Source organism: Priestia sp. YIM B13486 (genome assembly GCF_042787865.1).
GTDB lineage: Bacteria > Bacillota > Bacilli > Bacillales > Bacillaceae_H > Priestia > Priestia megaterium.
The window spans coordinates 1-57061 of the sequence record NZ_JBHZOZ010000008.1 but is presented as its reverse complement, the minus strand read 5'-3'; the positions used below and the strand labels follow the sequence as shown (position 1 = coordinate 57061).

59 protein-coding genes and 2 riboswitches (1 of these 61 cut by a window edge) are annotated in these 57061 nt (G+C 37.9%); of the genes, 38 read left to right on the top strand and 21 right to left on the bottom strand.

The features are described 5' to 3' along the window. Positions 1-1077, bottom strand: the 5' portion of a protein-coding gene (locus tag ACFX4G_RS19935; RefSeq protein WP_013055117.1) for an ABC-F family ATP-binding cassette domain-containing protein. 480 nt of this gene lie to the left of the window's left edge; 1077 of the gene's 1557 nt are visible here — the first part of the coding sequence; it begins with the start codon at positions 1075-1077; its stop codon lies beyond the left edge, outside the window. A 261-nt stretch (positions 1078-1338) separates the two neighbouring features. Between ACFX4G_RS19935 and ACFX4G_RS19930 the strand changes: the two genes are divergently transcribed. Further along, the gene (locus ACFX4G_RS19930; RefSeq protein WP_043975701.1) at positions 1339-2271 is read left to right on the top strand and encodes a D-2-hydroxyacid dehydrogenase; all 933 of its coding nucleotides are present in this window, start codon (positions 1339-1341) and stop codon (positions 2269-2271) included. 99 nt (positions 2272-2370) lie between these two features. Beyond that, positions 2371-3456 carry a nitric oxide synthase oxygenase gene (locus ACFX4G_RS19925; RefSeq protein WP_377576389.1) on the top strand — a complete coding sequence of 362 codons (1086 nt, stop codon included), beginning with the start codon at positions 2371-2373 and terminating at the stop codon, positions 3454-3456. 48 nt (positions 3457-3504) lie between these two features. Here ACFX4G_RS19925 and ACFX4G_RS19920 read toward each other — a convergent pair whose 3' ends face one another. Continuing rightward, on the bottom strand, positions 3505-3636 hold the full coding sequence (locus ACFX4G_RS19920) for a YflJ family protein (RefSeq protein ID WP_016762840.1): 132 nt from the start codon (positions 3634-3636) through the stop codon (positions 3505-3507). 173 nt (positions 3637-3809) lie between these two features. Further along, entirely contained in the window at positions 3810-4259 is a 450-nt protein-coding gene (locus ACFX4G_RS19915) for an Rrf2 family transcriptional regulator (RefSeq protein ID WP_013055121.1), read from the bottom strand. Positions 4260-4475: 216 nt separating this feature from the next. On the opposite strand from ACFX4G_RS19915, the gene hmpA reads away from it, so the two are divergent. From hmpA to ACFX4G_RS19895, 4 genes are all read left to right on the top strand, one after another. Then, entirely contained in the window at positions 4476-5657 is a 1182-nt protein-coding gene (hmpA, locus tag ACFX4G_RS19910; protein WP_043975696.1) for an NO-inducible flavohemoprotein, read from the top strand. A gap of 72 nt (positions 5658-5729) precedes the next feature. Further along, entirely contained in the window at positions 5730-7019 is a 1290-nt protein-coding gene (locus ACFX4G_RS19905; RefSeq protein WP_043975694.1) for a lysine N(6)-hydroxylase/L-ornithine N(5)-oxygenase family protein, read from the top strand. Between the two features lie 143 nt (positions 7020-7162). Then, positions 7163-7675 carry a type 1 glutamine amidotransferase domain-containing protein gene (locus tag ACFX4G_RS19900; protein ID WP_013081517.1) on the top strand — a complete coding sequence of 171 codons (513 nt, stop codon included), beginning with the start codon at positions 7163-7165 and terminating at the stop codon, positions 7673-7675. Between the two features lie 359 nt (positions 7676-8034). Then, entirely contained in the window at positions 8035-8781 is a 747-nt protein-coding gene (locus ACFX4G_RS19895) for a CAP domain-containing protein (protein WP_377576386.1), read from the top strand. 238 nt (positions 8782-9019) lie between these two features. On the opposite strand, the gene ade is transcribed toward ACFX4G_RS19895, so the two are convergent. Together ade and ACFX4G_RS19885 are read right to left on the bottom strand one after the other, a co-directional pair. Next, a complete protein-coding gene (ade, locus tag ACFX4G_RS19890; protein WP_043975688.1) occupies positions 9020-10756 on the bottom strand; it encodes an adenine deaminase in 1737 nt (578 codons plus the stop codon). A gap of 83 nt (positions 10757-10839) precedes the next feature. After that, a riboswitch (purine riboswitch) is annotated at positions 10840-10941 on the bottom strand. 182 nt (positions 10942-11123) lie between these two features. Continuing rightward, positions 11124-11351: a DUF1128 domain-containing protein gene (locus ACFX4G_RS19885; RefSeq protein WP_013055127.1), complete on the bottom strand. Its 228-nt coding sequence runs from the start codon at positions 11349-11351 to the stop codon at positions 11124-11126. A 176-nt stretch (positions 11352-11527) separates the two neighbouring features. Here ACFX4G_RS19885 and ACFX4G_RS19880 point away from each other — a divergent pair, with 176 nt between their 5' ends. Genes ACFX4G_RS19880 through ACFX4G_RS19870 form a run of 3 tightly spaced genes read left to right on the top strand, consistent with a single transcriptional unit; the run spans position 11528 to position 13232 of the window. Next, positions 11528-12001, top strand: a complete 474-nt coding sequence (locus ACFX4G_RS19880) for a low molecular weight protein-tyrosine-phosphatase (protein WP_043975685.1) — start codon at positions 11528-11530, stop codon at positions 11999-12001. 38 nt (positions 12002-12039) lie between these two features. Beyond that, a complete protein-coding gene (locus tag ACFX4G_RS19875) occupies positions 12040-12378 on the top strand; it encodes a hypothetical protein (protein ID WP_013055129.1) in 339 nt (112 codons plus the stop codon). A 14-nt stretch (positions 12379-12392) separates the two neighbouring features. Next, entirely contained in the window at positions 12393-13232 is an 840-nt protein-coding gene (locus ACFX4G_RS19870) for a YihY/virulence factor BrkB family protein (protein WP_013081521.1), read from the top strand. Between the two features lie 229 nt (positions 13233-13461). On the opposite strand, the gene ACFX4G_RS19865 is transcribed toward ACFX4G_RS19870, so the two are convergent. Together ACFX4G_RS19865 and ACFX4G_RS19860 are read right to left on the bottom strand one after the other, a co-directional pair. Further along, positions 13462-15381 carry a heavy metal translocating P-type ATPase gene (locus tag ACFX4G_RS19865; protein WP_043975683.1) on the bottom strand — a complete coding sequence of 640 codons (1920 nt, stop codon included), beginning with the start codon at positions 15379-15381 and terminating at the stop codon, positions 13462-13464. 224 nt (positions 15382-15605) lie between these two features. Continuing rightward, positions 15606-15755, bottom strand: a complete 150-nt coding sequence (locus ACFX4G_RS19860; protein WP_340448534.1) for a BH0509 family protein — start codon at positions 15753-15755, stop codon at positions 15606-15608. 208 nt (positions 15756-15963) lie between these two features. Here ACFX4G_RS19860 and ACFX4G_RS19855 point away from each other — a divergent pair, with 208 nt between their 5' ends. Both ACFX4G_RS19855 and ACFX4G_RS19850 read left to right on the top strand, forming a co-directional pair. After that, positions 15964-16281, top strand: coding sequence for an ArsR/SmtB family transcription factor (locus ACFX4G_RS19855; protein WP_097824770.1), 318 nt, complete (start codon positions 15964-15966; stop codon positions 16279-16281). Positions 16282-16296: 15 nt separating this feature from the next. Beyond that, positions 16297-17220, top strand: coding sequence for a cation diffusion facilitator family transporter (locus ACFX4G_RS19850; protein ID WP_043975671.1), 924 nt, complete (start codon positions 16297-16299; stop codon positions 17218-17220). 15 nt (positions 17221-17235) lie between these two features. Here the strand turns inward: ACFX4G_RS19850 and ACFX4G_RS19845 are convergent, their stop codons facing one another. Further along, entirely contained in the window at positions 17236-18420 is a 1185-nt protein-coding gene (locus ACFX4G_RS19845) for an MFS transporter (RefSeq protein ID WP_013081525.1), read from the bottom strand. 375 nt (positions 18421-18795) lie between these two features. Here ACFX4G_RS19845 and ACFX4G_RS19840 point away from each other — a divergent pair, with 375 nt between their 5' ends. Further along, the gene (locus tag ACFX4G_RS19840; protein WP_043975666.1) at positions 18796-19284 is read left to right on the top strand and encodes a phenolic acid decarboxylase; all 489 of its coding nucleotides are present in this window, start codon (positions 18796-18798) and stop codon (positions 19282-19284) included. 189 nt (positions 19285-19473) lie between these two features. Next, entirely contained in the window at positions 19474-19857 is a 384-nt protein-coding gene (locus ACFX4G_RS19835) for an OsmC family protein (RefSeq protein WP_016762854.1), read from the top strand. Positions 19858-20003: 146 nt separating this feature from the next. Here ACFX4G_RS19835 and ACFX4G_RS19830 read toward each other — a convergent pair whose 3' ends face one another. Beyond that, positions 20004-20420 (bottom strand): pyridoxamine 5'-phosphate oxidase family protein, encoded by a 417-nt coding sequence (locus ACFX4G_RS19830; protein ID WP_043975663.1) that lies wholly within the window; start codon positions 20418-20420, stop codon positions 20004-20006. 200 nt (positions 20421-20620) lie between these two features. Between ACFX4G_RS19830 and cax the strand changes: the two genes are divergently transcribed. Both cax and ACFX4G_RS19820 read left to right on the top strand, forming a co-directional pair. Then, on the top strand, positions 20621-21676 hold the full coding sequence (cax, locus tag ACFX4G_RS19825; RefSeq protein ID WP_016762856.1) for a calcium/proton exchanger: 1056 nt from the start codon (positions 20621-20623) through the stop codon (positions 21674-21676). Between the two features lie 178 nt (positions 21677-21854). Beyond that, complete coding sequence (locus ACFX4G_RS19820) at positions 21855-22655, top strand: YfkD famly protein (protein ID WP_043977853.1); 801 nt, start codon at positions 21855-21857, stop codon at positions 22653-22655. Between the two features lie 35 nt (positions 22656-22690). Here the strand turns inward: ACFX4G_RS19820 and yfkAB are convergent, their stop codons facing one another. Next, positions 22691-23809, bottom strand: coding sequence for a radical SAM/CxCxxxxC motif protein YfkAB (gene yfkAB, locus ACFX4G_RS19815; RefSeq protein ID WP_028410133.1), 1119 nt, complete (start codon positions 23807-23809; stop codon positions 22691-22693). A gap of 203 nt (positions 23810-24012) precedes the next feature. Here yfkAB and ACFX4G_RS19810 point away from each other — a divergent pair, with 203 nt between their 5' ends. The 7 genes from ACFX4G_RS19810 (at position 24013) to ACFX4G_RS19780 (ending at position 34309) form a co-directional block, all read left to right on the top strand. Next, on the top strand, positions 24013-24198 hold the full coding sequence (locus ACFX4G_RS19810) for an SE1561 family protein (RefSeq protein ID WP_013081532.1): 186 nt from the start codon (positions 24013-24015) through the stop codon (positions 24196-24198). A gap of 163 nt (positions 24199-24361) precedes the next feature. After that, on the top strand, positions 24362-25903 hold the full coding sequence (locus ACFX4G_RS19805; protein ID WP_016762857.1) for a fumarate hydratase: 1542 nt from the start codon (positions 24362-24364) through the stop codon (positions 25901-25903). 94 nt (positions 25904-25997) lie between these two features. Next, the gene (gene pdaA, locus ACFX4G_RS19800; protein WP_043977856.1) at positions 25998-26807 is read left to right on the top strand and encodes a delta-lactam-biosynthetic de-N-acetylase; all 810 of its coding nucleotides are present in this window, start codon (positions 25998-26000) and stop codon (positions 26805-26807) included. 162 nt (positions 26808-26969) lie between these two features. Continuing rightward, a complete protein-coding gene (gene rlmD, locus ACFX4G_RS19795) occupies positions 26970-28355 on the top strand; it encodes a 23S rRNA (uracil(1939)-C(5))-methyltransferase RlmD (protein ID WP_377570462.1) in 1386 nt (461 codons plus the stop codon). 339 nt (positions 28356-28694) lie between these two features. Continuing rightward, positions 28695-30044: an FAD-binding oxidoreductase gene (locus ACFX4G_RS19790; RefSeq protein ID WP_237075126.1), complete on the top strand. Its 1350-nt coding sequence runs from the start codon at positions 28695-28697 to the stop codon at positions 30042-30044. Positions 30045-30243: 199 nt separating this feature from the next. Continuing rightward, positions 30244-30324: riboswitch (glycine riboswitch) on the top strand. A gap of 158 nt (positions 30325-30482) precedes the next feature. Next, positions 30483-31835: an amino acid permease gene (locus ACFX4G_RS19785; RefSeq protein WP_237075127.1), complete on the top strand. Its 1353-nt coding sequence runs from the start codon at positions 30483-30485 to the stop codon at positions 31833-31835. Between the two features lie 332 nt (positions 31836-32167). Further along, positions 32168-34309 (top strand): cache domain-containing protein, encoded by a 2142-nt coding sequence (locus ACFX4G_RS19780; RefSeq protein ID WP_377576380.1) that lies wholly within the window; start codon positions 32168-32170, stop codon positions 34307-34309. A 425-nt stretch (positions 34310-34734) separates the two neighbouring features. Here the strand turns inward: ACFX4G_RS19780 and ACFX4G_RS19775 are convergent, their stop codons facing one another. From ACFX4G_RS19775 to ACFX4G_RS19760, 4 genes are all read right to left on the bottom strand, one after another. Next, positions 34735-34851, bottom strand: coding sequence for a YfhE family protein (locus ACFX4G_RS19775; protein ID WP_013055148.1), 117 nt, complete (start codon positions 34849-34851; stop codon positions 34735-34737). A gap of 101 nt (positions 34852-34952) precedes the next feature. Beyond that, entirely contained in the window at positions 34953-35513 is a 561-nt protein-coding gene (locus tag ACFX4G_RS19770) for a GNAT family N-acetyltransferase (RefSeq protein WP_013055149.1), read from the bottom strand. A 255-nt stretch (positions 35514-35768) separates the two neighbouring features. Then, positions 35769-36896 (bottom strand): amidohydrolase, encoded by a 1128-nt coding sequence (locus tag ACFX4G_RS19765; protein WP_043977865.1) that lies wholly within the window; start codon positions 36894-36896, stop codon positions 35769-35771. A 61-nt stretch (positions 36897-36957) separates the two neighbouring features. Next, positions 36958-37860, bottom strand: coding sequence for a TIGR01777 family oxidoreductase (locus tag ACFX4G_RS19760; protein WP_050688500.1), 903 nt, complete (start codon positions 37858-37860; stop codon positions 36958-36960). A gap of 97 nt (positions 37861-37957) precedes the next feature. On the opposite strand from ACFX4G_RS19760, the gene recX reads away from it, so the two are divergent. Continuing rightward, positions 37958-38767, top strand: coding sequence for a recombination regulator RecX (gene recX, locus ACFX4G_RS19755; RefSeq protein WP_028410123.1), 810 nt, complete (start codon positions 37958-37960; stop codon positions 38765-38767). A 282-nt stretch (positions 38768-39049) separates the two neighbouring features. Here recX and ACFX4G_RS19750 read toward each other — a convergent pair whose 3' ends face one another. Then, on the bottom strand, positions 39050-39703 hold the full coding sequence (locus tag ACFX4G_RS19750; protein ID WP_043977869.1) for an SDR family NAD(P)-dependent oxidoreductase: 654 nt from the start codon (positions 39701-39703) through the stop codon (positions 39050-39052). Between the two features lie 82 nt (positions 39704-39785). On the opposite strand from ACFX4G_RS19750, the gene ACFX4G_RS19745 reads away from it, so the two are divergent. Beyond that, positions 39786-40100 (top strand): YfhH family protein, encoded by a 315-nt coding sequence (locus tag ACFX4G_RS19745; RefSeq protein WP_013055154.1) that lies wholly within the window; start codon positions 39786-39788, stop codon positions 40098-40100. 78 nt (positions 40101-40178) lie between these two features. On the opposite strand, the gene ACFX4G_RS19740 is transcribed toward ACFX4G_RS19745, so the two are convergent. After that, positions 40179-40334: a small, acid-soluble spore protein K gene (locus tag ACFX4G_RS19740; RefSeq protein WP_016762865.1), complete on the bottom strand. Its 156-nt coding sequence runs from the start codon at positions 40332-40334 to the stop codon at positions 40179-40181. 135 nt (positions 40335-40469) lie between these two features. Here ACFX4G_RS19740 and ACFX4G_RS19735 point away from each other — a divergent pair, with 135 nt between their 5' ends. Next, positions 40470-40739, top strand: coding sequence for a YfhJ family protein (locus tag ACFX4G_RS19735; RefSeq protein ID WP_013055156.1), 270 nt, complete (start codon positions 40470-40472; stop codon positions 40737-40739). 63 nt (positions 40740-40802) lie between these two features. Here ACFX4G_RS19735 and ACFX4G_RS19730 read toward each other — a convergent pair whose 3' ends face one another. Then, positions 40803-41783 carry a metal-dependent hydrolase gene (locus tag ACFX4G_RS19730; RefSeq protein WP_074682687.1) on the bottom strand — a complete coding sequence of 327 codons (981 nt, stop codon included), beginning with the start codon at positions 41781-41783 and terminating at the stop codon, positions 40803-40805. Between the two features lie 239 nt (positions 41784-42022). Here ACFX4G_RS19730 and mutY point away from each other — a divergent pair, with 239 nt between their 5' ends. Then, positions 42023-43117, top strand: a complete 1095-nt coding sequence (gene mutY, locus ACFX4G_RS19725; protein ID WP_377576377.1) for an A/G-specific adenine glycosylase — start codon at positions 42023-42025, stop codon at positions 43115-43117. Positions 43118-43151: 34 nt separating this feature from the next. On the opposite strand, the gene ACFX4G_RS19720 is transcribed toward mutY, so the two are convergent. Continuing rightward, a complete protein-coding gene (locus ACFX4G_RS19720) occupies positions 43152-43376 on the bottom strand; it encodes a hypothetical protein (RefSeq protein ID WP_014461827.1) in 225 nt (74 codons plus the stop codon). A gap of 116 nt (positions 43377-43492) precedes the next feature. Between ACFX4G_RS19720 and fabL the strand changes: the two genes are divergently transcribed. The 5 genes from fabL (at position 43493) to ACFX4G_RS19695 (ending at position 47736) form a co-directional block, all read left to right on the top strand. Next, entirely contained in the window at positions 43493-44242 is a 750-nt protein-coding gene (fabL, locus tag ACFX4G_RS19715) for an enoyl-[acyl-carrier-protein] reductase FabL (RefSeq protein ID WP_013055160.1), read from the top strand. Between the two features lie 97 nt (positions 44243-44339). Beyond that, positions 44340-44633 carry a gamma-type small acid-soluble spore protein gene (locus tag ACFX4G_RS19710; RefSeq protein WP_013081547.1) on the top strand — a complete coding sequence of 98 codons (294 nt, stop codon included), beginning with the start codon at positions 44340-44342 and terminating at the stop codon, positions 44631-44633. A gap of 189 nt (positions 44634-44822) precedes the next feature. Beyond that, positions 44823-45083: a YgaB family protein gene (locus ACFX4G_RS19705; RefSeq protein WP_013081548.1), complete on the top strand. Its 261-nt coding sequence runs from the start codon at positions 44823-44825 to the stop codon at positions 45081-45083. Positions 45084-45278: 195 nt separating this feature from the next. After that, complete coding sequence (gene ntdP, locus ACFX4G_RS19700) at positions 45279-45815, top strand: nucleoside tri-diphosphate phosphatase (protein WP_043977877.1); 537 nt, start codon at positions 45279-45281, stop codon at positions 45813-45815. A gap of 169 nt (positions 45816-45984) precedes the next feature. Further along, positions 45985-47736 carry an ABC transporter ATP-binding protein gene (locus ACFX4G_RS19695; RefSeq protein ID WP_016762869.1) on the top strand — a complete coding sequence of 584 codons (1752 nt, stop codon included), beginning with the start codon at positions 45985-45987 and terminating at the stop codon, positions 47734-47736. Between the two features lie 35 nt (positions 47737-47771). Here ACFX4G_RS19695 and ACFX4G_RS19690 read toward each other — a convergent pair whose 3' ends face one another. Next, entirely contained in the window at positions 47772-48860 is a 1089-nt protein-coding gene (locus ACFX4G_RS19690; RefSeq protein WP_013081550.1) for an FUSC family protein, read from the bottom strand. A gap of 548 nt (positions 48861-49408) precedes the next feature. Beyond that, on the bottom strand, positions 49409-50707 hold the full coding sequence (locus tag ACFX4G_RS19685; protein ID WP_114897219.1) for a glutamate-1-semialdehyde 2,1-aminomutase: 1299 nt from the start codon (positions 50705-50707) through the stop codon (positions 49409-49411). A gap of 202 nt (positions 50708-50909) precedes the next feature. Between ACFX4G_RS19685 and ACFX4G_RS19680 the strand changes: the two genes are divergently transcribed. The 6 genes from ACFX4G_RS19680 (at position 50910) to perR (ending at position 55217) form a co-directional block, all read left to right on the top strand. After that, positions 50910-51923, top strand: a complete 1014-nt coding sequence (locus tag ACFX4G_RS19680; RefSeq protein WP_043977883.1) for an ABC transporter ATP-binding protein — start codon at positions 50910-50912, stop codon at positions 51921-51923. Next, a complete protein-coding gene (locus ACFX4G_RS19675) occupies positions 51916-52707 on the top strand; it encodes an ABC transporter permease (RefSeq protein WP_043977886.1) in 792 nt (263 codons plus the stop codon). Before ACFX4G_RS19680 ends, ACFX4G_RS19675 begins: the two co-directional genes overlap by 8 nt. 9 nt (positions 52708-52716) lie before the next feature. Continuing rightward, positions 52717-53502, top strand: a complete 786-nt coding sequence (locus ACFX4G_RS19670; protein WP_013055169.1) for an ABC transporter permease — start codon at positions 52717-52719, stop codon at positions 53500-53502. A 93-nt stretch (positions 53503-53595) separates the two neighbouring features. Further along, positions 53596-53988 (top strand): ion channel, encoded by a 393-nt coding sequence (locus ACFX4G_RS19665; RefSeq protein WP_013081554.1) that lies wholly within the window; start codon positions 53596-53598, stop codon positions 53986-53988. Positions 53989-54057: 69 nt separating this feature from the next. Continuing rightward, positions 54058-54528 carry a thioredoxin-dependent thiol peroxidase gene (bcp, locus tag ACFX4G_RS19660; protein ID WP_043977888.1) on the top strand — a complete coding sequence of 157 codons (471 nt, stop codon included), beginning with the start codon at positions 54058-54060 and terminating at the stop codon, positions 54526-54528. Between the two features lie 254 nt (positions 54529-54782). Continuing rightward, positions 54783-55217 carry a peroxide-responsive transcriptional repressor PerR gene (gene perR, locus ACFX4G_RS19655; RefSeq protein ID WP_013055172.1) on the top strand — a complete coding sequence of 145 codons (435 nt, stop codon included), beginning with the start codon at positions 54783-54785 and terminating at the stop codon, positions 55215-55217. 22 nt (positions 55218-55239) lie between these two features. On the opposite strand, the gene ACFX4G_RS19650 is transcribed toward perR, so the two are convergent. Then, positions 55240-55599 carry a YgzB family protein gene (locus tag ACFX4G_RS19650; RefSeq protein ID WP_013055173.1) on the bottom strand — a complete coding sequence of 120 codons (360 nt, stop codon included), beginning with the start codon at positions 55597-55599 and terminating at the stop codon, positions 55240-55242. A gap of 222 nt (positions 55600-55821) precedes the next feature. Between ACFX4G_RS19650 and ACFX4G_RS19645 the strand changes: the two genes are divergently transcribed. Next, complete coding sequence (locus ACFX4G_RS19645; protein WP_013055174.1) at positions 55822-56688, top strand: nucleotidyltransferase-like protein; 867 nt, start codon at positions 55822-55824, stop codon at positions 56686-56688. The last annotated feature ends 373 nt before the right edge of the window (positions 56689-57061 follow it).

Sequence of the window (57061 nt, the reverse complement as noted above, 5' to 3'; positions counted from 1 at the left end):
ATTTGCTCCTACAAGGGCAATCTTTTGACCTCGCTCCATTTTTAAATTCAGTGGCTTAGAAAGCGGCTCTTCGTATCCAATGACTAAATCAGATGTTTCAAAAATTAATTTGCTTGAAGTACGAGCACCCTTAAAGTTAAACTCTGGTTTTGGACGCTCCTGAGCTAGTTCAATTACTTCCATTTTATCGAGCTTTTTTTGACGGGACATGGCCATATTTCGTGTCGACACACGGGCTTTGTTTCTCGCTACGAAATCTTTTAAATCTGCCATTTCTTGCTGTTGTTTTTTATAAGCTGCTTCAAGCTGCTGTTTTTTCATCTCATATACTTTCATAAAATCGTCGTAGTCTCCTACATAGCGATTTAACTCTTGGTTTTCCATATGATAAATTAAATTGATCACGCTATTTAAAAATGGAAGATCGTGAGAAATTAAAATAAAGGCATTTTCATATTCTTGCAAGTAGCGTCGCAACCACTCAATATGCTGTTCATCCAAGTAGTTTGTAGGCTCATCCAGTAAAAGAATTTCTGGTTTTTCAAGCAGCAGTTTGGCTAATAATACTTTCGTACGCTGTCCGCCGCTTAAATCCTGTACATCGCGATCTAAGCCGATATCTTCTAATCCTAATCCGCGTGCAATTTCTTCGACTTTCGCATCGATAACATAAAAGTCATTGTTTGTTAAGAGGTCTTGAAGCGTACCGACTTCTTCTAATAGTTTTTCGAGTTCTTCTGGTGATACCTCCGCCATTTTCTCGTAGAGGCCATTCATTTGAGCTTCTAAATCAAATAAGTATTGAAAAGCACTTTTTAGTACATCACGAATAGAAAGGCCGCGCTCTAATGCTGTGTGCTGATCTAAATAGCCAACGCGCACTTTTTTAGACCATTCTACTTTTCCAGCATCCGGTTCTAGCTTGCCTGTAATGATGTTCATAAATGTTGATTTACCTTCGCCGTTTGCTCCAATTAAGCCGACGTGTTCACCTTTTAACAATCGAAATGATACATCGTTAAAAATCGCACGGTCACCAAAACCATGGCTTAGATTTTTTACGTTTAATACACTCATGCTGACACACCTTTTCTTTTAAAATATCTATCGTACGTTTCGTTATAAACAAATTGATTCATAACGATTATAGCGAACTTATATACATAAATCCATATGAGTTTTCCAGCCTTGAAAGTCATATAAAATTCACTCGCGTCTTCCTTTCACTTCATTCATACTATATATATCAATGTAGAAAATCCTTCATGACGAAGGAACGGTTATATCGAATCATTCAAATAGAGTATACAAAAGAATAAAAAGGCAGGGGGAAAAGAAATGAACATTCATACAATACTAGTGGCAGGAAGAATGCATAAAGAGCTGGAGGAGATAATCAAACAAAAGCAGCTGTCTCAGACGTTTCGATTTATGGAAGAGCAAGACGTTACAATTGAAGATTTAAACTGGGCTGACGCGCTTTTATCCTTCGGTCCAACGAATTGCTTTGAAGATCATAGCCTTAAATGGGTTCATTCTCTCGGCGCAGGAGTCGATCGGTTCTTAGAAAGCGGTAATTGGAAAAAGAGTGTGATGTTAACACGTACGGTTTGTTCATTCGGTCAGCGAATCAGTGAATATTGTCTTAGCTATATGCTAGCTGAACTTCAGCACCACGCACAGTTTCAGCAACAGCAAAAACAAAAGCAGTGGAAAGTGGTAGAGCCTAAGCAGCTTTCTACTCAAACGGTCATAATTTACGGAACAGGTGAAATCGGCGGGCGTCTTGCAGCCGTTTTAAAATCTTTTGGTGTACGAGTAATAGGTGTATCTAAAAGTGGAAATGAAAAGCCGTCATTTGATCAAGTGGTCTCGATTTCGAAGGAAAAAGAATTGCTAAAAGAAGCCGAATGGATTATTAGTACAATGCCGCTAACACATGAAACAAAAAGCTACTTTGATCCCAAATGGATGAATGTAGTTGAAAATGCATACTTTATAAATGTTGGACGAGGAGCAACTGTAGATGAAAATGCGTTAGTAGAGGCTATTGAGCAAAAACGTATTCGAAAAGCATACATAGACGTGTTTGAGCATGAGCCGTTAACGAAAGAATCTTCTTGGTGGGATTATTCAAACATCATCATAACACCTCATATTTCAGCGGTGACTACGGCTGAAGAAGCCATTGAGTGCTTTGTTGAAACGCTGCAAAAAGTTGAGCAAGGCGAATTGCCTTCTAACTTGGTTAATATTGAAAGAGGCTATTAAAGCATTATGATGCGCGTTTCCGCTATGAGAATGGTATACTGAAACTTGCTTTTCTTGAACGAAAAGAATGAAATCTGTTCTTCTAGGGGGGAACAAACGTTGAAGCAAGAAGAACTATTTGAACAAGCACGTGTATTTATAGAGACGTGTTACGCTGAACTTGAAAAAAGCGAAGCGGATAAAAACAAGCGGTTAAAAGAAATCCATCAGCAAATTATGTCACTCGGACATTATGATCATACATTTGAAGAGTTAGAGCACGGAGCTCGTATGGCTTGGAGAAACAGCAATAAATGTATTGGACGATTATTTTGGCAATCGCTCAATGTATTTGATAAGCGAGATGCGAACACAGTTGAAGAGGTAAGAGACGCCCTTTTTCACCATATTGAATATGCAACAAATGACGGGAAAATCCGGCCTACTATTACGGTGTTTAAACCGAAAATGAAAGCAAAAGAGCCGGTTAGAATATGGAATCATCAGCTAATCCGCTATGCGGGATATGAGACGGAATATGGTATGGTAGGAGATCCTGATTCTATTGCGTTTACGGAGGTTTGCCAAAATTTAGGATGGGAAGGTGAGAGAACTCACTTTGATGTTCTTCCTCTTGTACTGCAAGTTAATGAAGAGTCACCTCGATGTTTTGAGATTCCCAAACATTTAGTGAAAGAAGTAGCTATTACGCATCCAGAACTTCCTGAATTTGAAGACTTACAGTTAAAATGGTACGCTGTCCCGATGATTTCAGATATGAAGCTAGAAATTGGAGGGATTGATTACGTCGCGGCACCATTTAATGGATGGTACATTGGGACTGAGATTGGGGCGCGAAATTTAGCGGATACGTATCGCTATAATCAACTTCCAAAAATAGCTTCTATGATGGGATTGAACATGGATTACAACGCGACGCTTTGGAAGGATAAAGCTCTTGTTGAATTAAATGTTGCAGTGCTTTCTTCTTTTAAACGAGAAGGAGTTAGCATTGTAGACCATCACACCGCTGCTCAGCAATTTCACTTGTTTGAAGAAAGAGAGCAAAAAAATGGCCGCGAAGTGACTGGGAACTGGACGTGGTTGATTCCGCCCGTTTCGCCAGCTACCACGCATATTTTTCATAAGCCTTATAAAAATAAAGTATTATCACCAAATTATTTTTATCAAGACGCTCCTTATTAAATGAACAAAAAAGAGAGTACGCATTTGTACTCTCTTATTACACGTTAATTAATTTTTGTGTTTATCAAGCAAGTTAGCAAGTACATATGTTTTGTACTTTTCTACTTTGCGGCCTTCGTGGTTGCGAACTCCTCGTTTCTTAAGTTCCTCAACATACCAACCTTTGCTTCCTACGTGCATACTCAAACACCCTTTCGTCATTTTTTTAGGATGAACAGAATGAGGTTCATTGTCTGCTCGAATGGAGACATCTTGTCTTTCCAATACGTGCCTCATTGTAACATCTTTTATTTTATGATGAAAGGGAAAAAGGTTAAAAAAACGAGAATGATTTCAAATGAATTTTAGTTTAATCATTCCTCGTTTTTTTGAGATAGAAGGAGGAGGTTTAATTCATCTTTATTTTGAATTAGATCTTCTAGCGTATATTGATCCAATACCTTAATGAAGGCTTGCATGGCTTCATGTAAAACACTTTTTAACTTACAGACGGGGCTAATAATGCAGAAATTTCCTTCACAGTCAAAACATTCCACGATATGAAAATCTTCTTCTGTTTGACGTACCACTTTTCCAATATTAATGTCTTTTGGAAGCTGAGCTAAACGAATACCGCCGTTTCGTCCTCGAATCGTTTCAATTAAGCCAAGTTTTCCAAGCTCGTGAATGATTTTCATAAGATGGTTTTTTGAAATATTATACGCTTCAGCAATTTCTTTTATATTGCTTAGTTTATTATTATCGCGAACGCCTAAATATAATAAAACTCGCAGTGAGTAATCTGTATATTGTGTGAGCCTCATCTTTTTACCTCTTCTCTTATCAGCAGCTGATATATCTATAATAGCATGTCTATATCTAAGAAATACAGAAAGAATGCTCTCATTTTTGACGAGGCGAATTTGTGAACATTTCTTTAAATATGTATATAAAATATATCTTTTTAAGTTGGATATGAGTATCATAAAGATGTATTAAAAATATATCTTTTAAAAATGAATCTTTCGGAGGCGAAAGTTATGAAACAAACAACTATTTCTATTGTAAAAAGTACAGTTCCTGTTTTAGAACAGCATGGTCAAGCAATTACCACTCGTTTTTATGAGATGCTTTTTGAACAGTATCCTTCTTTAAAAAATGTATTCAACCAAACAAATCAAAAAACAGGCCGTCAGCAAATGGCGTTAGCTAATACAGTTTATGCCGCTGCACAGTATATCGATCGGCTTGAAACGCTGCTTCCAGTTGTAAAGCAAATCGCTCATAAACACCGCAGTATCGGCGTAAAAGCAGAGCACTATCCAATTGTCGGAGAGTTCTTATTAAAAGCAATTAAAGATGTTTTAAAAGAAGCTGCGACCGATGAGATTATGGAAGCTTGGAAAGAAGCATACGGTGCCATTGCGGACGTGTTCATAAGTGTGGAGCAAGAATTATATGAAGAAGCCGAAGAAAAAGGATGGAAAGATTATAAAAAACTAATGGTTCATAAAAAAGTAAAAGAAGCAGAAGACGTGTACTCGTTTTATTTAGTATCACCTGATCAAAAAGCGTTGCCTGCTTTTCTGCCAGGTCAGTATGTGAGTGTACGCATTCCTGGTCAAGAGTATTTATCTATTCGTCAGTACAGCTTATCAGGCTATCCAAGTCAACCATATTATAAAATTACGGTGAAAAAAGAAAAGCAAATGGAAGACGGGGTCGTGTCAACTTATTTACATGACCAATTGAAAGAAGGAGACTTGCTTGAAGTCAGCGTTCCAGCAGGAGATTTTGTCTTAAAAGAAAATAGTAAATCAGTATTTATCAGCGGAGGTGTAGGAATTACTCCAATGATGTCAATGCTGCATCAAGCACTGGAAAACAATCAAGAAGTAACATTTATTCACAGTGCTAAAAATGAGCAGTTTCATGCAATGAAACAAGACCTTCAATCGTTGTCAGAGACATATACGTTTGAACAACACGTTTTCTATAGTCAAGCGCAAACAGACCAGCATGATGAACATATAACGTATGGTCGCTTAACTAAAAAAGAGCTAGCTAAATATGCCGGCGATAAACACGCATATTATTATGTTTGTGGATCTTCTTCATTTACGCAAATGGTGTTAGAAGGCCTAGCTGAAATGGGTATTTCCCAAGAAAATATCATGTATGAATCGTTTGGCCCGAAAATGAGTATGACTCCTTCCGCATAAATGTATGGAAAAAGGGTAAAAAGCTAACAGTAGACAATACTGTTAGCTTTTTTTATGAAAGGGAGTTTAAAGATGACAAATAAGCAGTATGACATGGTGGGAATAGGAATAGGACCTTTTAATTTAGGCTTAGCGGCCCTTGCTGAGCCTCTTGATGAAATTGATGCCGTCTTCTTTGATAAAGAAGAGAAATTTGAATGGCATCCGGGCATGTTAATTGACGGCACGGACTTGCAGATTCCGTTTCTAGCAGACTTAGTTACATTTGCGGATCCAACAAGCCCCTATTCTTTTCTAAATTATATTCACAAGCAAAAACGCTTGTATCCGTTTTTTTTCTTTAATCGTTTTGACATTCCGCGTCAAGAATACAACGAGTACGCAAAATGGGTAGCGGAGCAGCTATCTTCCTGCCACTTTTCTTCAAAAGTTGTGGACGTGATACCGAAAAATGAAGAAGAGTATTATGAAGTAAAGGTAGAAACACCTGATGGAATTCAAACGGTAAATGCTAAACACGTTGTAATGGGAACAGGAAGTATTCCACTTGTACCTCCGGCTTTTGAAGAAAAGCTTAATGAGCATATTTTACACAGCAGCGGCTATTTACATAAAAAAGAAGAGATTCAAAAAGGAAAGCATGTAACGATCGTTGGTTCAGGGCAAAGTGCTGCAGAGATTTTTCTTGATTTACTAGAAGAACAGACTGAACATCATTACCACCTTACATGGTTTACAAGATCCTCTAATTTTTTTCAGCTTGATCAATCCAAGCTTGCTCAAGAGTTATTTTCGCCAGACTATGTAGATTACTTTCATTCGCTGCCTTTTGAGGAACGTACAAGCACGGTAGAAGATTTAAATCCTTTACGTCACGGAATTGAATCTTCTACCTTAACGAAAATCTATGATTTACTTTATCATCGTTCACTTAAAGGAAAAGTACCCGTTACGATTCAAGCTTCGACTGAAGTAAGTGATATTCATAAAAAAGGAAATGGATATGAGCTGGAGTGCAAACAATTAAAGGCTGAACGCTCTTTTCAATACGAAGCGGATCGTTTGATATTGTCCACGGGCTATAAGCCAAAAATTTCGCCGTTCATCGAACGAATAAAAGATGATATCGAATGGGAAGATGACAAGCGTTTTAAAGTCACAAAAGATTACCGGCTTGTCTTTAAACAACCTCGTAACCACCACTTTTTTACGTTAACCAATATTGAACATTCACATGGATCTGGCGCAACAAATCTTGGTTTATCCGTTCAGCGCAATCAGCGTATTCTGAACGTGATTGCAGGGAGAGACGTGTACCCAGTTCCAGAAGAGACGACGTTCCAGACATTTAATTTGTTTTGAATTTCTTCTTTATAAAAATCTTCAATGTGGTTTTTGATTATTGTAGAAAAGTTTTTTACCCATAAACTATGTTTAAAAGAATAGTGTACGGGTATTTTATTTATAGAACATTAGTACACAAATCAATTAAGGAGTTGCTTAGAATGAGTAAGAAAATTGCAGTACTAGTAACAGATTTATTTGAAGATGTGGAATATACAGATCCAGCCAAAGCCTTTGAAGAAGAAGGCCATACGCTAACAAAAATCGATGTTAAAACAGGTGAAGTAACAGGTAAACAAGGCGAAACAACATTAACAATTGATAAAGCAATTGCGGATGTAAAACCAGAAGATTTTGACGCATTGTTTTTACCGGGAGGTTTCTCACCAGATATCTTACGTGCGGACGATCAAGTCGTAGCTTTCACAAAATCATTTATGGATGAAGGCAAACCGGTTATGGCTATCTGTCATGGACCACAGCTGCTAATCAATGCTGAAACATTAAAAGGACGTGACGTAACTGGTTTCAAATCAATTGCTATTGATTTGAAAAATGCAGGTGCAAACTTCCATGACAAAGAAGTGGTGGTATGCGGTAATCAACTAGTTACAAGCCGTACACCAGACGATATGGAAGCATTCGTACGTGAATCAGTAAATGTCTTAAAGTAAGTAAATAATATTAGTAAAACTTTCTGTAAAAGGTGATAACAGGGTGGTTTACCACTCTGCTGTCGCCTTTTTTGTATGTAACGATTTTGACGAGGAATTTACAGTTATATTACTGCATTGGATGAAGCGGTTTCTAAAAGAATATGAAAACCTTTTACTATCAATAGATAGAAGCCACGTAACACAATCGAAATATTTTTTACATAAATGAAAGTATAATTTTGGTAGCTTAAAAGACGTTGCGAGTTTCATAGTTTTCATGCAACAATGAGGGTGCATCACGAGATTGGCTTGCTACAAGCTTAGATGCGTTGCGGTTTTACAAAAAAACTTTATTATCACATAGGAGGATTTCAAACATGAAGAAAAGGTTTCGTATTGCCACTGTCGCAGGTGCCGTATCATTAGGATTACTAACAGCAGGACAAGCAAATGCAGCAGCTCCTGATTGCAACACTCCAAAACAAATTAACATTAAAGATGCTCAAGCAGCACAAAATATAAATGTAGATGAGCTATTAAAGAAATTTAACGCTCAAGGAAAATCTGCTCAAGCAGCAGCTCCACAACAAGAAACACAAGCACCAGAGCAAGCTGAAGCAGCTCCACAGGAACAAGCACAAGCACCAGAGCAAAGTGAAGAAGCAAAAGCTCCAGAGCAAACACAGCAAAACACAAAAGCTCAACAATCAGAAAATACTGATAAAGCAGAACAAACAAAAGATGCTAGTCAATTCGAACAAAAGGTCGTAGATTTAGTGAACCAAGAGCGTGAAAAACAAGGTTTAAAACCTCTAACACTTAACAAAAAATTAAGTGACGTTGCACGCACTAAATCAAAAGATATGATGGACAAAGGGTACTTTGACCACAATTCACCAACATATGGTTCACCATTTGATATGATGAAACAATTCGGCATTGAATATACAACTGCAGGTGAAAACATTGCAAAAGGTCAGCAATCTCCTGAAGATGTAATGAATGCTTGGATGAATAGTGACGGTCACCGCAAAAACATTCTAAACCCTGATTTCACTGAAATTGGTGTTGGATACGTAAAAGGTGATACTACGTACTGGACTCAACAATTTATCGGTAAGTAATACAAAAAGAGCAGGATATACCTGCTCTTTTTTGCGTTTTTAGCTGTCCAATTTGGGTATAGTAAAGTAAGAACACGTAAAGGAGTGCCTTAAATTGGGACGTATATTAAAAAAAATTCTAGTCGCTGTTTTTCCTATCCTTTTAAAAGAAGGATATCGTCATTATAAAAATCGTAAAACTCGAACTACGCCGTCTAAAGGATATAAATAAAAAGGACTCGAAAGAGTCCTTTTTATTTTATGCTTGAACGGTGATATGCTTAAATTCTTTTACGTTAAATAATCCTTTGTCGGTTAATTTTAGACATGGGATAACAGGCAAGCTTAAGAAAGATAATGTCAGCAGCGGGTTGAATTTCTGTGAAATATCAAGCTCATGAAGAGCCCCGTGAAGCTGCTTAAGTAAGCTGTTTACTTCATTGTAAGGGTGAGGTGACATTAATCCTCCAATGGAAAGAGGGAGGGAGCCAATCACTTCATTGCCTTTTACAATAACAATACCTCCGCCGATTTCTTCAATTGCCGCAATTGCTTTTGCTAAATCTTCATCATTTGTTCCTACGGCTACGATATTATGTGAATCATGAGCAATCGTGGTAGCAATCGCTCCGTCTTTTAACTGAAAACCTTTTACAATCCCAAGACCAATATTCCCTGTTAGATGATGACGCTCAACAACAGCCATTTTTAGCTGATCGTTTTCTACAGAAGACTGAAATTCGTTTTGCTTCACTTGAACTTCTTCTACAATATGATTTGTAATCAGGCTGTTTGGATTAATTTCAATAATATTAGCGCGATTGTGCTGAAGTGGTATCGTAAGTTTTTTAATGGAAAACTCTTTGAGATGAACAGAATTCATTAGTTCTGTTGGAAGATCAATTTGTTCTTCTTGAACAGAAAGCATCTCTCCATTTTCAGCAATAAGCTCTCCGTTTTGATAGACATGTGCTGCAGATATATCGGTTAAGTCGTCTAATAGAATAAAATCCGCTTTGTAACCAGGAGCAACCGCACCTCTATCTTTTAACCCGTAGCATTCAGCGGCATTTAACGAAGCCATTTGAATCGCAATTAGCGGATCCAGCCCGAGTTCAATAGCAAAACGAACATTGTAATCAATAGAACCTTCCGTTAATAAATCATCTAGGTGTTTGTCATCGGTACAGAATAAAAATCTGCGCGCGTTACGTTCATTTACAGCAGGTAATAGTTGTTTCAAATCTTTAGCAACAGAACCTTGGCGGATCAGAACATACATCCCGCGCTGAATACGCTCAATTGCTTCTTCTGCTGTTACGCATTCATGATCTGTTGAAATATCAGCGGTACGATAAATATTAACGCCCGTAGCATCTAGCCCTGAGCCGTGCCCATCAATTACACCGTTTGCATCGTTAGCTGCTTGTAATTTATCGAGCATATCGTCATCGCCATCTCGCACAGCAGGGAAATCCATCACTTCTGCTAATCCAAGCACGCGAGGGTGAGAGAAAAATGGCGCTAAGTCAGCTGCTTTTAAGACGGCTCCAGAGCTTTCAAAAGGAGTTGCCGGCACGCTTGAAGGTAAGTTCACAAATACGTCTAAAGGAATGGAATCCGAGTTTTGAAGCATAAACTCAATGCCAGATTTCCCTGAAACATTCGCAATTTCATGAGGGTCCGTTACGACAGTTGTGACGCCTCTAGGTACAAGAAGTTTTGAGAACTCTTTAGGTGTAACCATTGATGATTCAATGTGAACGTGTCCATCAATGAATGTAGGAGAAATGTATTTTCCTTTTGCATCCACGACGTTATTCCCATCGTATTGACCTATTCCAACAATCACTCCATCAGCAATCGCAATATCGGCTTCAATGATGGAAAGCGTAAAGACATCGATAATTTTCCCGTTTTTCACTACAAGATCTGCAGGTATTTTTTTATTGGCAACAGCAAGCTGTTTTTTTAAGGTTGTTTTTGTATTTGACATGAATGTGACTCCTCTCATTGTATAACTGAATAACAATGAAGGACTATGTAAGGGAGAACATAAAGAAGAATAAAAATGCAGTATGAATGATGTTCAACCCTCGTAGTCCAACTATTTACGGTAGTTCGGTAGAAACTCTTGGACCCTATTTCCAAGACTATACGAGCTTTAGGTATTTCGATACATTCTATAGACAAATAATAAAAACGTCAATTCCTAATAAAAAAGAAAGATTTTTGGGAATATTTCATCTATGTGTATGTAAACGATTTAACTCTTATTTGCTCGCTAAAAGGCGCAGCATTCATGTATAGAAAAAAATGTAGAAAAAACCGTCAATGGCTATTAGTCATTGACGGAGTTGTCATTAAGCTTGTTTACGCAGTGTACCTAATTCTTCCGCGATCGCTTGCATTTCACTTGGGCTAAAAGAATCTTTTCTCATTACCATATCGTATAAGTACTTTAAGTCTTCATACATTTCTTCGTCAAAAGCTTCAGCTTTAATTGCTCCGATATTTAGCATGCGCAGTTTTTCACTAATGCTATCGACCATATGTTTAATATTCTCTGGAGATTTTACTGATAAATCCACTTTGTTCATCCTTCCAGTTGCGTTTTTTTTATTGTAACATGTTTTTATCGTGTGAACACTTTTATGTCAGGTTCTTATCCACAGAAGAGTGGAAACGATATAAATAAAAGAAAACTATTTTTTAGTTTAAAAATGATTGTATATAATGTTTGTAATAAGGGAAAGGAGTCGAGACTATGATTAACGTATTATTCGTTTGTTTGGGAAATATTTGTCGTTCACCCATGGCAGAAGCGGTCTTTAAAGATATGGTGAAGAAAAAAGGGCTAGAAGGACAAATTCACGTAGATTCTGCAGGCACAGGAGGCTGGCACAAAGGCAATCCTCCTCATGAAGGAACGCAATCTATTTTAACGAGAAACAACATTGATTTTAAAGGGCAAACAGCAAGACAAGTGATTCAAGAGGATATAGCTAAATTCCATTATATTATTGGAATGGATGTCGAAAATGTAGGAAACCTGAGAAGGATGGCTGGACATACTAAAACAGGTTATATTGCAAGGCTTTTGGATTTTGTGCCCGATTTACATATTGAAGATGTGCCTGATCCTTATTTTACGGGAAATTTTGACGAAGTATATGACTTAGTTCAAGAAGGATGCAAGGCTCTTTTAGACGAAATTATAGAGAAGCATTTCTCGGAATAAGCGATACTTAAAAAATAAAAGCGGAGGAGAAACGACAAATGGGTAAACGAAATAAGCTAGTAGAAGGTATTGTCATTGGAGCAATTATAGGAGGAGCTGTTTCTTTATTTGATAAAGAAACAAGAAGCTCTGTCATTCAAGGAAGTAAAAAACTGAAAGACAAAACAACAACTCTTATTCAGCACCCTGAACTTGTAACGGATACTGTCAAAGAGAAATATGAAACCATCCGTACGACCATCGAGCAAGTTTCTGAAGATGTATCATTTGTAGCAGGAAAAGTAGAAAAGTTAAAAGAAACAACACCTCAGGTGATGGAAATTGTAAACGATACAAAAGAAGCATTTGTGGAGAAATATGGTGATGAACAAAAATAAATAAGGAGGCACATATGGCTGGAATGTACATAAATAACATCGTAAGGTTTGGCAAAGAACTGATGGGCCGCATTCATCGAGATGAGCTGCCTAGTTTATCAGCTGAATTGGCTTATTATCTGCTGCTCTCGCTATTTCCTTTTTTAATTTTCTTAATTACGCTGATTGGATTTTTGCCATTAGAATCAACAGACCTGCTTGACTTGGTCGAAAATGTAGCGCCACAGCAAACGCTGCACATGATTGAAAGCAACGTTTCCCATATCATTGGTTCTCATAATGAAAAGCTATTATCCTTTGGTATCATTGCCACGATGTGGTCTGCTTCAAATGGAATTAATGCGATCGTAAGAGCATTTAACCGAGCATATCACGTACAAGAAAATCGGCCTTTTTTAGTGGCGAGAGGTATGGCAGTTCTCCTTACTTTTGCGATGATATTTGTTATTATTGTAGCGCTTTTACTTCCTGTTTTCGGTCATATGATTGGCCTTTATTTATCGTCTACGTTTGGGTTTTCAGAAACTTTTCTCGCTTTATGGTCTGCTTCCCGCTGGATTATCAGCGGCCTCATTTTGTTTACTGTTTTTACGGGGTTATATTACTTTGCTCCTAATAAAAAACTGCTGATTCGAAATGTTGTAAAAGGAGCGGCTTTTGCTACGGTCGGATGGACAGTGGTATCGATGCTGTTTGCATATTACGTAAATCATTTCAATAACTATACAGCTACATATGGAAGCTTGGGCGGAATTATTATCCTGCTTATTTGGCTGTACCTATCGGGCATGATTATCGTTATTGGAGGAGAAATCAACGCTATTTTCTACGACCGTCGAGTCAAATCTTCATAGTCACAAATTGGGATGAAATCATTCGCAAGATATGAGCATACTAACAAAGTGAAAGGGAGGTTTTACATCATGACAAAGCATACAAAAAAAGACGGAAGCAATACAAAGCAAAATAAAAAGAGCCAGCCAAAGCATAAAACAAGCAACAGCCAAAATGGACAAAACGGTTACCATTAAGGCAGTGATTTCCATAATAAAAAGCCTAACAAATACGTTAGGCTTTTTTGCGTTAAGATTTTAGCAAGCGAAGGCCGTTTAAGATAACTAAAATGGTGCTGCCTTCGTGACCTATAACACCAAATGGCATATCAAGCACTTGGAAAAAATTCGAACAAATTAATAAAAAGATGACGGCAATAGAAAAAATAACGTTTTGCTTCACAATTGAGTTCATTCGTCTGGAAAGAGCTACTGCATCCGAAATTTTTGATAGATCATTTTTCATTAAAACGATATCGGCTGTTTCAAGTGCCACATCCGTTCCTTCTCCCATGGCTACTCCAACGTTAGCAGTAGCAAGAGCAGGTGCATCGTTAATGCCATCTCCCACCATTGAAACGGTAGGGAATTTTTCTTTTAACGCTTTAATTTTATCTACTTTCGCTTCAGGCAAACATTCTGCAATGTATTCATCGACTGCACACTCTTTTGAAATAGCTTCGGCTGTTTTTTCGCTGTCTCCTGTAATCATGACGGTATGAATGCCCTGCTCTTTAAGAGATTTAACAGCGTCTACAGCTTCTGTTCGTACAACGTCTTTTAGCGCAAGCAATCCCACAATACCATGCTGGTCTTTTGCGTACACAATCGTTTTTCCTTCACTGGCAAGTGTAGATGAAATCCCATTTTCAAATTCAGCTGCATCTTCTTTACCTACAAAATCTGCTTTTCCTATTTTCCACGTATCTCCTTGAAGAGACCCAATGACACCATATCCGGGAACGTCTTCAAGCGAATCTGGCTGAACAAGCGTCAATTCCTGCTTATTTTTCACAAAGTCAACAATAGATTGAGCAAGCGGATGATTGGACTGACGTTCAATTGATGCGATTTTAACAAGAAATTCCTGTTCGTTTATATCAGAACGGACAATGACATTTGTTACTTCTGGCTTTCCTTTTGTTAACGTTCCTGTTTTATCAAAAGCAATTGCGCTTAAATGGCTTAACCTTTCCAAATGCACGCCGCCTTTGAACAAAATTCCTTTTTTTGCTCCGTTTGAAATAGCAGACAGCGAAGCAGGGGTGATAGATGCAACCAGAGCGCAAGGAGACGCTACAACTAAGAGAATCATTGCACGGTAAAATGTCTCGGTCCAGCTCCATCCAAGCACATAGTGTGGGAGAAATAGCATAACTGCCACAACCGATAGAACAATTTTTACGTATGTGCCTTCAAATCGTTCAATAAACAATTGAGAAGGAGACTTTTCACTTTGAGCCGTTTGAACAAGTTGAATGATCTTTTGAAACAGCGTCTCAGCACTTGGCTTTGTCATTTTAATGGTAATGGCGCCTTTCACATTCACCGTGCCCGCGAATACTTCATCATCGAGCTGTTTTAGTACAGGAACAGATTCCCCTGTAATAGCAGCCTGATCAATCGTTGTTTGACCTGAGACAACAATCCCATCGGATGGCACTCGTTCACCCGGCTTAACTAACAGCAAGTCACCGATTTGTAAATCCGAAATGGATACAATTTCTTCTTGATCTCCAATCAGACGCGTTGCTTCTTGCGGCTGTAAATTCATCAAGGCGCTAATTTCTCGGTTGCTTTTATTCATGGTGTACGTTTCTAATGCACCGCTTAATGCAAAAATGAAAATAAGCATAGCACCTTCTGTCCAGTAGCCAATTACAGCCGCTCCAATGGCTGCAATAATCATTAACATTTCGACATTCAATTCTTTATTTTCAATCGTTTCTTCAATGCCTTCTTTTGCTTTAGCAAATCCGCCTATCACGTAAGCTAATACAAAGAGCGTAATAGATACAGCAGTATCCTGCTGTTTTGACAGCAGCCAGCCGGCTAAAATCAGCACGCCGCTTAACAGTGCAGCAATGAGTTCACCATGTGTTTTTAATCCGTTGACAGCAGAAGATGTTTGAGGCGTTTGTTCTTGTTTTTTAGGTAACGCATTTTCCATACAAATCCTCCTTAAACGATAATTGAGAAGAATAATCACAATCATTACCCCTAAAAAAACACGAAAGCTGCCATCTCAGCGATAGCAGCACATTTTTTCAGTTCTTCTCTTTTAAATTGGGATATTTAGTATAGTATAGCACGGAACAAGCAAGGAGGTAACGACTAACGCCTAAAAAATAAAAACAGAATGCAGCTGGACGTCTGCATTCTGTAAAAAACGTACTACATATCTAAATGTTCTTCATAATATTTATAAGCGGAAGTGTAAATGTACTCGATATCGGCATCCGTCATGTACATTAAGGTTTCACGGTCAATCCCCTTCATCGTTTCAATAAATGTAATCATGTTTTTGCGTTCTTGTCTGCTCATTTATTATTCTCCTCTCCATCTGTTTTAATACAGTTTATTATATTTAATTGTATTATATAACAGAAAAAGTATTTTGTGTGGATTTTTTTTAAAAATAGGCAAAAAAATTTAAAAAGACGTAAATAATTGACTATATAGAAAAAGGTGTTTTATAATTTATATATGAACATATGCTCATATACTTGCATATAATGAACGGAGAGATGTTATGAAAAAAGATGAACATTCGTTTTTATCGCCTCAAACAGTAGAAGAAGCGTCAAGAATACTAAAAGCTATTTCAGATCCTACGAGAATGAAAATTCTTTATTTGCTATTTCAAGAAGAGTGTTCAGTCGGTCATATGGTTGAAGTGCTTGGTGTTTCACAATCAGCTATTTCACATCAGTTAACTCACTTGCGTCATTTACGTTTAGTAAAATATCGCCGTGAAGGGAATACGTATTTCTATACGTACGATGATGAACACGTTGTTGGAATACTGCATCAAGTAATTCAGCACGTAGAATGCTCACATAACGAATAAAAGGAGGGGCTTTGCATGAGTCATGATCATCACCACCATCATGGTCACCATCACCATTTTGATACACAGCGTGAAGGCAACAAAAAAGGTCTGTTAATTGCACTCATTATCACCGCCGGTATTATGGTTCTTGAGTTTGTTGGAGGGCTTTTTACAAATAGTTTAGCGTTATTATCCGATAGCGGACACATGCTTTCTGATACAAGCTCACTTGCTCTTAGCCTTGTAGCGATATGGTTTGCTAACCGAGCTGCATCGGCTAAAAAAACGTACGGTTATTATCGTTTTGAAATATTAGCGGCTCTTTTTAACGGAGTGGCACTGTTTGTAATAGCAGGATTTATCATCTATGAAGCCTATCAGCGCGTATTAGAGCCGCAGTCTGTAGCAAGCGGCAGCATGATGCTGATTGCTACTGTTGGTTTACTCGCTAATTTAATCAGCGCATGGTCACTTATGAGACAAGGCGATGTAAAAGGAAATGTAAATTTACGCAGCGCTTACTTACACGTATTGGGAGATGCTTTAGGATCTATTGGAGCTATTGTAGCTGGACTTCTTATGATGCTGTTTGGATGGTATATTGCTGATCCTATTATTTCTGTAGTTGTGTCTGTATTAATTTTAAAAAGCGCTTGGGCCGTGCTTGCCCATAGCATTCATATTTTGATGGAAGGCTCTCCTGAAGGGGTAGATCACAGTGAAATAAAAAACCTTCTTGAAAACATTGAAGGAGTCAAAGATGTGCATGATTTACACATTTGGACGATTACTTCAGGACTGGACTCATTGAGCTGTCATATGCGCGTAGAAGATGAAAAAGATTGTCAGCAAATTTTGCAAAAAGCCATTGATTTAGTACATGATCACTGCGGCATTGAGCATACCACGATACAAATTGAAAAATCAGCTCTTCAGCATCGAACGCTAAAAGTTTAAAGAACGAGCGAGAACCTATAGGTTCTCGCTCGTTTTTTGTTGCATAGGCATCTTTTGTCCGAATACAAAAAGAATAATAAAAATAAAGCCAAGCATCCCGCTAATAATATTAAAAAAGCTGATATGGTGAAAGAACTGAATAAACGTGCCACCTATGTAAGGGCCGGCAAGGCTTCCGATACTAAAAGCAATGCCGCATAGTAAATTACCTGTAGGCAGTAGACGAGCAGGAATCAAATCCGTCATATAGCTGATTCCTAAACTAAACGTCGAGCCTACAACCATGCCAGCTATAAATAAACAAGCTACTAATGGAATAGCGGTCTCTTCCAAGAGACTTGCTGTAAAAAATGTAACGGCTCCAATGGATAAAATCCATCCTAATACCAATTTCCGTCCAAATTTATCGCTCAATATTCCGAGAGGAAGCTGAAATACAATAGCTCCAACTGCAAAGGAAGTCAGCAGCAGTGAAATAAACTCTACTTGCAAACCAATTCGTAAGCCATATACAGGAAAGCTTCCGTTCAGTGATGATTCTAAAAATCCATATCCAAAAGGCGGCAAAAAAGCAATCCAAGCATACTTAGCCGCCTTAGAAAATCGCTTAGCCGTTTCTTTTAACGAATTAACCTCCACTTCCTGTAGGGGAAATTCATTTTTTATCAAAAATAAAAACACCCATGTTATGAGGCAAAGAGCTGAAGAAATCATAAAAGGAAGCGCTTGGTTAATTTCAATTAACGGCGTCATTAAAGGGCCAACAGCAAAACCAATACCGAAAAAAAGCCCGTATAATGAAATGTTGCGACCTCGTTTATCAGCAGGTGAAGACGATGTAATCCACGTTTGAGTACCAAAGTGCAGCGCGTGATCTCCTATTCCAATAAATAAACGGAGCACAAACCAAAAAACAACAGATTTCCACAGGGGAAACAAAGCTAAAGATACAATAACTAAAAGTCCCCCTGCTGCGATAATGGGTTTATATCCGTATCTGCGAAGCGGCCCTTCCATGAAAGGAGAAATAAATAAAATACCTAGATACAATCCAGTTGCGTTTAATCCGTTTATAGTAGAAGAAAGACCATCTTTCTCAAAAATAATAGCGATTAAAGGCAGCAGCATACCTTGGCTGAATCCAGAAATAGCGACAAGGCTAACTAAAATCCAGAAACGTTGTTTATGAGTAGCACTCACAGCATTCAACCTCTTTTTATCTATATTTTGTCAATCCAACTGTTTAATCGTACAAGGAAAACGCTTTATTGACAAGGATGTAGACGTGCTGTGCTATTAATTTGACATCTTTTTATAAGGAAAGTAGAATAAAACATGTAAATAGTTACATGTTTTAATTTACAATTAAAAGGCGATCGCTAGAATACAAACAGTGCTTAAGAAAATAGCGACATTCACAATCAATGTCGGTACAACGAGTGTCATTGGTCATACAGGAAGTGCAAAATATAAACGCTTACACAACTGCGTTTTTCTAGGCACTGCTGTGAGACACTTAGATCGCGTTGTGTCAGACATATACGAAGTGTTATAAATCAAAGGAGCGATATAAAAATGGAAAAATTTATTGGGAATCATATGATTTACACATACGAAAACGGATGGGAATATGAAATTTATATCAAAAACGAAAATACAATCGATTACCGTATTCATAGCGGAATGGTGGCAGGACGATGGGTTCGCGACCAGAAAGTTGATATTGTGAAATTAACAGAAGGTGTATATAAAGTATCGTGGACTGAACCGACTGGAACAGATGTATCTTTGAACTTTATGCCTGATGAAAAACGGATGCACGGCATTATTTTCTTCCCAAAATGGGTACATGAACATCCTGAAATTACCGTGTGCTATCAAAATGATCATCTTGATTTAATGCATGAATCCCGTGAAAAATACGAAACATATCCTAAATACGTTGTACCCGAATTTGCTGACATTACATTTATCAAAAATGTCGGAGCGAATAATGAGGAAGTTATCGCTCAAGCGCCTTACGAAGGAATGACAAATGATATTCGCGCCGGAAAATTAATTTAACACAGAGTCATAAAAAAGACTGAGACAAAAGTATTTTAGCTGAAGGAAGATCCGAACGATGAATCGAGATTCTTGATGGAGAATCAAATTCGTTCGGATCTTTTTATGGTGATGGTGTAACAAGTATCCGTATTGAGAGTAGTTGGTTATATAAAAAGCGGTTTATAATGAAGTAAAGGAGTGAAGGAAATGGAATTTAACATGAAAAAAGAGGCGGGATTTACAACAAATCTTCCTTATGGAGAGCTACATATCGCCGGAGATGAAGAATATGGCTTTCGTCCGTATCAGCTAATGGTATCGTCCATTGCTGTTTGCAGCGGAGGCGTGTTAAGAAAGATTCTAGAGAAAAAAAGAATTGCTTTTTCTGATTTACGCATCCAAGCTGGCGTGACGCGAAATGATGAAAAAGCGGGGCGAATCGAAAAAATTCATTTGCACTATATCATTACAGGAGAAGAGCTTCCATTAGACAAAATTGAAAAATCAATTGAGCTAGCACGAAAAAATTGTTCAATGCTACAGTCGGTTATTGACAGTATTGAAGTGACAGAAACCTTCGAAATTAAATGAGGTTGGGACAAAAGTATTTTAGCTGAAGAAGTTCCGAACGATGAATCAAACTCGTTCGGATTTTTTAGGGTGTTGTTACAAGCGGTTCAGCTCTTTGCTCCCATTTGTTCGTCTTTAGATGGAATGGACTTAGCTACGTCTCAATCTCATATTTCCTTCGGTTTGCTGCCGGCTTTATCAAAATAGCGCATGCGTTCAGGAGTCAGCTGAAGAAGCAAATAATTTGGGTCATCTGGACTTTTAATCCACTCTTTTAACTTTTTATTCCAAAATTTCTTTTTTAACTCTTCGTTTGTTTCTACATTTACTTTGGCTTCTACCTCTACATACGGATCACTCCAACCTTGCCCATCATAGCCTAACAAAATATGAACGTAAGGGTTTTTTTCTAGTTCTTCGACTTTATGGGTATCTTTATTGGTGGCGGTGTAGAGCACAAGATCTTCATGAAAAAACATCATAAAGCGTGAATACGGTTTTCCATCTTGAATTGTAGCTAACGTTCCAATTGTATAGTCATCCAGTACGGATAAAATTTGATTTTTCACATCATTATTGCTCATTTTTTCACTCCTTATTATATCTTTTTACCCTTGGTAGTTTGGCTGATTTTTAACTATCTTAATCAAAAATCAATTAAGGGTTTATCATTTATAAAAATAGGTTAAAAATACTAACATTGACGGTGAGTCTATACAAATTCCATTAATTTGATATGATTGATTTTGTTGTCAAAAAATGAATAAGGTAGGTGTACATATCGATGATCAATCGGATTTTTCTTATAGCGGTTATTCTTGGGGTGCCGCTATCTGTTATTGGGCACATGATGCACTGGTCAGATGTTCTTATGTTTATTATTTACTGTTTAACAATCATTGCCCTCGCAGCTTTTATGGGGAGAGCAACAGAGAGTTTAGCTGTTGTAGCTGGTCCTCGAATAGGCGGACTATTAAACGCTACGTTTGGTAACGCTGTAGAATTAATTATTTCTATTTTTGCTCTAAAAGAAGGTCTTACAGCGGTGGTGCTTGCATCGTTAACCGGTTCTGTATTAGGAAACCTCCTTCTTGTAGGCGGTCTTTCATTCTTCATTGGGGGATTAAAATTTAAGCGTCAAGAATTTAATGTCTATGATGCAAGACATAATTCTGGATTATTGATCTTTGCCGTTATCGTTGCGTTTGTTATTCCTGAAGTGTTTGCTAGTGAAATGGACGAAGCGAAGACCATGTCCCTGAGTGTCGGAATCTCCATTATTCTCATCATCTTGTACTTAGCAGCGTTATTTTTTAAGCTGGTAACGCACCGAGGGGTGTATCAGCATAAAAGTGAAGAAGTGGAAGAACATGAGGAGCCAGAATGGTCAATGTGGAAAGCGATTACTGTTCTCTTTTTGTCTACGTTAGCTGTAGCTTACGTATCCGAAAGCTTGGTTAGTACAATCGAAATTGTATCGGAAAGTTTTGGGTGGAGTGAGCTGTTCATCGGGGTCATCATTGTAGCGATTGTTGGAAACGCAGCAGAGCACGCTTCGGCTATTATTATGGCCGTTAAAAACCGCATGGGTGTAGCTGTTGAAATTGCTGTTGGATCCACTTTACAAGTCGCGATGTTTGTAGCACCGATATTAGTGTTAGTTTCGCTGATGTTCGAAAACCAAATGTCTCTTGTCTTTACTTGGCCTGAGTTGATTGCGATGGTAACGGCCGTATTTTTAACTATTGCTATTTCTAATGACGGAGATACAAACTGGTTCGAAGGTGCAACTCTTTTAGGTGCTTATATTATTATGGGAATTGGTTTTTATCTTATTTAAAAAAGAAGAGGCTGGAACAAACCTGTTTTAGTTGAAGGAAGAATCCGAACGATTAATCGTTCGGATTCTTTTTGTGTAAGTGAATAGAAGAATTTCCCTTTTGGTATTCAGGATAAAACAGGAGATGTTTGAAAAAACTATGGTTGCATTCATTAACGATGTTGAAAGGAGTTTCTAGATGTTACGTAAATTGCTTTTATTTGTGTTTACCATCATTATTTCATTTTCATGTTCAACGAAGATCGCCATTGCGAAAACAGCTCAGCCTACCATCAACGTGCCTTCTTCAGCTTTAAATATTTCAAAAGAAAATACGTATCCAAATGCTAGTCAAGATACGCCATATTTGCAGCCGAGTGAGTTTACAAAAGAGCTCATTGAAACATCAAATGTAAAAATTGAAAACCCTGATTTAATTCGTATATTAAATGAATCAAACATTTCTAAAACTCCATGGGCAATTGGTTTTAGAGCAACCGTCTTTTTAGGACAGTGGCCATTAAATTACGAATCAACAGAAACAAACGTTAACTGGCAACACCAGCGAATCAATACAAATCATTATGATAACAGAGCAGGAAAAAATCAGTACAAAATGATGTACAGCCAGGAAAATCAAAGTCATGTAAAAGGCGGATTAACAGCAAAAGTGCCTCAGCCTGATCATGTGAAACAAATGATGCTAATTGAAGCAGCTAAAAAAACAAAGCTCACTTTATCATTTCAAACGTTTGTAGGTGCCGGAACGAAAAAAGACCAGGTCTATAACGTAGCTCCTAAAAAAGTAGGTTATCTGTATGCGTATACGCCTGCTGTAAGTGAAAAGGGAAAAGTAACATATGGAGAAGTGTATGTTACAGTAAAAGGCAGCAAGCGCTCAATTGTGGTGAGAAATGTAACGTCTCAAGGAATTGGAGCATGGATTCCAGTACAAGATTATGTTTCCTTAAGCTTTGGGGCTTACGATCAGCCGAGATAATAAAAAAGAGATTCCAGTGGTGGAATCTCTTTTTGTTATTTTGTGATATTCGCTTGGAGTTTGCTAAAATCAGTATCTTGATAATAGCTGTTTTTCACCAAAATATTAGGTCCTAAACAAGACACTGCTGAACAATGACAGCTAAGTTCTTTAGAAATCGTGCTTTGCTGCCACATATCAAAAGCGTCTGTAAGCTTTGTATCTTGAATGTTGCCAAGAGGAGGCGTATCACCAAAATCCGTTACGATAATATCTCCGTCGAAAATATTTACATTTAGGCGAGAGCGCCCGTCTGGATCGTTTCGAACGGTTACATTTTTACTGCTATACAAGCGCTGTAAAAGCGATAAGTCTTCCTCATTATTACTGCATGCATAAAACGGCAGCGTGCCGAATAGCATCCACACATTTTCATCTCGAATATCAAGAAGGTGATGAATAGCTTGACGCATTTCAGGAAGAGATAATGTTTCTAGAGTGCTGGCAAAGTCACTTGGATACATAGGGTGTACTTCGTGACGCTGACAAAGCATTTCATCAACAATTTGACGATGAATCTTTTCCATATGAGGAAGCGTACGTTTATTTAACATCGTTTCAGCTGATACGGTTACACCTGCTTTTACAAGCGCGCGGCTGTTTTCAATCATACGGTCGAAATATTTGGCGCGCTGCTCATAAGTAGGCTTTCGCTCCATCATTGCAAAGCCAGCTTCCACAAAGTCGTCCATCGTTCCCCAGTTGTGAGAAATATGTAAAACATCTAAATAAGGAATGATTTGTTCGTAACGAGCAAGATCTAATGTTAAATTTGAATTAATCTGTGTACGGACACCTCGTTCATGTGCATACTTTAATAAAGGCACCACATAATTTTTCACAGAAGATAGAGACATCATCGGCTCTCCACCCGTAATGCTTAACGCTCGAAGAGTTGGAATTTCATCGAGACGTTTTAAAATTAAATCAAGCGGCAGTGCGTTTGGGTCTTTTGGCTGCAGCGTATATCCAACTGCGCAGTGCTCACATCGCATATTACAAAGCGTCGTTGTGGTAAATTCAACGTTTGTAAGCGTCGGTTTGCCATATTGTTTCATATCTAAATACGCTTCCCACGGATCGAACTCCGGGGTAATTCGTTGTAAAGTGGCCATAAAAAAACTCCTTTTATTTTTCCGTAAAGTGAAATGATGATGAAAACATCTCACGGTCCGTCCTGCTAGACTAAATTATACGTCTCATTCAAAACGGACACCAGTGACTATTATGGATTTTATTGCTTTTAGTTGTCAAATATGAAAGTATTCGTTAGGATATAAAGAAATACGAATGAAAAGCTATATCAGGAGGGTTTAAAATGGGAAACGCCGTTCGAGATAAAGATTCACAAGTACGTTATTTAAAAGATCGTTTAAATATGTTTGTACACGTATTAGACTCCATGGAGCCTGAAAACACAGACCTAGAAGACATTGATCGTTTGATTACAATGATTGATGACCTCGAAGCAAAATGTGAGCAGTTTAAAAAAGATAAAGAATGAACAAAGGAAAAAGCGCTAGAAAAACTAGCGCTTTTTTGCTTGAAGTGGAAATCCTCCTATAAAGGTCTTTCGAAACAATTTTTGAAGGAGTATAATAAATTTTGAAAGTTGTACGACAGATAGATAAATACATACATTAGCGGGATATGGGAGGAATTAAGTGATGATTGAAGCTTTAAAACAAAGCATGTACGATTTAATTGTTGAAACATCTACAAAATTGCCAAAAGACGTTCGGCGTGCTATCGCAAAGGCAAAAGCGCGTGAAAATGCAGGAACGCGTGCAGCAATGTCTTTAGCGACCATTACCAATAATATTAAGATGGCGGATGATAATTTATCGCCAATTTGTCAAGATACGGGTATGCCAACATTTAAAATTAAAACCCCTGTAGGAGTGAATCAGCTTCAAATTAAAGAAGCGATTTATTGGGCAATTGAAGAAGCAACAAAGCACGGAAAGCTTCGCCCTAACTCCGTAGATTCGTTAACGGGAGAAAACAGTGGTAATAATTTAGGCGGCGGCACGCCGGTTATTAAGTTTGAGCAGTGGGAAAATGACTATATTGATGCGCGTCTTATTCTAAAAGGCGGCGGCTGTGAAAATAAAAACATTCAGTACAGCCTGCCTTGTGAAGTAGAAGGTTTAGGTAGAGCTGGCCGTGATTTAGACGGCATTCGTAAATGTGTGATGCACTCTGTGTATCAAGCACAAGGTCAAGGCTGTAGTGCCGGCGTGATTGGTGTTGGAATCGGTGGCGACCGTACAACAGGCTATGAATTAGCAAAAGAGCAGCTGTTCCGAAACTTAGATGACGAAAATCCAAATGCTCAGCTGAAAGAATTAGAAGAGTATGTAATGGAAAATGCTAATAAGTTAGGAATCGGCACGATGGGTTTTGGCGGAGAAACGACATTACTTGGCTGTAAAGTCGGCGTAATCAATCGTATTCCTGCTAGCTTCTATGTGTCAGTTGCGTATAATTGCTGGGCTTACCGCCGCTTAGGTATTAAAATCAACGCCGATACAGGAAGTGTTCAAGAGTGGCTGTATCAAGAAGGCGAAGAAGTAGATTTTAATAAAAATGCAGGCGCCGAAGAGAAGCAAAATGCGGATGAAACAAAAGAAGTTGTATTACAAGCACCTATTACAGAAGAGCAAATTCGTGAATTAAAAGTTGGCGACGTGGTGCGCATCAACGGTATGATGTATACAGGACGCGACGCTATCCATAAACATTTAACAGATCACGATGCACCAATTGATTTAAATGGACAAATCATTTATCACTGTGGTCCGGTTATGTTAAAGGACGAAGACGAAAAATGGCACGTAACCGCTGCAGGACCAACAACAAGTATCCGTGAAGAACCTTACCAAGGGGATATTATGAAGAAATTTGGCATCCGCGCGGTTATCGGTAAAGGCGGTATGGGTCCTAAAACGCTTGCTGCTCTTCAAGAGCATGGCGGTGTATACTTAAATGCGATCGGAGGAGCTGCACAGTACTATGCTGATTGTATCAAGAGCGTAGAAGGCGTTGATTTGATGCAGTTTGGTATTCCTGAAGCAATGTGGCATTTAAAAGTAGAAGGCTTTACAGCTGTAGTGACGATGGATTCACATGGAAACAGCTTGCATGCAGATGTAGATAAGTCTTCATTTGAAAAGCTTGAGCAATTTAAAGAACCGGTATTTAAATAAACATACATCAAAAGCGTATGGTAAAAAGTAACGTTCATGAACGAGGAAATTGAGTGGATACTAAGCGTAAAATGACTTCCGAAAGGAGCTTCTTATGCGCCGGTTCACCTTTTTTCTCGTTTTTTTATTCGTGATGTCAATAGGCATAGCATCTGTTGAAGCACAAATGTATCCAAACAATCCGATCAGCTGGGGATTTCAAAAAAGTAAAAATCACAAGCCCGCATCCGCAGGTACAGCTTATGAACAAATTCTTGCTAAGTATGATGCTTTTTACCTCGGAGATACAAATAAAAAAAATATTTACTTAACGTTTGATAATGGTTATGAAAATGGTTATACACCGCAGGTATTAGACGTGCTCAAAAAAAGAAAGGTTCCTGCCACATTCTTTGTAACAGGACACTATTTAAAAGAAGAGCCTAAGCTTATTAAGCGAATGGTAAAAGAAGGGCATATTGTCGGGAATCATTCATGGCATCACCCTGACTTAACTCAAGTGGATGACGCACGTTTTAAAGAGGAATTGCAAAAAGTAAAAGATGAATACAAGAATATTACTGGTCGTGATGAAATGAAATACCTTCGCTCACCTAGAGGGGTATTTAGTGAACGAACGCTAGCTCTTTCAAAGCAAGAGGGCTATACGAATGTATTTTGGTCACTTGCATTCGTTGACTGGAAAGTGAATGAACAAAAAGGCTGGCGCTACTCATACGACAATATGATGGCTCAAATACATCCAGGTGCAATCATGCTTTTGCATACCGTTTCAAAGGATAACGCAGATGCGTTAGATCAAGCGATTGTGGATTTAAAAAAGCAGGGCTATACGTTTAAAAGTATTGATGATTTAATGAACGAACGCAAACAAATGAAGAAAAGTCCTTCTAAAACGAAATAAAGATAAAAACCGATGGGAATGTTTCTCCTGTCGGTTTTTTGCTGTTGAAGTGTTATAATATGCGTTGATGTCTTTTTTAAAGCGATACGGTCTACTAGGTTTTAAGCAGATAAAGACCGTTAATAACTATATAAAGAATTTAAACTAATCGGAGTTGGTCTCATGAATAAACCAAAAACTGAAATGAAAGTTCAAAAAGGACAAACGTTTCCGTTGACGATAAAAAGACTCGGTATTAATGGAGAAGGCGTAGGATATTTTAAGCGCCAAGTCGTCTTCGTGCCGGGAGCATTACCAAATGAAGAAGTGGTTGTAGAAGCAACAAATGTCCAGCATAAGTTTGCGGAAGGGAAAATCAAGCGAATTCGCAAAAAATCTCCTCATCGCGTAGATGCGCCCTGTCCTATTTACGAACAGTGCGGAGGCTGTCAGCTTCAGCACTTATCCTATGAAGGTCAGCTAGAATCGAAGCGTGATATTGTTCTGCAAGCGTTCGAACGTCACAGTTCATTAAAAAAAGTAGAGGAAAAAACACGCCAAACAATTGGCATGGAAAATCCTTGGGGCTATCGTAATAAATCACAATTCCAAGTAGGTGTGGATAAACAAAAAGTCATCGCTGGTTTGTATGGACTGAACTCTCATCGACTGATTGACATTGAAAACTGTCCTATTCAGCATGGAGCCACGAATCACGTGACAAAAGAAATAAAACGAATTTTACAAGATCTTCAAATTCCTATCTACAATGAACGCAAACGCCGTGGTATTGTACGTACCATCGTATCTCGAGTAGGCTTTGAAACGGGTGAAGTGCAAATTGTCTTGATTACGGCTAAAAAAGACATTCCGAAAAAAGAGCTGCTGATTAAAGAAATTCAGCGCCGCCTACCGGAAGTGAAATCACTCGTACAAAACGTAAACGGTCAAAAAACATCGCTTATTTTTGGAGACGAAACGTTTACACTTGCTGGAAAGTCGGTGATTCAAGAAACGTTAGGAGATATCTCGTTCGAACTTTCAGCGCGTGCATTCTTCCAGTTGAATCCTCTTCAAACCGTGAAGCTATACGACGAAGTAAAAAAAGCAGCTGCGCTAACAGGCAGTGAAAAAATTGTAGATGCTTACTGCGGAGTAGGGACAATTGGCTTATGGCTTGCTAAAGATGCCAAAGAAATTCGCGGAATGGATACGATTGAAGAATCGATTGTAGACGCAAGAAAAAATGCCCAAGATCATGGGTTTGAGCATGCTACGTACGTAACGGGTCCGGCTGAGAAATGGATGCCGCAGTGGGTAAAAGAAGGCTGGAAGCCAGACGTTATCGTCGTTGATCCGCCGCGAACAGGCTGTGATGACAAGCTTCTAAAAACGATTTTACAAGTGAAGCCAAAGAAAGTGGTTTACGTTTCTTGTAATCCATCCACATTAGCCAAAGATGTGCAGCAGCTGTCGAAGGCTTATCATGTTGATTACATTCAGCCTGTTGATATGTTCCCTCATACGGCGCACGTGGAGAATGTGGTGAGTTTGACGTTAAAGAAATGAATAGAAAAAGAGTAAAGGGCAGATTTGATTCTGCTCTTTTTTCTTTGAGCTGTACTCTTATTAATGGAGAAAGGTGTTAAAATTCCACATCTGTTCTTTTAGTGTAAAAAATATCTTAGTATAGTGAGATGAAATTCTCATAAAGTCTAGTCTTGGAAAGTGTTACATCGCTAAAGAGAGATTACATAAGAGGGTTAATGCCTTTAATATAAACTATAATGACGTCTTTTATACAAATAATAAACGCAAACTCTATCCCAAAACCCAAACCTTTAACCACCTCGATAATACTATAGTAATAAAACTACTAAAAAGTATGTACAAAGGAGCAGAGGTCAGATGGACTCAATGTTTTTAAAAGGGCTTACGGGAGAAGTGGTAACGCCAAAAGATCCCATTTATGAGGAGGCTCGTCAGGAATGGAATCGCGCTGTTAATAAATTTCCGCTTGTGATTGTGTACTGTGAAAAAAAGCAGGATGTTGTGAATGCGATCCGCTGGGCGCGCAAGCATCGTGTTGAGATTCGTATTCGATCTGGCGGTCATCATTATGAAGGATATTCTACAGGTGACTGTGTAGTAGTCATTGATATTAGTCGATTAAATAGGTTGAAATTAGATAAAAAACGGAACATTTTAAAGATGGAAGCAGGAGCGAAAAATACGGAAGTGTATGATTTCATCGGTTCGAACGGATATGTGTTTCCAGGAGGAACGTGTCCGACTGTTGGCGTGTCGGGCTTTACGCTCGGAGGAGGCTGGGGACTTTCGAGCAGACTTTACGGGTTAGGATGCGACAGCTTGATAGAGCTAGAATTAGTCAATTATGAAGGAAGGCTCATCAAAGCAAACGAATCGTGTAAAGCTGATCTTTTTTGGGCATGCCGCGGTGCCGGTGGCGGTAACTTTGGCGTTGTAGTAAGCATGACGTTTCAGCTTCCAAAGCCAACGAACAACTCTGTGACGCTCGTTCGATTCTTTTATGTAGGTACTACAAAAGAAAAGCAGACACAAGTGATGAATATATGGCAAAACTGGCTGCCCGAACTGGACAAACGTATGACGCTAGTTGCAAGCTTTTATAATGCAGAAGGAGAAGGGTTAGGCATATTTGCAAACGGATTCTTTTACGGCTCCCCAGAAAGAGCTCGGAAGATTTTGCAGCCTTTTGCAGAAGTAGAAGGGTTTCGAGTAGAGCTGGAATCATTATCTTTTCTTGAAGCGGTAAAAAAAATAGAAGCAACCTATCCTCCGTCTGAAAAATTTAAGTCAACGGGAAGATTTGTGCACAGAAGCTATTCACGTGGTGAGCTTGAAAATCTTACAGATCTCATACAGCGTCCGGCAGAAGGGTCCGTTTATGCCGCGATTTCTCTTTATGCACTAGGAGGAGAAATCCGCAGTGTTGGTAAAAGAGAAACGGCTTTTTTCTACAGAAACGCCAGATATATTATGGGGTTTCAGTCTGTATGGACAGAAGATGCATTTGCAAGAGCAAACAGAGATTGGCTTCGCAAGCGATTTGAATATATTAAAAGTATTACGATAGGCTCCTATGTGAATTTCCCTATCAGTAACCTTAGAAACTACGAGCATGAGTATTTTGGAGAAAACGCAGAGAGATTAGAAAGAGTGAACAAAAAGTACGATCCGTTTAATGTGTTCAGGTTCGCGCAAGGACTCAGGTAGCGTGAGGAAAAGGATACTAAGTTGACGATTGAAAATGTTCGATTACCTTTTTTCGAAGAAGGTAAATAAATGAAAGTAATCTTTCCTGTTGACAAAGTATCCAACTGGTATTAGAATAAACAACTATTCGACAGTCATTCTATTGATTGAAAAATTTAATACGTAGAAAGCTATGATTGCTATGGATCACACTATAGCAGGAGCAGCTTCTGGAGAGATCGCGATAGTTTCGCGACGCCGAAGGGTTCACAATCTCAGGCAAAAGGACAGAAGAGTACCGGATATTTATTTGGCATGTTACTAATTGGTAGCATGTACTTTAATATTTGTTATTCTTATGACCATGAGATTGGAGCGCATCCAATCTCTTTTTTTATTGGACTTTATTTGTAGTCCGCACGATCGCATCAAAGGTTTTATTGTTAGGAGGAGTTAGAGTTGGAACAACGAGAATTAAAGAGGGATTTATCCAATCGTCATGTTCAGCTAATTGCGATTGGGGGAACCATTGGTACGGGCTTGTTTTTAGGTTCTGGTAAAGCAATACAGCTTGCAGGTCCCTCTATCATCTTTGCTTATTTAATTGTTGGTATTGCGCTTTTTTTTGTGATGAGAGCGCTAGGAGAACTACTGCTGTCTAAAGCAGGTTATCAATCGTTAACTGATATTGCTGAAGAGTATCTTGGACCATGGGCGTCATTTGTAACGGGATGGACCTACTGGTTTTGCTGGATTATGACAGCTATGGCTGATGTGATTGCAGTTGGCGTATATGTGAAATATTGGTTCAATATTCCTCAGTGGATTCCGGCACTTATTTGTGTAATCATTTTATTAGGTCTTAACTTATTAACCGTAAAATTATTTGGAGAATTAGAGTTTTGGTTTGCTTTAATAAAGGTTATTACGATTCTTGCATTAATTATTATTGGCGTTATTTTGCTGGTAATGGGATTTAAAACAGATGCGGGATCTGTTACTGTTCAAAACCTTTGGAATCATGGAGGGCTGTTTCCAAATGGGGTTTCAGGTTTCTTACTTTCATTCCAAATGGTTATATTTGCATACGTCGGGGTTGAATTGGTAGGGGTATCGGCAGCAGAAACATCAAACCCCCAAAAAAATATTCCATCGGCCATTAATAAAATTCCGCTGCGAATCTTATTTTTCTATGTTGGAGCGCTTATCGTTCTGTTGTTTATTAACCCGTGGATGGAATTAAATGCAGCAGAAAGCCCATTTGTTAAAACCTTTAGTTTAGTCGGAATTCCGCTTGCTGCTGGAATTATTAATTTTGTTGTACTAACTTCAGCCGCTTCTGCCTGTAATAGCGGAATGTTTTCAACAAGCCGTATCTTATATAATTTAAGTAAAAATAACCAAGGGCCATCTAAGTTTGCAAAACTGAACAAAAACCACGTACCAAGCAACGGATTGTTCGTATCTACGCTGGTCATCTCAGCGGGAGCTCTTTTAAGCAAGCTTATACCAGACCAAGCTTTCGGCATCGTCACGACCATTAGCGCTATTTGTTTTATTTGGGTGTGGAGTATCATTCTCATTTGCCATCTAAGGTATAAAAAGACGCGTCCGCAGCTGCATGCAGCATCAGTATTCAAAGCACCGTTAACACCATTCATAAACTATGTTGTGTTAGCTTTGTTTGCGGTGATTCTTGTTATTATGCTGTTTTCTGACGCGACGCGCCCAGCCTTATTGTTGACGCCCGTTTGGTTTATTCTCTTATTTATTTTTTACTGGACTAGAAGGAAAAAGAAAATAAATCTTTAAAGGCTAGAAAATCAGCAGGGAACAAACATGATTTTTTATAAAAGAATATAGTAAATTTCTGACCTCATCACTCCGTGATGAGGTCTTTTTAGTGGAGAATAAATAATTGATTTCTCCTGCATGAATAAAATGCAGGAAGCAAAGTTTATAGAAGAAAACTAAAAATTTGTTCTAACAGAAAACACAGTGAGAAAGCTCGTAGTTTTCTGATAGGAATGTAGAACAAATTGCTTTTCTTCTGTGTCTAAAGATGGAATTCCGTCATTTATATGGAAAAGTTTTCATTTTGCAGTACAATGGAGGTAGACTTCATTAGATTAAGGTGAACAAACATGAAATGGTTTAAATCTCATACGTTTTGGAAAATCTTCACGATTAATGTGCTTCTTATTTGTACCGTACTGACGCTAATGTTTATTGTTTCAAGAGTGATGCTGCCTAATATTTCTCAAGATCAATATCGGCAGGTAACTGATAAAACCGTCAAGAGAATGAAAGAGCAAATTAACGTCGTCATTAAAGATATTTGGAGCCTAGGCGACGAGGTACAGCAAGATCCTATTTTTTTATCGGATGATGAACAAGAAATAGACAAAGAATTGCAAAAAATAGTTAATATTTCACCGTATATCGATAGCGGAACCATTTTTAATGTAAAAGGGTATGTTGAGCATTATTACCCGAATGATTTAAAGAATATGAAACATGTGAACTTAAGTAAAAGAAAATATTTTCAAGAAGCGCTGCGAACCAAAAAAATATATTTAAGCGATGTTGTTTCAGCAGATACAAAGCACTACATTGTGGTGATGGCGATTCCTATTTTGGATGGGCAGCAAAATGTAAAAAAGGTCGTAAATTTAGCGCTGCGAATTGAAGAAAATAAAAGTTTTCAATCCATCTTTCAAACGTTCGATATAGGAGAGAACGGCTATACATTTATTGTAGACCGCAATGGTAGAATTATTTCCCACCCAGAGAAACAGAGAATCGGTGAAAATGCTAAGAAAAACGAAATCGTTCAGAAAACGATGAATCATAAATCAGGATATCAGCGCGTGGTGAACACCGAAGGTAAGTATTTCTTTGCGTCTTTCGAATATATTCCTGTTTTAGATTGGGGAATTGTCGCTGAATTACCCGTTGAAGAAATTTATAGGCCTTATGAAATGTTTGAAAAAACGCTTTGGATCGTTTCAGGCGTTACGATTTTACTGCTTTCTTTTTTTACTGCGTTATATGCAAGGCAAATTGTGAATCCAATTCATAAACTATATGAATTGGCGGGACAAGTAGCGCGCGGGAATTTTAATCAAAAAATTCCGGAACGAGAAATTGAGCGGGGCGAAATCGGTATTTTATCTAAACAGTTTAATGAAATGATTAGCTATATACGCCATTCTAAAGCGAATTTACAGCAAAAAGAAAATCAGCTGCAGGAACAAAAAACGTTTTTAAGACAAGTTATTGACATTAATCCAAGCTATATTTATGCTATCAATCAAAAAAGGGAATTCATTCTCGTTAATGAATCTTTTGCAATGCTCTTAGGTGAAAAATCTGATGACTTAATTGGACAATCAATTGATAAATATCAGTTCAACCTTCAATCAGATCTTTTATATAAAGGGGCGTTTTCAAACTGTACCCAAAAAGGAATGGTATTAGAAGAACAGTTTAAAGATTCGAAAGGAAACCGGCGCTGGGTCGAAACAGCAAAACTTCCTATCATGAATGAAAAACAGGAAGTGATTCAAATGCTGTGTGTATCGACGGATATTACGGAGCGTAAAAAGGCAGAAGAGAAGCTTAGAACTTCTGAGAAGCTAGCCGTGGTAGGAGAACTTGCAGCTGGAGTGGCTCATGAAATCAAAAATCCTTTAACTTCTTTAAAAGGTTTTGTTCACTTATTAAAAGAACAACATCCTAAAGATGCTTTGTATATAGATATCATGGAAACTGAATTAGAACGAATGAATGGAATCGTAGAAGAATTTTTGATGTTAGGAAAACCTCAGGTAATGAAGGTTGAATCTTTGAATATGCAAGCGCTTGTTCAAGAAGTGTGCTCACTTCTTGAACCTGAAGCAGTAGAAAAGGAAGTAGCTTTCATATTTGAAAGAGACGACCAGTTACCAAAGGTGTATGGAGATAAAAATCAGTTAAAACAAGTATTCATTAATATTATTAAAAATTCTATCGAAGCAATGCCTGAAGGAGGAGCTATTCATATTACGATTAAAGTAAAAGAAAACCACCTTTGGCTGCAGTTTGCTGATGAAGGACAAGGTATTCCTCCTGAACGGTTAGCGAAGATAGGTGAGCCTTTTTATAGTACAAAAGAAAAAGGTACAGGTTTAGGACTGATGGTCAGCTATCGGATTATTAAAGCTCATCACGCTCAGATGACGTTTTCTAGTCAGTTAGATAAAGGAACAAGTGTGGATATATTGTTTCCAATCATAAAAAAGTAGGGGAAGTTTCCCCTACTTTTTATTATTATACTTATAATATATCGAAAGCCTTGATGGTACTAAAATCAATGAAAGTACTAAAGAAGATATCCACAGGTTAACAAAAAGTTAACTGCTGAATTATATAGGATATTCACAACTTTATCCACACTATTCACATTTTTTCAGAAAATTTACATAAAAATTACCCACTGTTATTTCAAGTTATGAAAGCGGTAATATGCATATTCAGTAAAGTTATACACATTATCCACATAATTGTGGGTAAACTTTGTGGATATAGTAGAGTTGTAAAAAAACTTCAATAACATCTATAAAATCTTCGTATTATTATGTCTACATAATATAAAAACGTCCTTCCGATACAAACTGTACAGAAAGGACGTTGAGATGATCAAGCGTTGGATAGAGATGTTTTGCCTCACTTATTTTTTCGTGTAGCCGCCTGCACGGTCTGCTTTTTTAAACTCGCGGCCGTAATAGATTTCTTGAGCGCTACTTAACGTATTTTTTGCGTTTTCTTTTCGTTTTTTTTCAGACATAAAAAAACCTCCAATTAACGTTTTTCGATCATGCTACTTATTTTTTCCAGAATCTCTCGTTTTTAATCATAAAAAAAGCTCTCCGTTACACGGAGAGACTCTTACGCTTCTTTAAGCTGGTGATCTTCTTGAACGTCTTGTTCGTGACGCAAGTAGTATAATGTATACAAGTCTTTTGGAATTTCGTATAAATCATATACGTCTTCATGTTGATTAATTTCATCGTATAAAGCTTTGTGTGTTTCATTCGCAAGTACTGCATAAGGCAGTTTTTCTGCAGCCTTAATAGACCTAATATTAATTTTGCGAATTCGCATAAAAATTCGTTCTATATTTAACTCAAAGAACAGTTCATTAAAGAACGCTTCTTTTGCAATTTGATTATATCCTTTTCCATGAAACGGTTTGCCAAGCCAAGTGCCTAAAAAGCCAGCTTGGTCCTGTACATCAAATAAATTAATGGTGCCGATAGGGTTACCCCATTCGTCTAAAATCGTGCGAGAAATAATTTCTCCATGATCTTCTGCTTCCATCGTTTGTTTAGTCACAAATAAAAATTCTTCATAGGAATGGGCTTTATGACGAACAAAAGGGAAGACATCAGGATGTACCATGAGTTCGTATAGAGATTGACAGTCATTTAGGTCACGTTTTTTTAACATAACTTTTCCCTCCTGATCGAGGGTATATACAGACTCCAATCAAGTCCCCACCCTCGAAATTTTTTAATAATTAAAAAAATTTCGGGGTGGGAATCGAACCCACTAGAACCAGTTACCTGGTGGCGCACCATTTGCCTTCCCATTACAAGTCAACAAACATAAAAAGTCAACGTGTGATGTTTATGCTTTTGTGAAATTCACATGCTTCTAAACGTATCATACTAAAAAAAATTAAAAAAGAAAATAGGTAAAATGTTAATTTTTTTTAAATAATATTTTACCATTTATCATGGTGAAAATAGGCTTTGCTAAGTAGTGAAAAGGATGATGGCTCCATAGCACCAAATCAGCGTCTTTTCCTGCTTCGATACTGCCGATTCGCTGATCAATACGAAGATTTCGAGCAGCAGCAATCGTGATGCCTTCTAATGCTTTTTGTTCTTCGAGCCCTTCACGTACGGCAATGGATGCACAAATATTTAAGTACTGAATGGGCGTATAAGGGTGGTCTGTTGTAATGGAAACTTCTACTCCTTCATTGCAGAGAGCTTGATAGGTTTTCCACGTTTTATTCTTCAGTTCAACCTTTGAGCGCCGTGTTAAAGTTGGTCCCACGCTTACTTTTAAGTTTCTTCCACCTAGCTCTTTAGCAATTAAGTGACCTTCTGTACAGTGTTCAATACGAACGTCTAAATTAAATTCATCTGCTAAGCGCAGAGCTGATAGAATATCATCGGCTCGGTGAGCATGAATTCGAACGGGAATCTCTCTATTCAGCGCTTGAATGAGTGGTTTAATTCGCAAATCATCTTTATTGTCACTGCTTTTTGCATGATAAAAGGCTTCTCTCAGCATCCCCATAATACCCATTCGTGTAATGGATTCTTTATTGCCATGGCTGTGGATTCGTTTTGGATTTTCTCCTAGCGCAATCTTAAGTCCAGCTGTCTCTTGAATCAACATTTGAGAAATACTTGTTCCGGCTGTTTTAATAACGGATGTTGTGCCTCCGATCACATTTGCACTTCCAGGCATAATGTGTACAGACGTAATACCCGCTTCAATGGCATCTTTAAACCCAGGATCTAAAGGATGTACGCTGTCAAAAGCTCGGATATGGGGAGTCATAGGCTCGATTGTTTCGTTAGCATCATTTCCGGCCCAGCCGGTTCCTTCATCATATAGTCCTAGATGTGTATGAACATCAATAAATCCAGGGAATAAATAGCGCTGTTTGCAGTCAATGACTTCTACTTGAAGAGGAGGCTGCAAGTTTGACCCAATCAAAACAATTTTTCCATCTTGAATGAGCACATCATTATTATAAATAGGTTTTGACGTAATAGGATAGAGCGTTGCATTTTTCAAGAGAATGGTTTTCATAAAGGATGCTCCTATCTATCGGCAGCTTAGTCACCTGTTTTAGGTAAATATCAGAAAATAACTAGAGTAAATCTCGCAATGCATCTTCTAATACAGTATATGTAAAAATGTAATTCTGTTGAATCAATTTTTCAGGTAAAACACGCTGTCCCTTCAAAATAATCATACTCATTTCTCCCATCAGCAGCTGAAGACCAAAGCTAGGTACGGGCATCCAGTGAGGACGATTTAACACTTTTCCAATCGTCTTTCCAAACTCTTTCATTTGAACAGGATTTGGGGCAGTTACATTAACAGGTCCTTCTATTTGTTCGGTATGAATACAATAATCAATAATTTTGACGACGTCTTGAAGATGCACCCAAGACATCCACTGCTCTCCCGAACCAACTGTCCCTCCTGCAAATAATTTATAAGGAAGGGCGGTAGAAGGGAGTGCCCCGCCATCTTTGCCTAATATAACGCCGAACCTTGTTAAAACAGTACGAATATTGAGTTCCATCGCTTTTAGCGCTTCATTTTCCCACTTTTTTACCGTTTCAGCTAAAAAGTCTGTGCCGATGGATGGAGAAGCTTCTGTGAACGTTTCTGTAGTCGATGTCCCGTAATAACCAACCGCACTTGCATTTACATACAGGGACGGTTTTTCGGGTAAAGCAGCCATAATACGAAGGATTTCTTGAGTAGAAGAAAGGCGACTTTCCACAATGGCTTTTTTGCGCTCGTCCGTCCAGCGGCCGCTGTTAAGTGAAACGCCAGCTAAATTGATAAAAACGTCTGCTCCTTCTACATGCTCTTCAGGTTGGCTGTTTTCTTGCATCCACTCTACATATTTAAGTTTCGGATCTCTTGCAGCTTTATCTGCATTGCGTGTTAAAATATATACATAATGTTTTTGTGTTAAAAAATGTTTTGTTAAAGCTTTACCTACGAATCCAGTTCCTCCAGCAATAACAATTTTCATACGAACTTCCTCCTTTGTTGAGATAAATAAAAATGTGTATGATACGTTTGGCGGTTCTTCAGCCATTAATTTAATAAGAAATATGAGGTGAAGGTGTATGCCTGTTGTCACAAAGATCACAACGCAAAAGAATAGCGGTGAACGTTATAATGTGTATTTAGATTATGGTAAAGGTGAAGAGTTTGGCTTTGGTGTTGACGAAAATGTCCTCATCAAATATGACTTGAAAAAAGGTCGTGAGCTTGATGAATTTGAATTAACGGAAATTCAGTACGCAGATGATGAGAAAAAAGCTTATAATTTAGCAATCACTTACTTATCTTATCGAATGCGCTCTGAAAAAGAGGTACATGATTATTTAAAGAAAAAAGAAATTAACTCTACTATTATTCAACAAGTTATTCAGAAATTAGTCAGCCACCGTTATTTAAATGATGAAGAGTTTGCAAAAGCATTCGTGTTAACTCAAATGAACACGACATCAAAAGGACCAAATGTGATTCAAAGAGAATTAAAAGAAAAGGGAATTTCTGATTCCATTATTACCCTTAGTTTATGTGAATACCCCGAAGAACAGCAAATTCAAACTGCTGTGAAATTAATTGAAAAGTTAAAAGGGAAATATAAAAAATTATCTCAAGTAATGATGAAACAAAAAATGGAACAAGCATTGGCAGTGAAGGGCTATTCATTTTCTATTATTCAAGAAGCATTTCAGCGCACCAATACAGAAAAAGAAAGCGATGAGGCATGGGAAGCTCTGCAATACCAAGGAATGAAAGCTCATCGTCGTTTTTCAAAGTATGAAGGCTGGGAATATCAGCAAAAAATGAAGCAGGCTCTTTATAGAAAAGGATTCTCTATTGACCAAATTCAATCATTTCTAGATTCCATTGAAGAGGAATAAAGGCGGGACAAAAGTATGTTAGTTGAAGAGAAATCCGAACGATGAATCGAGATTCTTGATGGAGAATCCAACTCGTTCGGATTTTTTATTGTGATGGTAAACGTAAACTTCATGTATTTAGCTGCTTCTAGCGGTTGATGATTGGAGGGCAAGACGAAGACTCCTGCGGAAAGCGAAGTCCTGCACGGAAATCAACCGCCGTGTCATAAGCAATTCCTATAAGATCATTTATACAATGTGTTTATCTTTAGATTAGATTGATGCAGTTATGTTTCAATCTTTTTAAAACAAAATATCTTCCAAGTCATTCTGCTGTTTATAAATAATCTCAGCAATTTCGGAAGCCGAGCGCAATCGGCTTTTATCTTTAATGTGATTGTTATGATCCCAAAAAGGAGTATTCATGCCTCCCATGTAAGCTGCAATCACATGAAGGTTGGTATCTTGATACTCCACTTTTAAACTTTCTGTAAATCCCCTTACGCCAAACTTACTTGCTACATAGACGCTTTCATTAGCTTTCCCGCGAAGTCCTGCAGTTGAAATGATATTCATAACTTTAGGTTCAGGTCTCGTCAAGAGATGAGGCATAAGCGCTTGTGTTAAAAAAATAGTTCCTTTTACATTTGTATCGATGACTTCATCAATGGCTTGTTTTGTATAATCGGTCAAAGGACCAAAATGTCCAATGCCTGCATTGTTGATAAGGATATCTACTGAATGGTTCATCAGCAGTTTTTCTACAGATTTTCCTACTTCTTCATATTTTGTAATATCTACAGACATCGTATATACGTTGTCTCCTAGCTCATGCTGCGCCTCTTTTAATTTATGGTGATTGCGTCCAGCCAGAATGACGTTGTAGTCTTTTGCGTAAAATTTAGCGAGTTCTTTTCCAAGACCCGTCGCACCGCCCGTGATTAGCACTGTTTTCATTCCCAAAACTCCCTTTTCATAGTCTCCCTTTAGTTATACCTTTTGTTATAATAAAATGAAAGCAAACAAGGGGGAAAACAGCATGTCTGAAAAACGTTACAGCGATATGACGACGTATGAACTTCAACAAGAAATTGGGTCTCTTCAAGAAAAAGCACGAAAAGCTGAACAGCTTGGCATGGTCAATGAGTATGCAGTATTAGAAAGAAAAGTAACAATGGCTAGGTCATATTTATTGGATCCCGAAACGTTTAAAGCAGGGGAAGTATATGAAATTCAAGGAGATCCGGGTTCATATTTTAAAATTGATTATATGAACGGAGTTTTTGCGTGGGGATTTAGGCTTGGCTCACCGCAAAACGAAGAGGCACTGCCTATTTCTATGTTGAAAAAATAAAGGGATGAACAAGCAGCACGAAGTGTGCTGCTTGTTTAATTTCTATATTCACTCTATTTTTAAACGTAAAGCAAGCGGTTATTCTTCGCGCTCATTAGAAGCATGCATACGTTCTTGAGGATGCGTGTTAATAGTTCCATTTGCACGTTTTGAAGCGTACTCAGCTTTTGCTCGAGGTTCGCCTTCAAGCTTAGTATGATGTTGGTTTGTAAAATCTTTTGCTTTATTGCGCATCGATACCTCTCCTTTTACAACAGAAAGCGTTGCGGTTATGATATAGTACATGAGGGAGTGAATAACTCCACATTTATAGTGTAAGTTAAAAGTGCAAACATACTCATAAAGAATTTTGGTAATCGAGGTGTTCTTATGAACGATATATTTGAAAGATTAACGAATCAGCTCTTAAATAAAAACAGTTCGCTCTCATATGCTCAAGCACGCACGTGGGTCGAGCTTTTCTGGGAAGATTTTGAGTCATCTTACGCAAAAGCCGGATATGATTATAAAGGTAAAGAAGCGACGGAAAAGGTTGTTACGATGTATATCAACAGCTACGGAGACAAACTTCATGAAATCGCGGTTAAAAACCCTAAATATCAGCATTTATTAAATAACGATGACTATTTAAAACATTAAATAAAAACGAACCGTCTTGAGCAGACGGTTCGTTTTTGGGTTTCATATTTGTTCTTGTTATGATTAGTGCGGGAGATAATCAAGCTTTTTACGCAATTTTTTCTCACTGAAAATCCAACCTGTGTACGAACAAATGATATTTAAATCGTAATCAAGCTGAACTACGGCTACAAATGGATAGTAGTCCTTGCTGCGGTAGCGTAAATCAATAAAGCGCACTTCAATGTGGTCGTTATATTCATCCAGTTCCCATCTATAAATAGGTGAAAATGAAAGAAAAGCAGATAAATTTTCATCTTTTTTCGCTACTTCAATTACGGCTGATTCGGGAATTGGAACTTTATCAAACGTATCATAAATAAAAATTTCTTCTCCAATTGCTCTTCCTACATGAAAATACTTTTCGGTCGTCACAGCTAAGTGCCAGTGAGTGAAACGCAGCGTAGGAGAGATATTGAGCTTGATAACATCAGGAAACTGTTTTCGAAGCTTCTTGGCAATTTGGTGGCGCATATAAAAGCGCAATCCATAGTAAAATGCCAATAACACATACAGCGTAATAAATGTTGGTCCTGGTTCTGCTCCAATAAACCAGATTAAAATCGCAAGTACGTGAGCTGAGAAAATCACGTAATCAAACGTGTTGATTACGCCAAGCGCAATCCATTTATTTGTGAAAGGCCGTAAAGCTTGCGTGCCATAAGCGTTAAAGATATCAACAAAAACGTGAATAATGACGCCTGCAAAGGTCCACATCCAGAGATGCAGCAAGTTAGCTCCTGGCAGCAGAAGCGAAAGAATGAGCACGATAAGCAAAGGCCATAAAATAACAGCCGGAATAGAATGTGTAATTCCACGGTGATTGCGGATATACTGTGCATTGTTTCGCAACTTTAAAACAGTGTCTAAATCAGGTGCTAATGACCCGGCCATTACGCCAATCATTACAGCATCCATTGTGGCTGTATTCGCAGATACAGTGGGGTCTAATGTTGCAAGGCCGCCTAAAGCGATTCCCATTGCAATGTGTGTACCAGTATCCAGAGCGAACTCCTCCTTTGTAAAATGACAATCTTAGATTATCCTAATTCAGCATGGAAGCTGGATTTAGGGCGAAAAATCTCGCTTTATTACTAACGCAGCAAATTAGCTGTTTTTATTCATTATTTGAACAATTCATTTTACTATTCATATTTGTAGTTGTTATAAGGTTATCATAAAGTTACTAAGATTCAAAAAGCAACACATTGTATATGTATAGTTAATACCTCGGAGGCTATGACGTGAAACAAAGTAAAGATATTGTACAAAATTTCGATATTCGAGCATTTCAAGATGACTTAATCTCTTGGTTTGAGCAGGAACAGCGCATTCTACCTTGGCGTCAAGATCAGGACCCTTATAAAGTGTGGGTATCTGAAATTATGCTTCAACAAACGAGAGTAGATACGGTCATTCCGTATTTTAATAATTTTATTAGCAAATTTCCCACTATTAAAGATTTAGCTTATGCGAATGAAGATGATGTGTTAAAAGCGTGGGAAGGATTAGGCTATTATTCCCGTGCCCGTAATTTACAAACCGCCGTTCGAGAAGTTCACGAACAATACGGGGGAGAAGTTCCAAATACGCCAGCAGAAATCTCTAAACTAAAAGGAGTAGGCCCTTATACAACAGGAGCCATTTTAAGTATTGCATACGGAGTGCCGCAGCCTGCTGTAGATGGAAATGTCATGCGTGTGCTATCGCGCATTTTATCCGTTTGGGATGATATTGCAAAACCGAAAACAAGAAAGCTGTTTGAAGATATTGTGCATGAAATTATTTCAAAAGATAATCCTTCCTATTTCAATCAAGGCATGATGGAACTTGGTGCCATTGTCTGTACGCCAACTTCTCCTTCCTGTTTGTTATGTCCAGTTCGCGAACACTGCCGCGCGTTTGCAGAAGGAGTGCAGAATGAGCTTCCTGTCAAATCAAAGAAAAAAGCGCCGCGTGCTCTTCAGCTTGCTGCAGCGGTGATTAGAGACGAGGACGGAAATTATCTGATTCATAAACGTCCAAGCAAAGGACTTTTAGCTAACCTATGGGAATTTCCAACTATAGAAGTCGATCTTAGTATAGCGCCAGATCATCAGCAGCTTCAGGCATTTATTCAAAATGAGTACGGAGCCGATATTAAAATTCATGCGCCGTTTACCACAATTCAGCACGTGTTTTCTCATATCGTCTGGAACATCACAGTATATGAAGCAGAGCTTGCAAGTGATATCAGTGCATTAAAAAATTTGAAAGTGGTTTCTGAAAAAGATTTAGAACAATATGCATTTCCTGTTTCCCATCAAAAAATCTTAAAAGAATATTTACTTGTTAAATAAAAGAAGCGTGGATAAACTCCGCGCTTCTTTTTATTTAATCATATGATACATGCGTGCCGTGTGTGTAATCTGCTTCGTGGCGCTGTAGCCCGCCCCGTGCTTCAATTTCTTTAATAATTTGCTGATGAATACTTTGTCCTTCAGCATTTAAATACGGCGTCATTTGCTGTAAAGAGTGATGAAAAAACGCAAGCTCGCTGTCTTTCCACTCGCTTTTAGAAATCATTGAAAGAGCCGTCATGTCTCTACCTACATACATTCTATTCACCTCGTTCATTTCATCAAGTTTTATCTATTTTCCCTATATTACTTGTTTCTTATGCGATAAAATCAGTACAATGTAAAGATAATACGATACATAAGGGAGATGACATCATGTCACAAAAGGTAGCACTAGTTACGGGAAGCAGCAGAGGTATTGGTAAAGAAATTGCCTTACGTCTGGCTAAAGAAGGATACGATATTGTATTAAACTATGCACGAAGCAAAAGTGCAGCGCAGGAAGTAGCAGAAGAAATCAAAGCACTAGGCAGAGAAGCATTAGTTGTTAAAGCAAACGTAGGAAAAGTAGAAAAAATTAAAGAAATGTTTGAGCAAATTGATGAAGTATTCGGTCGCTTAGACGTATTTGTAAGTAATGCAGCGTCAGGAGTTCTACGTCCTATTATGGAATTGGAAGAAACTCACTGGAACTGGACAATGGATATTAACAGCAAAGGATATTTATTCTGTGCACAAGAAGCGGCTAAACGTATGGAAAAAGTAGGCGGAGGAAAGATTGTTACCATCAGTTCGCTTGGGTCTATTCGCTACTTAGAAAATTATACAACAGTAGGCGTGTCAAAAGCTGCTGTAGAAGCGTTGACCCGCTATTTAGCAGTGGAGCTGGCTCCAAAGAATATTGTGGTAAATGCTGTATCTGGAGGGGCTGTGGATACAGAGGCATTAAAACATTTCCCAAATCGCGATGAGCTTCTAGATGATGCACGCAAGCATACTCCAGCTGGTCGTATGGTGGAGCCAAAAGACATGGTAGATGCAGTTATGTTCTTAGTGTCCGATCAAGCAAATATGATTTGCGGTCAAACGCTTATTATTGACGGAGGGCGTTCACTTTTAATGTAAGGTAAATGTGTTTTGTGCTCACGCCTTAAAATATTGAAAAAAGTTTGCATACCCTATTTACCTCCCGGGCATATTAATTTTCGTGGAGGTGATTACAATGGCAAAACAAACAAACAAAACAGCATCTGGTACAAGCACACAACACGTGAAACAACAAAATGCTCAAGCATCTAAAAACAACTTCGGTACTGAATTTGGTAGCGAAACAAATGTACAAGAAGTGAAACAACAAAATGCTCAAGCAGCGGCAAACAAAAGCCAAAATGCTCAAGCATCTAAAAACAACTTCGGTACTGAATTTGCTAGCGAAACAAGTGCTCAAGAAGTGAGACAACAAAACGCACAAGCTGAAGCAAAGAAAAACCAAAACTCTGGTAAATACCAAGGTTAATACCAAAAGCGAACTTAACGTCTTTCATACGGCGATGTTAAGTTCGCTTTTTCTTATATAAAAAGCAACAAAGTATGACAAAACTTCTTGAAACTTTACACAACTCGTCAAAGGAATCTGTCTCACCTAAACAGAATGTTAACAGAAGTGCCGCGTGTATGGTTAAAGCAAATAGGGAGGAGCTATCGTATGAAAAAATTTGATCAGCTAGTGACTCAACAATTGGAGACCATGGATCAACTTCTGTTTTTGCAGTCTGAGATTGAGCGCTGTCAGGAAATCGAAGGTGAACTAATAAAACTTCATGAAGAAGCAAAACTTCATTCTGTGCAAGATGAAATTAGTGAAATGAAACTAAAATTAAAAGAGATTCAATTGACGTTTGAAGCACAAACCGAAGATATTATTCGTACATATAAAAGTGAAGGGGCTTGCTCTACACTTGCTTAATGAACATTGAGGTGTCACTTCCTCTCTTTTTTAAGGCTGCCAAGCAAAGGAAAAGTAGGGGGAGTGACTTTTTTGAACTCAAGAAGGTTAGCACATTTGTGTTAAAATGAGAGAGAAACCGTTATAATAAACATAAGACAAATGGAGACGTTATATGAATTTTTTTAAGTGCTAAAATGAAAGTAGGTATTGGAGATGGGAATTCCGGTGGAAGGAGAAACAATTCAAATACACAGCTACAAGCATAATGGACATATTCATCGCGTATGGGATCGGACAACCGTATTAAAAGCAACCAATAACTTAGTGATTGGAGGAAATGATCGTACGGTCGTTACAGAATCAGATGGACGAACATGGGTCACAAGAGAGCCTGCAATTTGTTATTTTCATGCTCAGCAGTGGTTTAACGTCATTGGTATGATCCGTGAAGATGGAATCTATTATTACTGCAATATCAGTTCGCCGTTCATTTATGATGACAATGAAGCGCTCAAATATATTGATTATGATTTAGATATCAAAGTCTATCCAGATATGACATACTCCCTTCTTGATGAAGATGAATATGAGAAGCATCGAAAAGAAATGAATTATCCAGAAGTGATTGACCGTATTTTACATAATCACGTCGAGGAGTTAAAAGGTTGGATTCGACAGCGAAAAGGCCCGTTTGCTCCAGATTTCATTGACATTTGGTATGAGCGTTTTTTAACATATCGGCATTCTTGATGAATGATTTAGAGAACATTATGTTAGGCCGTCTAAAGCTGACTGTTTGATATAATGTTCTTTTTGGCGTTATGCTCACCATCTTTTAGAAGAGATAAAAGCACTAAAAAATCGACGCGTGTACATATACTAAGAAAGCTTGCCCTCATAGATAGAAAGGGGAGATTTTATGGGAAGTATAAGACGCTACATGAAGTTTGTACAGCCATACAAATGGCAAATTGTCGGCACTGTATTAATTGGTATTATTAAATTTGCTATTCCTTTATTGATTCCGCTGCTTTTGAAATATGTTTTGGACGATATCGTAAATGGACATGGCATGTCCTCCTCTGAAAAAGTTCATAAAATGGTGACGATTATGGGGATTTCGTTTGTTGTATTTTTAGTGTTAAGACCTCCCATTGAATATTACAGGCAGTATTATGCTCAGTGGGTATCGAGCAAAGTACTATATGATATACGGGATCAGCTGTTTAGCCATATTCAAAAGCTTAGCTTACGTTATTATGCAAATACGCGAGCGGGTGAAGTGATTTCACGAGTCATTAATGATGTAGAGCAAACAAAAAACTTTGTTATCACAGGTTTAATGAACGTATGGCTTGATATGATGACGATTGTAATAGCCATTGTGATTATGTTTACGATGAATGTACCTTTAACACTGGTGTCGATTATTTTGCTGCCGGTTTATGCGTTCTCTGTAAAATATTTTTACAGTCGTCTTCGCCATTTAACAAGAGTCCGTTCGCAGGCTTTAGCGGAAGTGCAGGGGCATTTACATGAAAGGGTTCAAGGGATCTCTGTTATTCGCAGCTTTGCTATTGAGCCTCATGAACAGAAGCAATTTGATAAGCAAAATTCAAATTTTCTACAAAAAGCAATCAATCATACGAATTGGAATGCAAAAACATTTGCAGTAGTGAATACCATTACCGATTTGGCACCTTTAATCGTGATTACATTTGCTGGATATCAAGTCATCACAGAAAGTCTTAGCGTAGGAACGATGGTAGCATTTGTGGCCTATATTGACCGCTTGTATAATCCGCTTCGCCGCTTGGTCAATTCATCGACTACGCTCACGCAGTCTGTTGCATCTATGGACCGGGTGTTTGAGTTCATTGATGAAGAATACGATATTACAGACAAGAAAGATGCAAAAGAATGTACTGAGCTTCATGGAAAGGTGCAGTTTGAGCACGTTTCATTTGCTTATGAAGAAGAAGAAAAACCTGTGATTCATGATATTAATTTAGATGTAGAAAAAGGAAAATCCGTTGCGTTTGTTGGAATGAGCGGAGGAGGGAAATCCACGCTTATCAGCTTAATTCCGCGCTTTTATGATGTGACAGAGGGTAAAATTCTCATTGATGACATTGATATCAAAACCTATAAAGTACGCAGCCTGCGAGATAAGATTGGAATCGTTCTGCAGGATACGGTGTTGTTTAGTGACACGGTTAAAAACAATATACTGCTTGGAAAGCCAGGAGCGACAGATGAAGAAGTAATTGCTGCGGCAAAGGCCGCAAATGCCCACGATTTTATTATGAATTTGCCCGAAGGATATGATACAAAAGTGGGAGAGCGGGGAATGAAGCTATCAGGGGGACAGAAGCAGCGTATTTCCATTTCGCGCGTATTTTTAAAAAATCCAGCTATTCTTATTTTTGATGAAGCCACTTCAGCTCTAGATTTGGAAAGTGAGCACTATATTCAAGAAGCATTAGCTGAACTAGCAAAAGACCGTACGACTTTCATTGTAGCCCATCGTTTATCTACAATTACTCATGTTGATGAAATTGTACTTTTAGAAAATGGAAGGGTAGTCGAACGAGGTTCTCATGAGGAGTTAATTAAGAAAAAAGGTCATTACTATCAGCTCTTTAACGTTCAGCAGCTTGATACAATTTAAAAACACCACCTATTGTCTAACAATAGGTGGTGTTTTTAATCTTCTTGTCGCTGATGATTAATATCAAATGAGTTAGCATCCTTGTGATAGTTTTGGAACGTATCAATCAGCTTATCAAGATGCTCTAACTCTTCACTATACTCAATGATGACAGAAATTAAAGGGAAGATATGATAAATAACCTTATTCTCTTCATCATTATCGTATATTTTGTACTGCATAAATTTATCGATTAAAGCTCGTTTTCCAACGCAGGCTTCGTTTGGTACAGTAGTGGTTGGCTGTACGCGTAATTTCCCAATGAATTTTAATAATACTTGCTCATGATACATTAACAGGCACTCAACTTCAGATTTGATTAAATCTTGAAATTGCTGCGGCATGACTTGAAGATCATTTTCCACTCGGTGAAGTAGTTTCAAGGTTGTAAGAGCTCGTGTTGTTACGGTAATCATTTGACGAAATAAAACGAGCTTGCGTGACTTAACAAAACGTTTTTTGGTTGAATAAGTGCGTTCTTCTTTGTAAAAATCAAAGATTTGATTCATTTTAGCCACATTGTCTTTCATTTTTTCAATGTCTTCTTTTAACAATGTGTGCTCAGATGCGTGATAAAGATTCATGCGAATCCATTTAATAATTTCTTCCGTTGTGCTTACAATTTTATAATACAATCTTGTTTCATACTTTGGCGGAATAAAAATAAGATTGACAATAAATGCTGAGAATACCCCAAGTAACACTGTACCAAAGCGTATAAGTGCATATTCAACGAAATTATCTCCTGGATTTTCCATGATTGCAATTACTGTCACAAGCGCAAGCCCAATTGTATTATTAATACGTAATTTTAAGTTGACTGCAATGACAACAACAGCGGTAAAACCAATAATGATGGGATGGGTACCAAAAATAAGTCCAAAACAAACTGCAGAAGCAGCTCCAATCACATTCGCCTGTATTTGCTCCAATATTGTTAAATAAGATCTGTAAATAGACGGTTGAATTGCAAAAACTGCCGCAATTGCCGCAAATATTGGAGATGGTAAACTTAGAAATTCACCTAATAACAATGAAAGTGTAATGGCAATTCCCGTTTTTAAGATGCGGGCACCAAGTTTCATGTGCGTTCGTAGTTCCTTTCTGTAAAAAAGTTTTTTCGTTATGAAGAATGTTCCCCAAAACAAATGATAAATTGCAAAAATCAATCCTTCTTTATTACATAACCTGTTGGAAATAATATAAACAATAACATACTATACAAGGTTTAAGAATGGATATCAAGAGAAAACAAGCAGAAAAATAAGGGTATTTCTCGGGATTTTTCGACAGGCTGACAAAAAGGAGATGACGCGTAAGAAATGGTTATGAAAGGTGGGAATGTTCTATAAGAAAACCCGAAGGTAAAACGAAAAAGAGGTCGAGACATAACGAAATAAATCCAATCTAAAGACGAACAAATGAGATACATGAGCTGAACCGCTTGTGACACAGCAGTTGATTTCCGCAGCAGTCTTCGACTTGCCCTTCAATCAACTGCTAGAAAGACCTATACACACGAAACCTGCGTTTACCCTAACAAAAAAACGAACCACTAATCAAACATCTTGATCAATGGTTCGTTTTTCACTTCGTCTAAAATCCTTTTATCTCAGCCTCTTTAGAATAAGAATTAGCGTTCTTCACTTAATTGTTTAAATGCTTTTTCGACTGCTTCTAACGTGTCGGTAATATCTTGTTCTGTATGAGCTGTAGTAAGGAACCATGCTTCATATTTCGAAGGAGCTAAGTTGACACCTTGGTGGAGCATTAGTTTAAAGAAGCGTGCAAATAATTCGCCGTCTGTATTTTCTGCTTGTTCATAGTTTTTGACCGTTTCTGTTGTAAAGTAGAGAGTAAGAGCGCCTTTCAATCGATTGATAGTGATCGGCATGTTATATGTACGAGCATGTTTTAAAATACCTTCTTCGAGCATCGCCCCTAGCTTATCCAACTGTTCATAAACACCTTCTTGCTTTAGTACTTCTAGGCAAGCAATCCCAGAAAGAATAGAAGCGGGGTTTCCTGCCATTGTACCTGCTTGATAAGCGGGTCCAAGCGGCGCCACTTTTTCCATGATTTCTTTTTTACCGCCGTAAGCTCCGATTGGAAGGCCACCGCCGATGATTTTTCCAAATGCAGTGAGATCAGGTTTTACACCAAGTAAATCTTGAGCTCCACCGTACATAAAGCGAAACGCTGTAATAACTTCATCGTAAATAACAAGTGCTCCAGCTTCGTGAGTTAATTCATTAACTTGTTCTAAAAAGCCAGGTTCCGGCTCAACAATTCCGAAGTTTCCAACGATTGGTTCTACTAAAACAGCTGCAATCTGATCGCCCCATTTTTCTAATGCTTCCTTGTAAGGCTCAATGTCGTTAAAAGGAACTGTGATGACTTCGTTAGCGATACTTTTTGGTACACCAGCAGAGTCAGGAGTGCCGAGTGTAGAAGGACCAGATCCAGCTGCTACTAATACAAGGTCAGAATGGCCGTGGTAGCAACCTGCAAATTTAATAATTTTATCGCGTCCAGTATAAGCGCGTGCTACACGGATCGTTGTCATAACGGCTTCTGTCCCAGAGTTGACGAAGCGCACTTTATCCAATGCGGGCATCGCTTCTTTGAGCATTTTAGCAAATGTGACTTCATGAGCAGTTGGCGTACCGTAAAGAACACCCGTTTCAGCTGCTTTTGTAATAGCTTTCGTGATATGAGGATGAGCGTGTCCCGTAATAATAGGACCGTAAGCTGCTAAATAGTCAATATATTTATTTCCATCAACGTCCCAGAAATAAGCTCCGTTTGCCTTCTCCATTGCAATAGGCGCTCCGCCTCCTACGGCTTTATATGAACGTGAAGGGCTGTTAACGCCGCCTACAATATGCTCGAGCGCTTCAGCGTGTAATTGTTCTGATTTTGTAAATTGCATAGTATGCCTCCTAATGAAAAGTTCAACTTCTCTATTCTATCAAACTTATTTGTTTCTTGAAAAACATTCGAGAACGTGTATGATAGAAATTTGTGAGCTAACTGCTAGAAAATAGTTCCTCGTCTCTTGGAGGAGTTGCTAGCAAGGGCGCCGGAAACAATAAAAGAAACCACTAATACGTCGACGTAACGGAGGGAATACAATGAAAAATGCTATTGAGGTGAATCAACTTCGGAAAGAATTTAAAGCCTATTCTAGCCGCTCTGGCCTTAAAGGGGCATTCCGGGATCTATTTACCCGTAATTATAGAGTCATGAAAGCTGTGAACGATATATCGTTTACCGTAAAACAAGGGGAAATGGTAGGGTATATAGGAGAAAACGGAGCGGGGAAATCGACCACAATCAAAATGCTGACAGGAATCTTAACTCCTACTTCAGGCGACATTACCGTAAATGGAATGAATCCTCATAAGGAAAGAGAAAAGTTTGCCCAAACGATTGGTGTTGTTTTTGGTCAACGCTCTCAGCTATGGTGGGATATTGCCGTACAAGAATCTTTTCGCCTGTTAAAAAAAGTATACAAAGTGTCAGATGAAGATTATAACGCTCATATGGAGCACGTTATTCAAACGTTAGATATTGGACCGCTGCTAGATAAGCCGGTGCGAAAGCTTTCTCTAGGTCAAAGAATGCGCTGTGAGCTGGCTGCTGCTCTTATTCATAATCCGCCGCTTCTATTTTTAGATGAACCGACGATTGGTTTAGATGTACTAGTTAAATTAAAAATCCGCCAATTTTTAAAAGAAATTAATGAAAAATATAATACGACGATTTTGCTTACGACACATGATTTAGCAGATATTGAAGCTTTATGTGAACGCGTTGTAATGCTGGATGAAGGCAGTATTATTTATGACGGATCGCTGCAAAAGCTGCGTTCGAATTGGGGAGACCTTAAACAAGTTACGTTTGAATTTGGAACCGCGCCAAATAACGAGCAGTTGAAGCTATTGACGCAAGGGATGCCTGTTAACTGGATTGAAGGTGATCAAAAATATTTGTGGACAGCGCAGCTTCAAAATAAAGGGGACTTGATGTCACAGCTGATTGCTAAAGTGGTGGCAAAGCATGAAATCAGTGATATTAACATTGAAGAAATTTCAACGGAAGAAATTATCCGCAACATTTATGAAGAAGGTGTTGTGAATGGATAAATATATAGAGATGATACGCATTCGCTTTTTAATGATGCTAGCGTATCGGACGAATTATTACAGCGGAATATTGATTTATGCGATTAATATTGGTGCTTACTACTTTTTATGGTCCGCTATTTATGGAGGAAAAGAGAATATTCAAGGGTTATCCATTACCCAAATGACAACGTATGTAGCCGTTTCATGGATGGCAAGAGCCTTTTATTTTAATAACATTGACCGTGAAATGGCAATGGAAATTAAAGATGGCAAAGTGGCAGTAGAGTTAATTAAGCCTTATAGCTACCTTGGTATGAAAACAATGCAAGGACTGGGAGAAGGGATTTTTCGGCTGCTGTTTTTCTCAGTGCCCGGCATGATTATTGTCGCGTTTTTATTTCCAGTACAGTTCTCAGCAAATGCAGCAACATGGCTTTATTTTGGACTGTCTTTAATTTTTAGTTTCATTATTAATACACAAATTAATTTATTAACGGGTATTACGACTTTCTTTCTCTTTAACAATGATGGACTCATTCGAGCGAAGCGCGTTGTTATTGATTTGTTTTCAGGACTTCTTCTGCCCATCAGCTTCTATCCTTTCTGGGCGCAACATATTATGAGCTATTTCCCTTTTCAAGCCATTAGTTATATTCCGAGCATGATTTTCACAAATGGATTTAAAGGGCAGGAAGTAATAAATGCTCTTATTACACAAGCAGTTTGGTCAGGACTTCTATTTATCCCTATTGCATGTTTGTGGAACATAGCGAAGAAAAAAATGGTTATTCAAGGAGGGTAGTCTATGAAAATGTTTTATTTTTCGATTTTCTTTCAGTACATTAGTCAATATATGAAAACAAGGCTTCAGTACCGCACCGACATGGTAGTTGAAATCATTTCAGACTTATTGTTTCAAACAGTTAATTTGATTTTTATTTTAGTCGTATTTGGACATACTCAGTCGCTGCACGGATGGTCACGAGAGGAAATTATCTTTATTTATGGTTTCTTTTTGGTCCCTTTTGCTATTTTTTCGTCTTTCTTTAACATTTGGGATTTCAACGAGCGGTACATTGTTAAAGGAGAAATGGATCGAATTTTAACAAGGCCGATTCACAGTTTGTTTCAAGTTATTTTAGAGCGAATGGAACTAGAATCATTGTTTGGTGGTATCACAGGGATTGCAGTAATGGCTTACGCTGCTTCTTCTTTACATCTTCATTTCCAGTGGTATGATGTTTTTATTTTTCTATTATTTATTTTAGGAGGAGCGCTTGTATACGCAGGAATTTTCATCGCCTTAGCAAGCATAGGCTTCTGGTCGGATGCCAGAACCTCTATTATGCCTACTATTTATAATATTGGAAACTACGGAAGGTATCCTGTAGATATTTATAATAATGTCATCCGATATGTTTTAACGTGGATTCTTCCTTTTGCATTTGTAGGCGTATATCCAGCTGCTTATTTCTTAGGAAGATCAGAATGGTATGGATATGCATTTTTAACCCCAGTTATGGGAATCGTCTTTTTTGTAATCTCTATTTTCTTATGGAATACAGGGGTCAAAAAATACAGAGGAGCAGGCAATTAAATGCCTGCTCTTTTTCGTGGCTTCGGAGTAGTAATGAATGGACAAGAACGCGCGTATAGTGGTAGTAAGAGTATAAATTAAAGGAGTAGAATGATGGTTATTTTTCTAATCCTCGTTATCATTGTTTTTGTAATTGGTAGTATGAAGTTTCTCTTTGAAAAAGAACTTGGAGAATTTCATTTTTTCTCAATTGGTCATTTCTTTGTCTTGTTTTATTCATATATTACAGTTTTATTGGGATTTAGCCTTATTTATACAGTATGTGAGATGGGGAGTATTCCAGTATTAAGCGGAGGGTTTGAACATGAAGGTCATTATTTCTATACCCTGTTTAACAGTATGTATTTCAGCGCAGCGACGTTATTTTCAGTAGGCTACGGAGATATGTATCCGGTTGGAATTGGGAAATTATTTGCAACTTTTGAAGCGTTTATCGGCTATATTATGCCTGCAATCTTTGTGATGCGGACTGTTACCCGTACTTAAACTTGTCATCTTATCTAATATTGGGTACGCTATTCAAAGAAAATGAAAAGCGTAAAGGAGAAGATAAATATGACAGCTGTAGTTGGAGAAAAAGCACCCGATTTTGTATTGATGTCTACAAATGGAGAGCAAGTATCACTAGCGTCGATGAAAGGCAAAAACGTTGTGCTGTATTTTTATCCGAAAGATATGACGCCAGGCTGCACAACAGAAGCCTGTGATTTCAGAGATCAGCATGAAAATTTTGAAGAGCTAGATGCGGTGATTCTAGGAGTGAGCCCGGATCCAATCGACAAACACCATAAGTTTATTGATAAGCACGGCCTTCCATTCTTACTTTTAGCTGACGAAGATCACAGCGTAGCTGAAGAATATGGAGTATGGACACTGAAAAAAAACTTTGGAAAAGAATATATGGGCATTGAACGCTCCACTTTTATCATTGATAAAGAAGGAATGCTCGTAAAAGAATATCGCAAGGTTCGAGTGAAAGGGCATGTGGAAGAAGCTTTATCATTTATTAAAGAAAAAATGGCATAAAAACAGGCAGATAACTAGAGCAGTTTTAGTCTTTGAACATACAATATCAGTGTAGGGCATACCTCCTCAGATGTTAATATATTTAAAAGTGTGGATTGAATTCCACACTTCTTTTTTTGAATAAAATATATGAAAAATTTCTACTTGTTACATAAAATAGGAATAGGCATCAAGTTGACAAAACGTGGGTAAAACATGTAGACTAATTATAAGAATTATAAAGTAATAATACTTACAGAAGAGGGGTGCATGACGTGTCAAATCATTTACAAGAAGCCCTTGAAACGTTAAAAGGTACTGGCGTTCGTATTACACCACAACGTCATGCTATTTTAGAGTATTTAATCAATTCAATGACACATCCAACAGCAGATGATATTTATAAAGCGCTGGAAGGTAAGTTTCCAAATATGAGTGTAGCGACCGTTTACAATAATTTAAGAGTATTTCGCGAAGTAGGTATTGTAAAGGAACTAACATACGGTGATGCATCAAGCCGGTTTGATTATGTTACAACAGAGCATTACCATGTGATTTGCGAAAGCTGCGGAAAAATTGTGGATTTTCATTATCCTGGTTTAGACGAAGTAGAAAAGCTGGCTGCTCATATTACTGACTTTGATATTAGTCACCACCGAATGGAAATTTACGGAACGTGTCCTGATTGTACGGCTAAAAAAGCGCATTAATAAGCTGATAGTAGTGATACTATCAGCTTTCTTTTTGTTTTTTTCTATTATACTTTTCGTCGAATTGTTTTCCTTCAAGAGACTGGTCAAGCGTAAGCGGCTCGTTGCAATACATACACATATCTACGCGCCCTAGCATTTTGGTTTGCTTTTGACATGTAGGGCAGGTTACTTGAACCGCTTTTGTAGAAAGCATGCCAATCCAGAAATAAACGCCGGTACTAGCTACGATGCACAGCAAACCCAAAAGCATAAAAATAGTCATTAGCCAGACTGAAGACCGAAAGAAAATTCCCCCATACATAACAATGAAACCAACAAAGATCAGACTGAGTGCAAACGTGCGAATCTTGTTAATTTTATTTGAATACTTTATCCCCATCAGTATCCCCCCTGTTACCAATATATCATAGAGTGAGACAATGAATGATGATAAAAATTGAATCTTCGGAAAATTATCGTTGGTTTTTGAGCTTTCTGAATGATTTCCATAATTCTGAGTGGGATATCCGTTATACATCGTATATAATAAAAAAAGAAATCTTAGTCCATAGCCTTTAAAATTTTGAAAAATATTTGTTTATTACAGTTAGGAGAGCTCAAAATGGAAGATGTTTTACGGCCAATATATCAAGAAAGAGCTAGCAATAAAGACACACTAGGTATTTTACTGATTGAAAAAAAGAAATCAGAATCTCCAGTGACGGATAATTTGGATGCTATCTTATTTATTGTGACCAAAACTACAGAAACTTCTCTTTTTATTAAACAATACGAATATGAAAATGAGCGTGCGGCACTTTATATGGCTTCTGAACAGCAAATGAGTGAATGGATTATGAATGGGACGAACCGCCGTATTATTGATTGGATCTTAAATGGTAAAGTGCTATTTGATCGAAACGAATATATGGAAAACTTAAAGAAACGCTTAATTGATTTTCCTAGAGAAGATCGGACAAAGAGAATAGGTGTCGAGTTTGCTAAGTTGATTCGCCGATTTAAAGAAGGAAAAGACTTTTATGCGTCTAATCATTATTTAGATGCATTCAATCATGTCATTCATGCTCTTCATCATTTAGCACGACTGTCTGTGTTGGAAAATGGATTTCATCCAGAAGTGACAGTGTGGAACCAAGTGAAAAAAATAGAACCTGAAATTCATCGTCTTTACGAAGAGCTAATTATTAGCCAAGAAGAGGTTAGCAAGCGTTTAGAGCTGCTTTTCTTAGCGAGTGAATTTCTAGTAAATAAAAAAACTGAATTAGGTGCCAAGCATCTTGTTCATATTATGAAAAGCGAAAAGCAGGAATGGACGTTTAATGAACTGGTTCATCATCCCGAAATACGCCCTTATGCTATTGATTTAGGAATACTTCTTGAGTTTTTAATTGAAAAAGATATCATTATGGTAAAAAAAGTAGAAACCAAAGGAAAGAGTTTGTACCATAGACACTATGTGGCGAAATGATAGAGAGGATAAAGGGTATCTGATACGGTGCGGTTATGACGTGTAGATACCCTGACATATGACTTTATAGCCTTGATAAAAGGTTTTTCTAAAAAAACACGATTTATTTTAAAAAATCTATTGACGCTTTAAAATATCCGTGGTAAATTTATATACGTCGCCAATGAGCGATACTAAATTTATCAAAAACTTGAAAAAACTTCTTAAAAAAGTTGTTGACAAGAAAGAGATAAACTGGTAAGATTAAAAAGTCGCTTAAGAGCGGCGGTTGAACTTTGAAAACTGAACAAAGCGACAAACGTCAACGTTAATTTTTATTTTTTAAATTGAGCAAGTCAAACATTTCTTCGGAGAGTTTGATCCTGGCTCAGGA

What these genes read in the sequence shown, in the direction of transcription:
- ACFX4G_RS19650 (WP_013055173.1), bottom strand. Translation starts at nt 55,599, where the DNA reads ATGGGGATAAAGTATTCAAATAAAATTAACAAGATTCGCACGTTTGCA.
- ACFX4G_RS19720 (WP_014461827.1), bottom strand. Translation starts at nt 43,376, where the DNA reads ATGTATGTAGGTAGAGACATGACGGCTCTTTCAATGATTTCTAAAAGC.
- ACFX4G_RS19840 (WP_043975666.1), top strand. Translation starts at nt 18,796, where the DNA reads ATGGAAAAATTTATTGGGAATCATATGATTTACACATACGAAAACGGA.
- ACFX4G_RS19830 (WP_043975663.1), bottom strand. Translation starts at nt 20,420, where the DNA reads ATGAGCAATAATGATGTGAAAAATCAAATTTTATCCGTACTGGATGAC.
- ade (WP_043975688.1), bottom strand. Translation starts at nt 10,756, where the DNA reads ATGTCAAATACAAAAACAACCTTAAAAAAACAGCTTGCTGTTGCCAAT.
- ACFX4G_RS19685 (WP_114897219.1), bottom strand. Translation starts at nt 50,707, where the DNA reads ATGCAATTTACAAAATCAGAACAATTACACGCTGAAGCGCTCGAGCAT.
- ACFX4G_RS19880 (WP_043975685.1), top strand. Translation starts at nt 11,528, where the DNA reads ATGATTAACGTATTATTCGTTTGTTTGGGAAATATTTGTCGTTCACCC.
- ACFX4G_RS19745 (WP_013055154.1), top strand. Translation starts at nt 39,786, where the DNA reads ATGTCTGAAAAACGTTACAGCGATATGACGACGTATGAACTTCAACAA.
- ACFX4G_RS19915 (WP_013055121.1), bottom strand. Translation starts at nt 4,259, where the DNA reads ATGAGGCTCACACAATATACAGATTACTCACTGCGAGTTTTATTATAT.
- recX (WP_028410123.1), top strand. Translation starts at nt 37,958, where the DNA reads ATGCCTGTTGTCACAAAGATCACAACGCAAAAGAATAGCGGTGAACGT.
- ACFX4G_RS19680 (WP_043977883.1), top strand. Translation starts at nt 50,910, where the DNA reads ATGAAAAATGCTATTGAGGTGAATCAACTTCGGAAAGAATTTAAAGCC.
- ACFX4G_RS19670 (WP_013055169.1), top strand. Translation starts at nt 52,717, where the DNA reads ATGTTTTATTTTTCGATTTTCTTTCAGTACATTAGTCAATATATGAAA.
- ACFX4G_RS19790 (WP_237075126.1), top strand. Translation starts at nt 28,695, where the DNA reads ATGGACTCAATGTTTTTAAAAGGGCTTACGGGAGAAGTGGTAACGCCA.
- ACFX4G_RS19675 (WP_043977886.1), top strand. Translation starts at nt 51,916, where the DNA reads ATGGATAAATATATAGAGATGATACGCATTCGCTTTTTAATGATGCTA.
- ACFX4G_RS19850 (WP_043975671.1), top strand. Translation starts at nt 16,297, where the DNA reads ATGAGTCATGATCATCACCACCATCATGGTCACCATCACCATTTTGAT.
- yfkAB (WP_028410133.1), bottom strand. Translation starts at nt 23,809, where the DNA reads ATGGCCACTTTACAACGAATTACCCCGGAGTTCGATCCGTGGGAAGCG.
- ACFX4G_RS19835 (WP_016762854.1), top strand. Translation starts at nt 19,474, where the DNA reads ATGGAATTTAACATGAAAAAAGAGGCGGGATTTACAACAAATCTTCCT.
- ACFX4G_RS19665 (WP_013081554.1), top strand. Translation starts at nt 53,596, where the DNA reads ATGGTTATTTTTCTAATCCTCGTTATCATTGTTTTTGTAATTGGTAGT.
- ACFX4G_RS19810 (WP_013081532.1), top strand. Translation starts at nt 24,013, where the DNA reads ATGGGAAACGCCGTTCGAGATAAAGATTCACAAGTACGTTATTTAAAA.
- ACFX4G_RS19775 (WP_013055148.1), bottom strand. Translation starts at nt 34,851, where the DNA reads ATGTCTGAAAAAAAACGAAAAGAAAACGCAAAAAATACGTTAAGTAGC.
- bcp (WP_043977888.1), top strand. Translation starts at nt 54,058, where the DNA reads ATGACAGCTGTAGTTGGAGAAAAAGCACCCGATTTTGTATTGATGTCT.
- rlmD (WP_377570462.1), top strand. Translation starts at nt 26,970, where the DNA reads ATGAATAAACCAAAAACTGAAATGAAAGTTCAAAAAGGACAAACGTTT.
- fabL (WP_013055160.1), top strand. Translation starts at nt 43,493, where the DNA reads ATGTCACAAAAGGTAGCACTAGTTACGGGAAGCAGCAGAGGTATTGGT.
- ACFX4G_RS19920 (WP_016762840.1), bottom strand. Translation starts at nt 3,636, where the DNA reads ATGCACGTAGGAAGCAAAGGTTGGTATGTTGAGGAACTTAAGAAACGA.
- ACFX4G_RS19905 (WP_043975694.1), top strand. Translation starts at nt 5,730, where the DNA reads ATGACAAATAAGCAGTATGACATGGTGGGAATAGGAATAGGACCTTTT.
- ACFX4G_RS19780 (WP_377576380.1), top strand. Translation starts at nt 32,168, where the DNA reads ATGAAATGGTTTAAATCTCATACGTTTTGGAAAATCTTCACGATTAAT.
- ACFX4G_RS19695 (WP_016762869.1), top strand. Translation starts at nt 45,985, where the DNA reads ATGGGAAGTATAAGACGCTACATGAAGTTTGTACAGCCATACAAATGG.
- ACFX4G_RS19805 (WP_016762857.1), top strand. Translation starts at nt 24,362, where the DNA reads ATGATTGAAGCTTTAAAACAAAGCATGTACGATTTAATTGTTGAAACA.
- ACFX4G_RS19705 (WP_013081548.1), top strand. Translation starts at nt 44,823, where the DNA reads ATGAAAAAATTTGATCAGCTAGTGACTCAACAATTGGAGACCATGGAT.
- ACFX4G_RS19765 (WP_043977865.1), bottom strand. Translation starts at nt 36,896, where the DNA reads ATGAAAACCATTCTCTTGAAAAATGCAACGCTCTATCCTATTACGTCA.
- ACFX4G_RS19690 (WP_013081550.1), bottom strand. Translation starts at nt 48,860, where the DNA reads ATGAAACTTGGTGCCCGCATCTTAAAAACGGGAATTGCCATTACACTT.
- ACFX4G_RS19710 (WP_013081547.1), top strand. Translation starts at nt 44,340, where the DNA reads ATGGCAAAACAAACAAACAAAACAGCATCTGGTACAAGCACACAACAC.
- ACFX4G_RS19820 (WP_043977853.1), top strand. Translation starts at nt 21,855, where the DNA reads ATGTTACGTAAATTGCTTTTATTTGTGTTTACCATCATTATTTCATTT.
- ACFX4G_RS19760 (WP_050688500.1), bottom strand. Translation starts at nt 37,860, where the DNA reads ATGAAAATTGTTATTGCTGGAGGAACTGGATTCGTAGGTAAAGCTTTA.
- ACFX4G_RS19875 (WP_013055129.1), top strand. Translation starts at nt 12,040, where the DNA reads ATGGGTAAACGAAATAAGCTAGTAGAAGGTATTGTCATTGGAGCAATT.
- ACFX4G_RS19750 (WP_043977869.1), bottom strand. Translation starts at nt 39,703, where the DNA reads ATGAAAACAGTGCTAATCACGGGCGGTGCGACGGGTCTTGGAAAAGAA.
- ACFX4G_RS19855 (WP_097824770.1), top strand. Translation starts at nt 15,964, where the DNA reads ATGAAAAAAGATGAACATTCGTTTTTATCGCCTCAAACAGTAGAAGAA.
- ACFX4G_RS19740 (WP_016762865.1), bottom strand. Translation starts at nt 40,334, where the DNA reads ATGCGCAATAAAGCAAAAGATTTTACAAACCAACATCATACTAAGCTT.
- ACFX4G_RS19865 (WP_043975683.1), bottom strand. Translation starts at nt 15,381, where the DNA reads ATGGAAAATGCGTTACCTAAAAAACAAGAACAAACGCCTCAAACATCT.
- cax (WP_016762856.1), top strand. Translation starts at nt 20,621, where the DNA reads ATGATCAATCGGATTTTTCTTATAGCGGTTATTCTTGGGGTGCCGCTA.
- ACFX4G_RS19770 (WP_013055149.1), bottom strand. Translation starts at nt 35,513, where the DNA reads ATGTTAAAAAAACGTGACCTAAATGACTGTCAATCTCTATACGAACTC.
- ACFX4G_RS19870 (WP_013081521.1), top strand. Translation starts at nt 12,393, where the DNA reads ATGGCTGGAATGTACATAAATAACATCGTAAGGTTTGGCAAAGAACTG.
- pdaA (WP_043977856.1), top strand. Translation starts at nt 25,998, where the DNA reads ATGCGCCGGTTCACCTTTTTTCTCGTTTTTTTATTCGTGATGTCAATA.
- ntdP (WP_043977877.1), top strand. Translation starts at nt 45,279, where the DNA reads ATGGGAATTCCGGTGGAAGGAGAAACAATTCAAATACACAGCTACAAG.
- ACFX4G_RS19735 (WP_013055156.1), top strand. Translation starts at nt 40,470, where the DNA reads ATGAACGATATATTTGAAAGATTAACGAATCAGCTCTTAAATAAAAAC.
- ACFX4G_RS19895 (WP_377576386.1), top strand. Translation starts at nt 8,035, where the DNA reads ATGAAGAAAAGGTTTCGTATTGCCACTGTCGCAGGTGCCGTATCATTA.
- ACFX4G_RS19930 (WP_043975701.1), top strand. Translation starts at nt 1,339, where the DNA reads ATGAACATTCATACAATACTAGTGGCAGGAAGAATGCATAAAGAGCTG.
- ACFX4G_RS19900 (WP_013081517.1), top strand. Translation starts at nt 7,163, where the DNA reads ATGAGTAAGAAAATTGCAGTACTAGTAACAGATTTATTTGAAGATGTG.
- hmpA (WP_043975696.1), top strand. Translation starts at nt 4,476, where the DNA reads ATGAAACAAACAACTATTTCTATTGTAAAAAGTACAGTTCCTGTTTTA.
- ACFX4G_RS19860 (WP_340448534.1), bottom strand. Translation starts at nt 15,755, where the DNA reads ATGAGCAGACAAGAACGCAAAAACATGATTACATTTATTGAAACGATG.
- ACFX4G_RS19645 (WP_013055174.1), top strand. Translation starts at nt 55,822, where the DNA reads ATGGAAGATGTTTTACGGCCAATATATCAAGAAAGAGCTAGCAATAAA.